The sequence below is a fragment of the Pedobacter sp. ISL-64 genome, assembly GCF_018613605.1.
Classification (GTDB): domain Bacteria; phylum Bacteroidota; class Bacteroidia; order Sphingobacteriales; family Sphingobacteriaceae; genus Pedobacter.
The window spans coordinates 354,631-412,301 of the sequence record NZ_JAGGPU010000010.1 but is presented as its reverse complement, the minus strand read 5'-3'; the positions used below and the strand labels follow the sequence as shown (position 1 = coordinate 412,301).

The 57,671-nt window shown below is 38.4% G+C and carries 57 protein-coding genes (1 of these 57 running past the window's edge); 35 read left to right on the top strand and 22 right to left on the bottom strand.

Going from position 1 to position 57,671, the window contains the following annotated elements:
* Positions 1–359 precede the first annotated feature (359 nt).
* From J7E57_RS15940 to uvrB, 4 genes are all read right to left on the bottom strand, one after another.
* Entirely contained in the window at positions 360–608 is a 249-nt protein-coding gene (locus tag J7E57_RS15940; RefSeq protein ID WP_029278588.1) for a DUF4834 family protein, read from the bottom strand.
* Positions 609–735: 127 nt separating this feature from the next.
* A complete protein-coding gene (locus J7E57_RS15935; RefSeq protein WP_215165967.1) occupies positions 736–933 on the bottom strand; it encodes a YwbE family protein in 198 nt (65 codons plus the stop codon).
* A 56-nt stretch (positions 934–989) separates the two neighbouring features.
* Positions 990–2,282 carry a DUF3472 domain-containing protein gene (locus J7E57_RS15930; RefSeq protein WP_251029937.1) on the bottom strand — a complete coding sequence of 431 codons (1,293 nt, stop codon included), beginning with the start codon at positions 2,280–2,282 and terminating at the stop codon, positions 990–992.
* 76 nt (positions 2,283–2,358) lie between these two features.
* The gene (gene uvrB, locus J7E57_RS15925; RefSeq protein WP_215165965.1) at positions 2,359–4,401 is read right to left on the bottom strand and encodes an excinuclease ABC subunit UvrB; all 2,043 of its coding nucleotides are present in this window, start codon (positions 4,399–4,401) and stop codon (positions 2,359–2,361) included.
* A gap of 279 nt (positions 4,402–4,680) precedes the next feature.
* Between uvrB and J7E57_RS15920 the strand changes: the two genes are divergently transcribed.
* Positions 4,681–5,841, top strand: coding sequence for an ATP-binding protein (locus J7E57_RS15920; RefSeq protein WP_215165963.1), 1,161 nt, complete (start codon positions 4,681–4,683; stop codon positions 5,839–5,841).
* 263 nt (positions 5,842–6,104) lie between these two features.
* Here the strand turns inward: J7E57_RS15920 and J7E57_RS15915 are convergent, their stop codons facing one another.
* Together J7E57_RS15915 and J7E57_RS15910 are read right to left on the bottom strand one after the other, a co-directional pair.
* The gene (locus J7E57_RS15915; protein ID WP_215165961.1) at positions 6,105–8,477 is read right to left on the bottom strand and encodes a M1 family metallopeptidase; all 2,373 of its coding nucleotides are present in this window, start codon (positions 8,475–8,477) and stop codon (positions 6,105–6,107) included.
* An 11-nt stretch (positions 8,478–8,488) separates the two neighbouring features.
* On the bottom strand, positions 8,489–9,073 hold the full coding sequence (locus tag J7E57_RS15910; protein WP_215165959.1) for a HupE/UreJ family protein: 585 nt from the start codon (positions 9,071–9,073) through the stop codon (positions 8,489–8,491).
* Between the two features lie 257 nt (positions 9,074–9,330).
* Between J7E57_RS15910 and J7E57_RS15905 the strand changes: the two genes are divergently transcribed.
* From J7E57_RS15905 to J7E57_RS15840, 14 genes are all read left to right on the top strand, one after another.
* A complete protein-coding gene (locus J7E57_RS15905) occupies positions 9,331–9,996 on the top strand; it encodes a class I SAM-dependent methyltransferase (RefSeq protein WP_215165945.1) in 666 nt (221 codons plus the stop codon).
* A 48-nt stretch (positions 9,997–10,044) separates the two neighbouring features.
* Positions 10,045–10,551 carry a DUF6702 family protein gene (locus J7E57_RS15900; protein ID WP_215165943.1) on the top strand — a complete coding sequence of 169 codons (507 nt, stop codon included), beginning with the start codon at positions 10,045–10,047 and terminating at the stop codon, positions 10,549–10,551.
* Positions 10,552–10,686: 135 nt separating this feature from the next.
* Positions 10,687–11,955, top strand: coding sequence for a DUF7033 domain-containing protein (locus J7E57_RS15895; RefSeq protein ID WP_215165941.1), 1,269 nt, complete (start codon positions 10,687–10,689; stop codon positions 11,953–11,955).
* 90 nt (positions 11,956–12,045) lie between these two features.
* Positions 12,046–12,690, top strand: coding sequence for a uracil phosphoribosyltransferase (upp, locus tag J7E57_RS15890; protein WP_029278839.1), 645 nt, complete (start codon positions 12,046–12,048; stop codon positions 12,688–12,690).
* A gap of 31 nt (positions 12,691–12,721) precedes the next feature.
* Entirely contained in the window at positions 12,722–13,039 is a 318-nt protein-coding gene (locus tag J7E57_RS15885; RefSeq protein ID WP_215165939.1) for a low molecular weight protein tyrosine phosphatase family protein, read from the top strand.
* Between the two features lie 40 nt (positions 13,040–13,079).
* A complete protein-coding gene (locus J7E57_RS15880; protein ID WP_215165937.1) occupies positions 13,080–13,769 on the top strand; it encodes a YjjG family noncanonical pyrimidine nucleotidase in 690 nt (229 codons plus the stop codon).
* Positions 13,770–13,846: 77 nt separating this feature from the next.
* Positions 13,847–14,545, top strand: a complete 699-nt coding sequence (locus tag J7E57_RS15875; protein WP_215165925.1) for a DUF4476 domain-containing protein — start codon at positions 13,847–13,849, stop codon at positions 14,543–14,545.
* Positions 14,546–14,564: 19 nt separating this feature from the next.
* Positions 14,565–15,077 carry a DinB family protein gene (locus tag J7E57_RS15870; protein ID WP_215165923.1) on the top strand — a complete coding sequence of 171 codons (513 nt, stop codon included), beginning with the start codon at positions 14,565–14,567 and terminating at the stop codon, positions 15,075–15,077.
* 39 nt (positions 15,078–15,116) lie between these two features.
* Positions 15,117–15,734: a hypothetical protein gene (locus tag J7E57_RS15865; RefSeq protein WP_215165921.1), complete on the top strand. Its 618-nt coding sequence runs from the start codon at positions 15,117–15,119 to the stop codon at positions 15,732–15,734.
* Positions 15,735–15,812: 78 nt separating this feature from the next.
* Positions 15,813–17,138 (top strand): flippase, encoded by a 1,326-nt coding sequence (locus tag J7E57_RS15860; RefSeq protein ID WP_215165919.1) that lies wholly within the window; start codon positions 15,813–15,815, stop codon positions 17,136–17,138.
* A complete protein-coding gene (locus tag J7E57_RS15855; RefSeq protein WP_215165917.1) occupies positions 17,135–17,782 on the top strand; it encodes a class I SAM-dependent methyltransferase in 648 nt (215 codons plus the stop codon). Before J7E57_RS15860 ends, J7E57_RS15855 begins: the two co-directional genes overlap by 4 nt.
* Positions 17,783–17,795: 13 nt before the next feature.
* Positions 17,796–18,557: a class I SAM-dependent methyltransferase gene (locus J7E57_RS15850; protein ID WP_215165915.1), complete on the top strand. Its 762-nt coding sequence runs from the start codon at positions 17,796–17,798 to the stop codon at positions 18,555–18,557.
* 162 nt (positions 18,558–18,719) lie between these two features.
* Complete coding sequence (locus J7E57_RS15845; protein ID WP_215165909.1) at positions 18,720–19,637, top strand: glycosyltransferase family 2 protein; 918 nt, start codon at positions 18,720–18,722, stop codon at positions 19,635–19,637.
* 104 nt (positions 19,638–19,741) lie between these two features.
* The gene (locus tag J7E57_RS15840; RefSeq protein ID WP_215165907.1) at positions 19,742–20,197 is read left to right on the top strand and encodes a PA2169 family four-helix-bundle protein; all 456 of its coding nucleotides are present in this window, start codon (positions 19,742–19,744) and stop codon (positions 20,195–20,197) included.
* A 202-nt stretch (positions 20,198–20,399) separates the two neighbouring features.
* On the opposite strand, the gene cphA is transcribed toward J7E57_RS15840, so the two are convergent.
* The gene (cphA, locus tag J7E57_RS15835; RefSeq protein ID WP_215165905.1) at positions 20,400–23,015 is read right to left on the bottom strand and encodes a cyanophycin synthetase; all 2,616 of its coding nucleotides are present in this window, start codon (positions 23,013–23,015) and stop codon (positions 20,400–20,402) included.
* A 295-nt stretch (positions 23,016–23,310) separates the two neighbouring features.
* Here cphA and J7E57_RS15830 point away from each other — a divergent pair, with 295 nt between their 5' ends.
* The 4 genes from J7E57_RS15830 (at position 23,311) to J7E57_RS15815 (ending at position 28,272) form a co-directional block, all read left to right on the top strand.
* Positions 23,311–24,186, top strand: coding sequence for a cyanophycinase (locus tag J7E57_RS15830; RefSeq protein WP_215165903.1), 876 nt, complete (start codon positions 23,311–23,313; stop codon positions 24,184–24,186).
* 88 nt (positions 24,187–24,274) lie between these two features.
* The gene (locus J7E57_RS15825) at positions 24,275–25,117 is read left to right on the top strand and encodes an isoaspartyl peptidase/L-asparaginase (protein ID WP_215165900.1); all 843 of its coding nucleotides are present in this window, start codon (positions 24,275–24,277) and stop codon (positions 25,115–25,117) included.
* A gap of 29 nt (positions 25,118–25,146) precedes the next feature.
* Positions 25,147–25,836 (top strand): hypothetical protein, encoded by a 690-nt coding sequence (locus J7E57_RS15820; RefSeq protein WP_215165893.1) that lies wholly within the window; start codon positions 25,147–25,149, stop codon positions 25,834–25,836.
* 270 nt (positions 25,837–26,106) lie between these two features.
* Complete coding sequence (locus J7E57_RS15815; protein ID WP_251029936.1) at positions 26,107–28,272, top strand: carboxy terminal-processing peptidase; 2,166 nt, start codon at positions 26,107–26,109, stop codon at positions 28,270–28,272.
* 156 nt (positions 28,273–28,428) lie between these two features.
* Here J7E57_RS15815 and J7E57_RS15810 read toward each other — a convergent pair whose 3' ends face one another.
* Complete coding sequence (locus J7E57_RS15810) at positions 28,429–29,370, bottom strand: SPFH domain-containing protein (RefSeq protein ID WP_215165881.1); 942 nt, start codon at positions 29,368–29,370, stop codon at positions 28,429–28,431.
* Positions 29,371–29,460: 90 nt separating this feature from the next.
* Here J7E57_RS15810 and J7E57_RS15805 point away from each other — a divergent pair, with 90 nt between their 5' ends.
* Both J7E57_RS15805 and J7E57_RS15800 read left to right on the top strand, forming a co-directional pair.
* Positions 29,461–31,503: a M13 family metallopeptidase gene (locus J7E57_RS15805; protein WP_215165879.1), complete on the top strand. Its 2,043-nt coding sequence runs from the start codon at positions 29,461–29,463 to the stop codon at positions 31,501–31,503.
* Between the two features lie 305 nt (positions 31,504–31,808).
* On the top strand, positions 31,809–31,994 hold the full coding sequence (locus J7E57_RS15800; RefSeq protein ID WP_029274977.1) for a hypothetical protein: 186 nt from the start codon (positions 31,809–31,811) through the stop codon (positions 31,992–31,994).
* A gap of 116 nt (positions 31,995–32,110) precedes the next feature.
* Here J7E57_RS15800 and J7E57_RS15795 read toward each other — a convergent pair whose 3' ends face one another.
* The 3 genes from J7E57_RS15795 to J7E57_RS15785 all read right to left on the bottom strand — a co-directional run bounded on the left by J7E57_RS15795 (position 32,111) and on the right by J7E57_RS15785 (position 34,093).
* On the bottom strand, positions 32,111–32,296 hold the full coding sequence (locus J7E57_RS15795) for a hypothetical protein (protein WP_215165877.1): 186 nt from the start codon (positions 32,294–32,296) through the stop codon (positions 32,111–32,113).
* Positions 32,297–32,340: 44 nt separating this feature from the next.
* Positions 32,341–33,438: a CapA family protein gene (locus J7E57_RS15790; RefSeq protein WP_215165875.1), complete on the bottom strand. Its 1,098-nt coding sequence runs from the start codon at positions 33,436–33,438 to the stop codon at positions 32,341–32,343.
* A gap of 97 nt (positions 33,439–33,535) precedes the next feature.
* Positions 33,536–34,093: a C40 family peptidase gene (locus tag J7E57_RS15785; RefSeq protein WP_029274974.1), complete on the bottom strand. Its 558-nt coding sequence runs from the start codon at positions 34,091–34,093 to the stop codon at positions 33,536–33,538.
* 496 nt (positions 34,094–34,589) lie between these two features.
* Between J7E57_RS15785 and pdhA the strand changes: the two genes are divergently transcribed.
* The 9 genes from pdhA to J7E57_RS15740 all read left to right on the top strand — a co-directional run bounded on the left by pdhA (position 34,590) and on the right by J7E57_RS15740 (position 44,473).
* Positions 34,590–35,585 carry a pyruvate dehydrogenase (acetyl-transferring) E1 component subunit alpha gene (gene pdhA / locus J7E57_RS15780; protein WP_029274973.1) on the top strand — a complete coding sequence of 332 codons (996 nt, stop codon included), beginning with the start codon at positions 34,590–34,592 and terminating at the stop codon, positions 35,583–35,585.
* 30 nt (positions 35,586–35,615) lie between these two features.
* Positions 35,616–37,292: a dihydrolipoamide acetyltransferase family protein gene (locus tag J7E57_RS15775; RefSeq protein ID WP_215165873.1), complete on the top strand. Its 1,677-nt coding sequence runs from the start codon at positions 35,616–35,618 to the stop codon at positions 37,290–37,292.
* A 147-nt stretch (positions 37,293–37,439) separates the two neighbouring features.
* A complete protein-coding gene (locus J7E57_RS15770) occupies positions 37,440–39,218 on the top strand; it encodes a DUF885 domain-containing protein (protein ID WP_215165866.1) in 1,779 nt (592 codons plus the stop codon).
* Positions 39,154–40,476: a DUF418 domain-containing protein gene (locus J7E57_RS15765; protein WP_251029935.1), complete on the top strand. Its 1,323-nt coding sequence runs from the start codon at positions 39,154–39,156 to the stop codon at positions 40,474–40,476. Before J7E57_RS15770 ends, J7E57_RS15765 begins: the two co-directional genes overlap by 65 nt.
* A 70-nt stretch (positions 40,477–40,546) precedes the next feature.
* Positions 40,547–41,098 carry a cupin domain-containing protein gene (locus J7E57_RS15760; RefSeq protein WP_215165862.1) on the top strand — a complete coding sequence of 184 codons (552 nt, stop codon included), beginning with the start codon at positions 40,547–40,549 and terminating at the stop codon, positions 41,096–41,098.
* Between the two features lie 68 nt (positions 41,099–41,166).
* Positions 41,167–42,399 (top strand): serine hydrolase domain-containing protein, encoded by a 1,233-nt coding sequence (locus J7E57_RS15755; protein WP_215165853.1) that lies wholly within the window; start codon positions 41,167–41,169, stop codon positions 42,397–42,399.
* Positions 42,400–42,404: 5 nt separating this feature from the next.
* Positions 42,405–43,388: a hypothetical protein gene (locus J7E57_RS15750; RefSeq protein WP_215165851.1), complete on the top strand. Its 984-nt coding sequence runs from the start codon at positions 42,405–42,407 to the stop codon at positions 43,386–43,388.
* A 23-nt stretch (positions 43,389–43,411) separates the two neighbouring features.
* Positions 43,412–43,717, top strand: coding sequence for a YbaB/EbfC family nucleoid-associated protein (locus J7E57_RS15745; protein ID WP_057930731.1), 306 nt, complete (start codon positions 43,412–43,414; stop codon positions 43,715–43,717).
* A gap of 78 nt (positions 43,718–43,795) precedes the next feature.
* Positions 43,796–44,473 (top strand): metal-dependent hydrolase, encoded by a 678-nt coding sequence (locus tag J7E57_RS15740; RefSeq protein ID WP_215165849.1) that lies wholly within the window; start codon positions 43,796–43,798, stop codon positions 44,471–44,473.
* Between the two features lie 275 nt (positions 44,474–44,748).
* Here J7E57_RS15740 and J7E57_RS15735 read toward each other — a convergent pair whose 3' ends face one another.
* From J7E57_RS15735 to polA, 3 genes are all read right to left on the bottom strand, one after another.
* Positions 44,749–45,093, bottom strand: a complete 345-nt coding sequence (locus J7E57_RS15735; RefSeq protein WP_215165847.1) for a hypothetical protein — start codon at positions 45,091–45,093, stop codon at positions 44,749–44,751.
* Between the two features lie 104 nt (positions 45,094–45,197).
* Entirely contained in the window at positions 45,198–46,067 is an 870-nt protein-coding gene (locus J7E57_RS15730; RefSeq protein WP_215165838.1) for an energy transducer TonB, read from the bottom strand.
* Positions 46,068–46,087: 20 nt separating this feature from the next.
* The gene (gene polA / locus J7E57_RS15725; protein ID WP_215165836.1) at positions 46,088–48,895 is read right to left on the bottom strand and encodes a DNA polymerase I; all 2,808 of its coding nucleotides are present in this window, start codon (positions 48,893–48,895) and stop codon (positions 46,088–46,090) included.
* A 159-nt stretch (positions 48,896–49,054) separates the two neighbouring features.
* Here polA and J7E57_RS15720 point away from each other — a divergent pair, with 159 nt between their 5' ends.
* Together J7E57_RS15720 and J7E57_RS15715 are read left to right on the top strand one after the other, a co-directional pair.
* The gene (locus J7E57_RS15720; protein ID WP_215165828.1) at positions 49,055–49,825 is read left to right on the top strand and encodes a hypothetical protein; all 771 of its coding nucleotides are present in this window, start codon (positions 49,055–49,057) and stop codon (positions 49,823–49,825) included.
* A 47-nt stretch (positions 49,826–49,872) separates the two neighbouring features.
* Positions 49,873–50,553: a hypothetical protein gene (locus tag J7E57_RS15715; protein ID WP_215165826.1), complete on the top strand. Its 681-nt coding sequence runs from the start codon at positions 49,873–49,875 to the stop codon at positions 50,551–50,553.
* 39 nt (positions 50,554–50,592) lie between these two features.
* Here the strand turns inward: J7E57_RS15715 and J7E57_RS15710 are convergent, their stop codons facing one another.
* The 4 genes from J7E57_RS15710 to J7E57_RS15695 all read right to left on the bottom strand — a co-directional run bounded on the left by J7E57_RS15710 (position 50,593) and on the right by J7E57_RS15695 (position 52,590).
* Entirely contained in the window at positions 50,593–51,135 is a 543-nt protein-coding gene (locus J7E57_RS15710; RefSeq protein ID WP_215165818.1) for a GNAT family N-acetyltransferase, read from the bottom strand.
* Positions 51,135–51,725 (bottom strand): DNA-3-methyladenine glycosylase I, encoded by a 591-nt coding sequence (locus tag J7E57_RS15705; protein WP_215165816.1) that lies wholly within the window; start codon positions 51,723–51,725, stop codon positions 51,135–51,137. The genes J7E57_RS15710 and J7E57_RS15705 overlap by 1 nt, the downstream gene beginning before the upstream one ends.
* A gap of 33 nt (positions 51,726–51,758) precedes the next feature.
* A complete protein-coding gene (locus J7E57_RS15700) occupies positions 51,759–52,133 on the bottom strand; it encodes a four helix bundle protein (protein ID WP_215165814.1) in 375 nt (124 codons plus the stop codon).
* A 103-nt stretch (positions 52,134–52,236) separates the two neighbouring features.
* The gene (locus J7E57_RS15695) at positions 52,237–52,590 is read right to left on the bottom strand and encodes a carboxymuconolactone decarboxylase family protein (protein WP_215165811.1); all 354 of its coding nucleotides are present in this window, start codon (positions 52,588–52,590) and stop codon (positions 52,237–52,239) included.
* A 51-nt stretch (positions 52,591–52,641) separates the two neighbouring features.
* Between J7E57_RS15695 and J7E57_RS15690 the strand changes: the two genes are divergently transcribed.
* A complete protein-coding gene (locus J7E57_RS15690; RefSeq protein ID WP_215165809.1) occupies positions 52,642–53,001 on the top strand; it encodes a hypothetical protein in 360 nt (119 codons plus the stop codon).
* Here the strand turns inward: J7E57_RS15690 and J7E57_RS15685 are convergent.
* Both J7E57_RS15685 and trmB read right to left on the bottom strand, forming a co-directional pair.
* On the bottom strand, positions 52,991–53,323 hold the full coding sequence (locus tag J7E57_RS15685; protein WP_215165807.1) for an MGMT family protein: 333 nt from the start codon (positions 53,321–53,323) through the stop codon (positions 52,991–52,993). The two genes, J7E57_RS15690 and J7E57_RS15685, sit on opposite strands and share 11 nt — an antisense overlap.
* Positions 53,323–53,973, bottom strand: a complete 651-nt coding sequence (gene trmB, locus J7E57_RS15680) for a tRNA (guanosine(46)-N7)-methyltransferase TrmB (protein ID WP_215165805.1) — start codon at positions 53,971–53,973, stop codon at positions 53,323–53,325. Before trmB ends, J7E57_RS15685 begins: the two co-directional genes overlap by 1 nt.
* Before the next feature lie 113 nt (positions 53,974–54,086).
* Here trmB and J7E57_RS15675 point away from each other — a divergent pair, with 113 nt between their 5' ends.
* Complete coding sequence (locus J7E57_RS15675; protein WP_215165804.1) at positions 54,087–55,013, top strand: GDP-L-fucose synthase family protein; 927 nt, start codon at positions 54,087–54,089, stop codon at positions 55,011–55,013.
* Positions 55,014–55,066: 53 nt separating this feature from the next.
* Here J7E57_RS15675 and J7E57_RS15670 read toward each other — a convergent pair whose 3' ends face one another.
* A complete protein-coding gene (locus J7E57_RS15670; RefSeq protein ID WP_215165802.1) occupies positions 55,067–56,194 on the bottom strand; it encodes a glycoside hydrolase family 130 protein in 1,128 nt (375 codons plus the stop codon).
* Between the two features lie 233 nt (positions 56,195–56,427).
* Here J7E57_RS15670 and J7E57_RS15665 point away from each other — a divergent pair, with 233 nt between their 5' ends.
* Entirely contained in the window at positions 56,428–57,360 is a 933-nt protein-coding gene (locus J7E57_RS15665; RefSeq protein ID WP_215165801.1) for a hydrogen peroxide-inducible genes activator, read from the top strand.
* A gap of 122 nt (positions 57,361–57,482) precedes the next feature.
* Here J7E57_RS15665 and J7E57_RS15660 read toward each other — a convergent pair whose 3' ends face one another.
* Positions 57,483–57,671: the 3' portion of a hypothetical protein gene (locus J7E57_RS15660; protein WP_215165799.1), read on the bottom strand. It continues 57 nt past the right edge of the window; 189 of the gene's 246 nt are visible here — the last part of the coding sequence; its start codon lies off the right edge, out of view — the gene reads right to left on this strand; it ends in the stop codon at positions 57,483–57,485.

The following is a 57,671-nucleotide window of genomic DNA, read 5'->3' as shown; positions in this document are numbered from 1 at the left end:
ATTGCTTTTTGAATTCAAACAAAAAAGAGTCTATATCCTAAATATAGAATTGTCATCCTGAGGGGTTAGAATTTTTTAAATACATCGGAGTGTTGATGACTAGTTTCGCGGTTCGTCATTCCCAACTTGATTGGGAATCGTAATGCAAGCGCTTTAAGATTCCCGCCCTGCGCGGGAAAGACGACCTCTCTTTTAATCTGTTATTGAGGCTTGTCGAAGGACCCGTTTTAAATGTTTTACAAGGCGTTTCGACAGGCTCGCCGTAGGAGTCCTTTGGACAACATGACAAATTCGATTGAATTACAATAGGATACAGCCTTTTTAAACAAAAAACCCTGAAACAAGTTCAGGGTTAAGTTTTATTTCACTTCTTCGTAGTCTACGAAGTCGCCGAGTTTATCTGTTTTACTTTGATCAGGCTTTGGAGGCATATAATCTATCGAAATAGAGCCTTCAGGTTTTGACCGTCTTTGTTGTTGCTGTCCTGTAGCCTGACTCTGCATTTTGCTGGCCAGGTTATTAAACAGCATTGGCAGAATTAACCTAATCAACATTCTGATCAGCCAAAGTACCAATATTGTGATGAAAATGAATTTTACTAATGCCATTTTTTAAATTACTGTTGTTACAAATATAGACGTCATAAAATTTATTTTGTTACTTACTGAGCCTTTAATTGCATTTTGATTACAAATATAATACGTAAATAAGCCTATAAAGGTTTTAATATCCGCATTAATCTTCAATAATTTCAGCTACCCGGCCTACCTGACCATCTTCTAGTCTAACTTTTATCCCTCTGGAATGAAATGCCGATGACGTGAGCAGATCTTTCACCACGCCATAAGTGACATTTCCTGACCGCTGATCTTTTTTCAAGATAATTCCGACTTCTAATCCCGGATAAATGTCTTTTCTGTTTTGCCCGTCCATTTGTGCTGTAATATAATAATGATTAAAGCCTCAAAATTCCATAATTATTTTGAGTGTTACGGTAATTTACTGAAATCTATTTCAGGTTTTTTACCTGTAGTGCTTCTGGTAAAGATTTTTCCTGGTGTGCTGTAATCGTTAAAAAAGCCCCCGTTCTTTAAATAAAAGGCGCCCTTATCTACTCCTCCCTGATAATCCATCCGATATCCCTTTGCTCCTGTGTTGTCGGTAGTAAAGCGGGCAGATTTTAATTCTGTCCATGTTCCCTTATCATCGCAGATCCATTGGTTATCAAACAAAACTTTCCGCGATAAGTCGCCCTGTACAGGTGAAAAGTTTTCTAAAAAGGAATGGAAACGTCTTAAATAAGTTTTAGTTTGTGGCCTGGTAAAACTGGCTATCAATTGCCATTTATTGATTTCGGGAGCAAAGAAATAAGCGGTGTAAGTAGTTAGGCTATCTTTTCCAGGCACGCCATGCAACAAAAATCTATAGGTATTTCCTGCTTTCCACATGTAGTTTAGGTAGCTCTGACCGCCAGCACCTTCATTACCAAATTCTCCTGTATGTACGTTTTCTCCTTTCCTTAGCATTTTTATCTTGTGCGATTCCGGGATACTTTTAGGATCGTCGGTATTGAAAGGACTCCATACCGAAAATAAGATGTGTCGCTCTGTTGGACTATTTACCTGCATGCCGAAATAACCTTCACCAAATCCATTCGCCATAAAGTAAGCGCCTAAAATATCTTCACCTTTTGGCACGGTTACCTCATTATAATACCACGCTGCGTTTACATTTTCAGGTTGTTGATAGTTCAGGTGAACCGATGGTCCACGCCTGCCCCAATGAAAAAAGTTGCCTTCGTTGTTTTTAACATAAGTCGTTTTGCCTTCAGTAGCTGTTCCACTAATGGATAAGGTTTGTATTGAAGGAAATTTCGCTCCAGTTTTGCTTATTCCTTTAATGGTTAAGGCAACGTAGCCAGTATCTTTAATGGTCCACTCGCCAATCTTACCGTCAAATGACTTGGTTTCATCGAAACTTACCTTTTTAGATTGATTGTTGATGGCGAATTCCAGAACTGATTGCCCATCGACTATAGGCTTATCGCTTAATGACACCGTTATAGTCCCAGGTTTAGAAACCCGAAAATAAGCTGTAAAATATTCTTTTGGATTAGACCAATTTATGATTCCCCTGTTGGATAATGTTCTTTCTGAATCCTGATGTAGAGAACTGTAGGCATTACCTCCAAGTGGGAGGGAAATTGCTGTAGCATTTTGGGCATGACTTTTTAGCCCCATGACACTGAGTACGATCAGTGTTACTAGTTTAAAAGATTTCATTGAATGATTTTTAGATAACTTGTTTAGAGCAATTGTAGGCTAAATTATCTGAAAATCATGCTATAAAACCAAATCGTTACTTACCGAATTTTTCGTTAAACATTTTCTCTAGGGCAAACATTTCGTCACGCAGTTTTGCTGCTTGCAAAAAGTCCATATCTTTTGCTGCTTTTTGCATATCCTTACGCGTAGTGTCAATTGCTCTTTGCAGCTCTGCTTTACCCATATATTGTACAATGGGGTCGGCGGCAATGCTAATTTCGGCATTTTCTACATAAGCCCTGGCTTTGTTATCGCTTGCTTTCTGAGAGAAATCAAGGACAGATGTTTGCTCTAAAATCGCTTCCCTTGATTTACCAACAGTTTTAGGCGTAATGCCATGTTCAAGGTTATAAGCAATCTGTATATCCCTACGTCTGTTCGTTTCTGATATGGTTTTCGCCATGCTATCCGTAATGCTATCAGCATACATAATTACTCGGCCCTTGTCGTTACGGGCCGCACGGCCTATGGTTTGGATCAGCGATTTTTCAGACCTTAAGAAACCTTCTTTATCCGCATCTAAAATAGCAACTAAAGTAACCTCAGGTAAATCCAAACCCTCGCGCAAAAGGTTAATTCCAACCAACACATCAAATTCTCCTAAACGTAAACCACGAAGAATTTCTACACGCTCCAGGGTTTTAATTTCAGAATGGATATACCTGGTCTTGATATTTAAGCGATCAAGATATTTAGTTAATTCTTCAGCCATACGTTTGGTTAATGTGGTAACCAAAATACGCCCGCCGTCCTTTATAGTAAGGTCAATTTCATCTAAAAGATCATCTACCTGGTTAATGGCAGGTCTAATCTCAATAACAGGATCTAACAAACCGGTCGGCCTGATCACTTGTTCTACCACTACACCCTCTGATTTTTCCAATTCATATTCAGCCGGAGTTGCACTTACATAAATGGTTTGCGGTGCAAGGGCTTCGAATTCGTTAAAGTTTAAAGGTCTGTTATCCAGTGCAGCTGGCAAACGGAAACCATATTCAACTAAAGATAATTTCCTCGATCTGTCTCCACCATACATGGCCCTGATCTGCGGAACGGTAACATGGCTTTCATCGATCACCATTAAATAATCTTCAGGAAAATAATCCAACAAACAGAAAGGGCGCATGCCGGGCTGCCTTCCATCGAAGAAACGGGAGTAGTTTTCGATACCTGAACAATACCCCAATTCTTTCATCATTTCGATATCAAAATTGGTGCGTTCTTCCAAACGTTTTGCTTCCAACAGATGCCGATCGGCAATTAACTGGTTTTTACGGATTTCCAGCTCTTCCTGTATTCCCCAAATTGAGGAATTGAACCTATCTTTCGGGGTAACGAAAAGATTGGCTGGATAAATGGCCATATCCTCTAATTTCTCTATAGTTTTTCCGGAAACCGGATCAATTGCAGAAAGTTCTTCAATATCATCACCGAAAAAAGAGATGCGATAAGCATGATCCAGATAGGCAGGATAAATATCAACGGTATCGCCTTTAACCCTAAAGGTTCCGCGTTTAAAGTCTGTTGTAGTTCTGGAATATAAAATCTCAACCAAGCTATGCAAAAATGCATTCCTCGAAATCCTTAAGCCCACGCCAAAACGGAAAACCATCCGGGAAAAATCTTCCGGATTACCCATACCATAAATACAGGAGATGGATGATACCACGATAATATCGCGCCTACCGCTCATTAACGAAGAGGTAGTGCGTAACCGGAGTTTTTCAATCTCTTCGTTTATGCTCAGGTCTTTTTCGATATAAGTATTGCTTGATGCGATAAAAGCTTCTGGCTGATAATAATCGTAGTAAGAGACAAAATAATTCACCGAGTTTTCAGGGAAGAAATTTTTGAACTCGCCGTAAAGCTGCGCCGCCAAAGTTTTATTGTGACTCAAAATCAGGGTAGGTTTTTGCGTCTGTTCGATCACATTGGCTACCGTAAATGTTTTCCCCGATCCTGTAACGCCTAGTAAAGTTTGATAATGTTCATTGGCATTTACGCCATCTACCAATTGTTTTATCGCGTTCGGCTGATCTCCGGTGGGTTGATATTCTGAGGTGATTTTAAATTTCATGGGTAAATCAAACTTAGTTAAAATTGATCTTTAAATCAATTTTAATGTTCTCTCCTCCGCTTACAAAAACATAAACGGCTGGGAGGAAATATACGATTTAGGCCGCAAAGTCTAAAACAGGAGAATGTCAGAAAGGTTAGTAATTATGCATTTTTATCCATTATTTAAATGCAATAAGCCATAAAACAAAAATTTGATAACAAACTCTATAAAAGGGCATCAATGTTGTAAATCAAAAGTATAACTTTTGATTTACAACACAAAAGCATACATTTGTATATGTTAGTTACCAGAAATCTCGCCGCACAATTAATAAGTCGCTTAAAAAAATCGCCAGCAATTGCGATCCTCGGTCCAAGGCAAGTCGGAAAAACAACTTTGGCAAAAAGGTTAAGTAATGACTATATCTATCTGGACATGGAAAACCCAAGGGATATTGCAAAGTTACACGATGCCTATACTTTTTTAGAAGGTTTGCAAGATCATACTGTAATTATTGATGAGGTTCAACTATTGCCTACTTTGTTTTCTTTACTGCGCCCTTTAATTGATGCGAAAAGAACACCTGGTAGATTTATTTTACTTGGATCAGGATCTCCGGAACTGGTTAAGGGTGTTTCCGAGACACTAGCCGGAAGGATTTCGTATAATGAGTTATGCCCCATCGGATTAACTGAGCTGCCAGATGAATTAAGTTTCGAACAGCATTGGTTTCGGGGAGGGTTTCCCGAATCACTACTATCGGAAGATGATTTTCAGAGCAAAGAGTGGATTAACGATTTTATTGTGAGTTATGTGGAAAGAGATTTGGCAAAGATGTTTAATGTAGATTTAGCACCAACCCTGCTTAGAAACTTCTGGAGTATGCTTGCCCATTTAAACGGAAACCTATTTAATGGCGAATCGTTTGCGAGATCGTTAGGGGTTAGCGCACCAACCGTTAACAGGTATCTAGATTTTTTAGAAGGTGGCTTCTTGATCAGACGTTTGCAGCCATGGTTTGTAAATGCCAAAAAACGTTTGGTTAAATCGCCAAAAACATATATCAGAGATACAGGGATTCTTCATAGGCTATTAAATATCCCCAACTACAGTGATTTATTTGGCCATCCAGGAATAGGAGCTTCCTGGGAAGGCTACGTAGTTGAACAGATTTATCAAATAAAAGAAAAACAAACAGAACTTTTCTTTTATCGGACTCAAAGAGGGGCAGAATGCGACTTGGTTCTTGTACAGGGAATTACACCGCTCGCGTGTATCGAAATTAAATTGTCAAATGCACCAACAGTATCTCAAGGCTTTATAAACTGTACCAAGGACCTTGAACCAAAGTACAAATATATTATCACTCCAAAAAGTGAAACTTACGTGACATCAAATGATGTAACAGTAGTCAACCTGAAAAACTTTTTAGTGAATATTTTACCTCAGATACAATAATTCCCCGTTGAATTTCTTCAACTGGGATCTTCTCCTGCGTTGTCACCCTGAATTCATTTTACTGCGTACCTTTCCGCTGCGCTACAGGTCAGGGGCTTTATCACATATGAACTATACACAATCCTTCGACAAGCTCCGATTGACAGATTCTAAAAATCGACGTCATCTCGACCGGAGCAACGCGGAGTGGAGAGATCTTTGGACTATATTAAAAGATTTCTCCACTACGGTCGAAATGACGATCGCTCAGGATAATAATGCGGCTATTTACCCGCTGCGGCCTGCATTGGGTTTTTACCAACCGATTGGCCCCTTACTGCTCCACCGGCTTTGGTTTTATATACTTTAAATTTACTTTCTTTTGCTTTACCGCCCCAAGTGTTATTTGAGGTGTCGATATCTGCAGTTTCGCGTAATGGATCTACTAAAATAGAGGCTACTTCTTTATTTTTAACGTAAAACTTAGCTGTTTTCAATTCATTATGTCTCCAGATCTGCGCTGGGATACGGTCTATTTCTTTTGTTCCATCTTTATAGGTAAACTCAATAATGATAGGCATTACCAAGCCGCCTTTATTGCTAAAGCTCAGTTCGTAAAGAAATTTGTTACCATATTGGTCCTGCTCTGTTGAAGGAACAGCTTCTAGAGTTGCAGCGGTTTCTGTTTTAGTAGCAACAGTGGTATCAACAGTAACCATTCCTCTATCGTATTTGTAGTAAAAATCTTGTGCTGCAGGTGTTTTATCTACGTAAAAATTAATTTTCTTATCCTCACGGTTTCTGATTTTCGAAATATCTTCAAAGGCATTAACGGCGGGCTTATCAATTTTAACCATTTTCGATTTGGCTTCTGGTAAATCTTTAGGGAAATCGACTTTCGCAAATTTCACGCTATCTAAAGATATATCACATGGATCGGTTCCATAAAACCAACCTCTCCAAAACCAATCCAGATCTTCACCACTGGCATCTTCCATGGTACGGAAAAGATCAGCTGGTTCAGGATGTTTAAAAGCCCATCTTCTCGAATATTCTTTAAATGCGTAATCGAAAAGTTCTCTTCCCATGATGGTTTCGCGAAGGATATTTAAACCGGTAGCGGGTTTCGAATATGCATTCGGACCGAAACGGGTAATGTTTTCAGAGTTGGTCATAATTGGCTCTAGCTCATCCTTAGGCAGTTTCATGTAATCTACAATGGTATATGCCGGTCCTTTTTTACTTGGAAATTTATTGTCCCAAAGTTCTTCAGTTAAATACTCAACAAAAGAATTTAGTCCTTCATCCATCCAGGTCCATTGGCGTTCATCACTATTTACAATCATCGGGAAGAAGTTATGTCCAACCTCGTGAATAATTACACCTAACATCCCATTTTTAGTGCTTTCGCTGTATGTTCCATCCGTATCTGTTCGGCCATAGTTAAAACAGATCATTGGGTATTCCATTCCATTTGCAGCTTCGATACTTTGTGCAACAGGGTAAGGGTATGGGATGGTAAAATCTGAATAGGTTTTAATGGTATGCGCTACCGCACGGGTAGAAAACTTACTGTAAAGGTTGTACGCTTCCTTTCCATAAAAACTCATGCACATTACAGTATTGTTATTGGCCTGAATTTTTTGAGGCATGGCATCCCAGATAAACTTACGTGAGGATGTCCAGGCAAAATCGCGGACATTATTCGCATTAAAAACCCAAGTTTTTTTTGCTGTAGATTTTTTGGTTTCTGCCAGTTTAGCTTCAGCCAAGGTTTGTATTTCTACAGGCGCAGCAGCAGTTTTAGCAGAATTATACCTACCTAATTGAGTTGGATTTAAAACAGCGCTATAATTGATACACTCCCCTGTTGAACCCACCAGGTGATCAGCTGGAACAGTCATTTGAACTTTAAAATCGCCAAAGGTTAAGGCAAACTCGCCTCTACCCGTAAACTGATGGTTCTGCCATCCCTGAAAATCGCTATATACACATAAGCGTGGGTACCACTGGGTCATGGTAAACAGGTAGTTCCCATCGGTTGGGAAAAACTCATACCCTCCACGGCCGCCAACACTCATCCGGTCAGAAATTTTATAGTTCCAATCGATATTGAAGATAAATTTTTGCCCACTTCTCAGTGCTACAGGCAAATCTACCCTCATCATGGTTTTGTTAACCGTATAGGGCAAGTTTTTACCGGCTGCATCGGTTAATTTGGTAATATTTATACCAAAACCATTATTTCCTGTTACACTTAACTGATCTAAATTTTTAGTGGTTCCGGTAGCAGGCATTTTAGTCGCATCCTGGTAATTCGCATTGCGATCCGTGCTATGCTCGTTTTCATCAAGCTGCAACCAGATATAAGTTAATGGATCAGGAGAATTATTGGTGTAAGTGATCGTTTCAGATCCGGTTAACAACAGATTTTTTTCATCCAGCTCGCATTTGATGTTATAATCGGCACGTTGCTGCCAATATTTAACACCGGGCGCTCCGCTGGCTGTACGTTGTTCATTAGGTGTTGGTAAAATGGTGCCCAACTGCTCAAACTTATTCCCATGGTTACTCCCTGGGTTATTCTGAGTATTTTGGGCCATAGCCAGGCTACCAGAAAAGAATAGCAGGCCGGTTAAAGTAAATAGTTTATTCATGATATGGTTTATTAAAAAGGAATTCGTTCTAAAGCCATTTTTAAAGCCAGGCTAAATACGGCTGCTGATATAAATAAAACCCAGTTCATACGCTTTATGCGGGTATAATTAAAAATTAAAAAGGTAATTAAAAGAATGATGATTACCATAAAAACCTGGCCGGCTTCCAAGCCTGCATTGAACCCAAATAGGCCCCAGCCAATATCCTGATCTTTGGCCAGCATTATCCGGATGGAGTTTGCAAAGCCCATTCCATGAATAAGACCAAAACCAAGTGCCAAAAAATAATTGATCTTAATCGATTTTAAGGAGAAATTCTTTCTAAACAAATTGCTGATTGCGGTAATTACAATGGTACAGGGAATTAAAAATTCTACCCATTTACTATCAAACCGGATAATATCCAATACGCTTAAAAGTAAGGTAAAGGAATGGCCAATGGTAAAAGCCGTAACCAATATGAGCACCTGTTTTAAATTGACATAACTGTAAATGGCAACCAGTGCCAAAATAAACAGCTGGTGGTCTAAAGCATCGGCACTGATGATATGCGCCCAGCCCAATTTAAAATAAAAGATAAAATCTTGTAACGGCATGAATAATAAGCTAACTATTGAGAATGAAATAGTTTACAATAGCTAAAATTATATTTTTAATTATAAAAACCCCAAATATCTTGTAAACAAAAGTCTAAATACCAAATTTGTTACTATTCTTTAAGTTATTTAGTGCTTTTTGGCGAAGTTTTATCGCAAACAACTGGGTTTACAGTTGTAAACATAAATTGTTGTTTAATATACATAACCAATACAGTAACTTGGTACTTATAACTATTGGTCTTCTATTCAACACTATGCTTTGGCTTAAATATCACTTACAAAAACCAGAAAAAGGTTTCGATCCTGTTCCAAAAGTTTTTGCGGAACAATATGCTGCAAACGAATACAAAAAAATAGACAGTAAAATTATAGACATCATAAAAAGCCACTTAGGCAGTTTCGAAAACAAAACTCTACTTGATCTAGGGGCCGGACCCGGGCAATATAGTATCGAATTTGCCAAAAGGGGCGCAAAAGTTACCTGGCACGACATCAGCCAGAATTATTTAACAATAGCAAGAGCAAAAGCTCGGGACCAAAACATAGCAGTAAATTTTTCATTGGGCTATTTAGAAGAAGCCCATGGCAAGTTCGATATTATTTTTAACCGCATATGTTGGTACTACTGCATTAACGATTACCGGTTTGCAAAATGCATCTACAACTTGATCAAAAAAAACGGATATGGTTTTATTGTGGTTAACAATGAGAAATATCTTCAGGAAGAACTTAAAAAAGAATCGGGTTTTAGAAAATTGGCCATTAAAATGAGCTATTGGCTCAATGAAAATTTTAATATTAAGCTTACACATGTTCATCCATCCCATAAGAAACTAAGTAAAATATTTGCCCGCTTAAATTTCAGGCACTTACATTTAGAACAATGTGGACATAACACCTTAATTACATTTAACAAGTAGAAGATTATGTGTTAACTTTGCCCTTTTAAGGAAAGATTTAATATGTTGATGCGTAAATTAAAATATAGTTTTTTGCTCTTATTTGTTGCTTTTTTTTCTGTTGGAGCAGGAATAAAACACCCTTTGCATGTAAGCACAACTGAAGTAAACTTTAATGCCAAGGATAAAACCTTAGAAGTAAGCTGTAAAATCTTTTCTGACGACTTTGAGGCAATTTTAGCCAGATTATACAAACAGAAAACCGACCTGAGCAATCCGAATATGAAGAAGGCAATGGATGAATTGGTGAAAAAATATCTACTTTCTCATTTACAGCTAAAAGCCAATGGCAAAGCGGCTTCAATGAACTACATCGGATTTGAGATCGATCATGAAGCTACTAATATTTATCTTGAGGTAGAGAAAATTCCGTCCGTAAAATCGGTTGAGGTGAGCAACACTATTTTATATGATATGTTTGATGATCAGATGAGCATTGTACATATTGTAAAAGGCCCTAACCGTAAAAGCACAAAAATCCTTTACCCTGAAAAAAAGTTCACAGCAAACTTTTAATTGTAATTTTTGTATTAAATTACGGCTCAATGTTAAATTACCGTTAATTTTAGAAGGCAATATTATTTAGGTTAATATCTGCTGAGAAATATTTCTTGTAATCTTTTTTTAAATACCGTGTTGTTAAAATAAGTTATGCATCTAATCATCTTCTCCAATATATTAACGCCTCGGATAAAATATATCTTTAATTTTATTTTTAAAGATATTCTTAAAACAGAATTGGAATTTACAGGCAATAGCCAATATTTTCTACAGAGCGAGCATGTCAAAATCAGTTATGGCGAAGAGCCATTGGGTGAGGAACTTTTTTTTAAGCGTACCACTTTACTCTTCTCCAACAAATTAGAAGAAATTAAGCCAAAAACTATTCCTTTTGGCGAATATCAGGCCCCTTTTCCGGTTGCACAATCTGCCTTGCCATTTGATGTTTTTGCTGCCTCATTTTTTATATTAAGCCGGTATGAGGAATATTTTTATCCAAAAAAAAATGAAGAAGAATTTAGGCCGTCAAAAAGCCATCAGCATAAATGGAAGATTTTAGATAAACCGATTATTGATGAATGGGCATTGATCATTAAAAGTCTGATCAAAAAAAAGCATCCACATTTTAAGTTCCACGAAAAGAATTTTCAGCACCAGCCAACCGTTCACTTCAATATGTTGCCCACCCTACCCGAGGGATTATTAAATAGGACCAAATTTATTTTCAGTGCCATCTTTAAAAAAGATAACAATTACCTGAGCTCGAAATTTGATAGGTTAACAGGAGTAGGGATTAATAATGAGCAGGTTTTAGATGAAGTAAACCAGCTATTTTCTTCAAAAAAAAGTAATCCTCTTTATTTTGTCGATTTTCCTGACGTGCCGATAAATTACATTAGGATAAATGGCGTTTCAAAAACACTTAGCAATCAATCAGTTGGACTATTAAGACCTTGTGCCAGCGATAAGCAAAAAATGCTCGAGATTAAAGAAGGCCTTGTTAAGCTCAAAAAAATCAACCCAAACCCTGCACCTGTAAGTAGTCAGCAGTTAGAAGTATTAAAATTCCCCATTTGCTATTTAAATATTCTTAATTCCGGTATTACTTCCGATTATTCTATGGGTTATAGTAATGTACCTGGCTTTAGGGCTGGAACCTGTACACCATTTAACTGGTACGATCTTCAGCTCGAAAAAGTAACCCCTTTAATCGTTAATTCTTACTGCCTCACTGATTATATTCTTCAGTTTTTAACACATGAGGCAGCCACTAAAACAATACACCAATATATCGGTGCGGTGAAGGTGGTAAATGGTAGCTTTTATAGCAGTTGGAGTCTAAAAAGTATATCTTCAAATGCAAAATACAAAAAACTAAAATCGCTCTTTAAAGAAATGCTCGATTATGCCGGAAATTGATTTTAATTTAATTTATCCGGCTTAAAATTGCTAATTTTAGTAATTAAACGTCCCACTGGATTAAACCTATAAGATACCGGAAACATTACTATGATTTTTGATGTAAGCAAGACAAAATCTATCGCCAATACCTTTATTGCCGAACTTCGGGATGAGAACATCCAGAAAGATTCGATGCGTTTCCGCAAAAATATGGAAAGGCTTGGTGAGTTTTTTGCCTACGAAATCAGCAAATCATTGGAATATACCATTCAAGAAATCGTAACCCCTTTGGGTGTATCGTCCTGTGAGGTTTTAACTCAACAGCCCGTTTTAGCTACAATACTCCGAGCCGGGTTGCCACTTCAACAAGGTTTGCTTAATATCTTCGACAAAGCCGAATGCTGTTTTATTTCTGCTTACCGAAAAGTAAAGAAGAGCGGCGATTTTGTAATCCAGATGGATTATATTTCTACCCCGGATTTAGAAGGAAAAGTTTTGATTATGGCCGATCCGATGTTGGCAACCGGACAAAGCATGGTGATGTGCTGTAAAGAACTGATCAACCGCTACAAAATTGCAGAACTTCATATCGTTGCCGCAATAGCTAGTACAGAAGGTGTTGCACATGTACGCGCTAATCTGCCTAAAGCAAAACTTTGGCTGGGAGCAATCGACGAAGAAATGACCAGTAAATCTTATATCGTACCTGGACTTGGCGATGCAGGCGATCTGGCCTACGGAGAGAAGGTTTAGTTTTTAGTCCAAAGTCTTAAGTCCAGAGCCGGTGAACATTCTCTTTGTCTGCAGTAGAAACAAATGGCGTAGTGCCACTGCCGAAACCATATATCAAAATCATCCCGATCATCAGGTAAGGTCAGCGGGAACAGCCCAATCGGCCAGGATTAAAATCAATGAAAAACTAATCATCTGGGCCGATCTCATCTTTGTAATGGAGAAAAAGCATAAGCAAAGGATCACTGAACGTTTTCCTGAAGAAACCTGCGATAAGGAAATTATTACGCTTCATATCCCAGATGATTATCAGTATATGGACGAAGAACTTATTGAAGAGCTAAATGCAAAAGTTGCCGATTATTTATAAATCAAAAATCATTAGGCTACCTTTGTGAAAATCATCACTCATGAAAAAGCACATTTTCTTCGACCTCGACCACACCATTTGGGATTTTGACCGTAATGCCGAAGAAACATTAAATGAGCTATACCAAACCTATAAATTAGAGGAGCTTGGCTTAAAATCGTGTGCGGACTTTATTACAACATATACCGAAAACAACCATCAGCTATGGGCCGATTACCATTTGGGAAAAATTACCAAAGATTTTTTAAGATCGGAAAGGTTTAACAAAACATTCATTCAATTAGGTATTCACCCTGATGCGGTACCTCATCAATTTGAGGACGATTATGTAAGTATCTCACCCACCAAAACCAATTTGTTCGATGGGGCAGAAAATGTTTTGAGCTACCTACAACAAAAATATACCCTCCATATTATTTCCAATGGCTTTAAGGAAACAACCTTAACCAAAATGAACCTCTCGAATCTTAATCCTTATTTCGAAAACGTAATTATCTCAGAAGACGTGGGTGTAAACAAACCAAACCCTATTATTTTCGAATATGCCTTAGATAAAGCCAAAGCCTTAAAGGCAGAAAGCATTATGATTGGCGATAGTCTAGAAGCTGATATTTATGGCGCTTTAAATTTTGGTATGGAGGCTATATTTTTCAATCCTTTACAGAAAGAAAAACCTGGTGATGTGCAGAAAGAAATTGTACATCTCGAAGAATTATTGAAACTTTTTTAGATTTTACTCCTTTTTTGTTTGGTTTTGGCATTCGTTTAGCATTAGTTTAAACACACACAAATGAAACCTTAATTTAAATGAAGAAAACCATCTTTTTAGGATTGGCAATGCTTTTTGCTACCCTAAGTTTCGCTCAAAATAGCCGTAGTACAGCCGAAGTATTTCTGCAAATTACCAAACCGGGTAAGTATACAGTATACTTAGACGATGAAGTGGTGGGATCAGCTACGGGCAGATTTCGTTTTTACGATGTATATAATTCTAAACCCGAGCTGTCTATAATGCAGGGCGATAAATTAATCCTAAAAGAGCGGATTAACGTAAATGCACAGGAGCGCCTCATTTTAGGTTTCGATAACGGCAGGCTTAATGTAATTAAACAACTTAGCCTGTTTCGCAACAATCAATACGCTCTAGATGATTTTTATGATTATACGGGAGATCTCAATACGGGCCCTATTCAACCAACTCTAGCTGACCTAAACTATAGGCTATTATCGCCTGAAGCTTTTCAAGAATTTTATACCAGCTATAAAAAATCAAGTTTTGATAATGAAAGGGTGGGGCTCATCAACGCAGTAAATAAGAAAGCTTCATTTTCCAGTAGTCAATGCAAACTCATACTCAAAGCATTTACTTTCGATACTGAACGTTTAAAAACTGCCAAAAGCCTCTATCAAACGGTTGCAGATCCACAAAATTATTTTACAATCGCCGAAACATTCGAATTTTTCAACTATAAAGACGACTTCTTAAAATATTTGGAGAAACAGTAATTCAGCTTATCTTTATTAAATGATGGCTCCAAAAATAAAGGCATCGATACATAAAATTGTCGATGCCTATAAATCGAAATTATCTCACTATTCCGAGGATATTTTTCAAACCACGCCACCCATTGCCGGATGGAGTTACAGCGAAGTATATTCGCATATTTTCGATTCAAGCCTGCTCTCGTTAATTGCGCTCGAACGCGCAGCAAGTGGTAAAGGCGAAAACAAACCCACACATTTCATTGTAAAACTGATTTTGGTTTTAGGCACTTTACCACCGGCAAAACAGTATAAAGTTCCGAAAAGACTGGCCGAGCGTGTTAAAAAAATCAGCAAAACAGAAGCCCTCGATTTTATTTTAGAGTTTGAAAAAGGTCTTGATGATAATTATCCTGTAATTGCCCATGCAAAAGCCAATTGTAAAACAAAACACCCACGGCTAGGTTATTTAAGTGCCAAACAATGGCTAAGGTTTATCGAAATTCATTTAAAACATCACCTCAAGCAGCTAGAAAGAATAGAAAAGAGTTTTTAAATTAATTTCGCCATATTTGAGTAAATTAATCTCAGTCCCATGAAAAACGCTTTTTACCTGTTAGCCTTAACGCTACTTTGCGCCTGTAATAGCGAAAAGAAAGAAACTGCTCAAGCTGTTATTCCAACACCTACGGGAATACAGGGACTTCAAAAAAGCAATACTGCGCAACCCGCAGCGCAAAGTGCCAAAACTAACCTAATTTTCAATCCGCCACATGGCGATGCCGGCCATACCTGTGCTTTAGCAGTTGGCGCACCATTACACCAAACAGCCGCCGTTCAACCACAAAAAAACGCTACTCCACAACCGGTAACTGTTCCGGCGCCCCCTATAGTAAATACATCAAGTAAAAAACTTAATCCTAAACATGGAGAGCCTGGCCACAGATGTGACATAGCTATTGGGGCACCGCTGGATAGTAAACCAACACAAGTAGTGACCACACAGCCTGCTGTAGTGAAACAAACTGTAGCGATAAAAACAGGAAAGGGTTTGAACCCACCTCACGGCCAGCCTAACCATCGCTGCGATATTGCTGTAGGTGCACCTTTAAACAGCAAACCTGCCCCGGTGGTAAATACCGTTCCTGTATCAACACCCGAAACCAAAACAACCGAAACAAAAGCGCTGGAAACAAAAAGTGAAGGGAAATAATAGTACATATATTATGCACTTAATATTTTGAATTTTCAGCATCTAACTTAACGCACATTTTTTTACATCTTTGCGTTAATGAAATTACCCGCCATAAAAGGTTTTGACCAAGAAGCACTAATAAAGTATTTTAAAAATACAGGAATGCTTTTGATCGGGAAAGTTGGCAGTTTAGGAATAAAAATGCTAACGAATATCGCGGTTGCAAACTATTTGCTGTCGTATGGTAATGGTATTCTCACTACATCAATCGCTTATGTTTTTTTATTCGCAGCATTGGCGGGGCTCGGCTTAGATCAGTTTATTGTAAAAGAACTTCACCAGTTTCCGCAGAAAAGGGATCAGATCTTAGGCACAGCATTTGGGTTGAAAGCTTTTGCAGGTTTTATGTGCATTCCTTTAATTTCACTTGCATGGCTCATTTATCCACTTGAGGACATCCAATATCAATTCATATTATTGCTTTCGTTTGTAGGTGTATTTCAGTCTTTTACAGTAATCGATTCTTATTTTCAATCAGAAGTAAAATCCAAATACATTATGCAGGTGCAGATTATTGGGAATCTAGTTTCTGCTGCAATAAAAATTATTTTAATCTACACAAATTCGCCAATCAGCTATTTCTTTTTTGCTTTTCTTTTTGATACCGTTTTACTTTCTATGGGCTATATTATTACCTATAGCAGAAAAAATAGAAGTATCTTGAATTGGAGATTTGAAAAAACATTGGCTAAAAAACTCTTCTCTCTTTCATGGCCACTGATCATTTCTGGCATAATGGTTTCAGTTTATATGAAAATTGATCAGATTATGCTTAAGCAGATTTTAGGCGCGAAAGGGACAGCCGAAGCAGGTGCTTATGCAACAGTGGTCAACTTTAGCGAGGCCTTAAACTTCGTCCCTGTTGCTATCGTTTCATCACTCTTTCCTGCAATTTTAAATGCGAGGAGAGACGATAAGGAACGTTATCAGAAGAGACTTCAGAATTTATACGATTTAATGGTTTGGTTAAGCTTAAGTTTTGCCATTTTTATAACTTTTGCCTCGCCGTTCATTTATAGTTATTTTAAACCAGAATTTGCTGATGCCGCACCTGTTTTGTCTGTTCATGTTTGGGGTTCTGCCTTCATATTTCTTGGTGTAGCAAGCGGACAGTATTTAATAGCAGAAAATTTTGGCCGCCTAACTTTTATCCGAACAGGAATAGGGGCGGTTGTAAATATCATTTTAAACATTATCCTTATCCCAAGAATGGGAATGATGGGTACAGCAATAGCTACAGTAATCGCATACTTTATTTCAGCCTTTTTTATACTATTTATTCCTAAACTTCGTCAACAAGGTATAATGATGTTAAAATCATTATTTTTGGTCACCGCATTTCAAAAAATATTTAAACGTTGAGTACTCTTAAAGCATTAACCACATTAGTTGCAAAGCCAAGCAGGCTTAAGGCATTGTTATCATACGGACATAAAGGCTACCTGAACAGCATTGGCTGGTTCACGGCTTTTGATAAAAAACAGGCCGTAGACGGGCAAGGAAAGGCATTGCCATGGGTAACCTATTCGTTTATCGATTTTATTAAAGAACGCATAAACAAAACACAGCATATTTTCGAATACGGCTCTGGCAGTTCTACTATTTTTTATGCTGAAAGAGCTGGCTCGGTAACTTCTGTGGAGCACGATAAAGGTTGGTTTGATAAAGTAAAAAATACAAGTCCGGCCAATGCTGAGATGATATTCTGCCATTTGGAAAAAGATGGGGAGTATGCCAAAAAAGCAACCTTGCTCGATAAAAAATTCGATATTATTATTGTTGATGGTCGCGACCGTGTAAACTGTTGTAAGTATAGCGTTGATGCACTATCAGAAAGCGGAGTATTAGTTTTGGATGATAGTGAACGTGAAGTTTATAATCCTGCCCGTGTGCTTTTAAAGGCCCAAGGTTTCAAAGAAATCAGCTTCAGTGGGATTTCACCGGGCCTTTTTTACGAAAAAGCAACCTCAGTTTTTTATAAACAGGATAATTGTTTAGGTATTTAAATCAGTAAGCATCATGTTAAGCGAAGAAGTAAAAACGGCCTACGATAATTTTTATACCAATAGCGATGTAGCATGGAGAATGCTTGGCGCAAAATATAAAGCACAGAACATTGTTGATGTTTGCAAAGGGTTAAAGCCTAAAAAAGTGCTCGAGGTTGGCGCCGGAGATGGCAGTATTTTACATTTTTTAAATGAATGGCATTTCGCACCAGAATTGTATGCTTTAGAAATTGCACAAAGTGGTGTCGACATTATAAAAGACCGCAACCTCGCCAGTTTAAAAGAAGCACAAACTTTTGATGGGTATAAAATCCCCTATGAAGATGATGCTTTTGATCTGATTATTCTTGCGCACGTTTTAGAACACGTAGAACACGAAAGGATCCTGATCCGTGAATTGAAAAGGGTAGCAAAATATATTGTTGTTGAAGTCCCTAAAGATTATCGCTTTGGTGTAGACCAAAGAATGAAACATTTTCTGGATTATGGGCACATTAACATGTACACCCCAACTTCCTTGAGGTTCTTGCTGCAGAGCGAAGGTTTAGAAATTCTAGAAGATAAAGTTTCGATGACTGCACCAGAAACGGTAAAGTTTAATGAGTTTATCAATAGAAAAGCACCTAAAACTTTTTCTAAAAAATTAAAAATCGAACTGGAATACCGGATTAAAAAAACTTTAGGTAACTTGTTTGGGAAGAAAAAGCAAGAACAGTTTGCCAATGCCTATACAGTGTTAACAAGAAAGTCTGACACTAATCTACATATATTTTAGGAGTAGGGCGCTCGTCATTTCGAGCGAAGTGCAACGAAGTCGAGAAATCTTATACCTTGATTCTTAACATAATTTAAAGATTTCTCCATTCCGCGTTGCTCCAGTCGAAATGACGGAGAAACTGAGCAGTTTATTGATAGACTTAATTGATAAAAAACAAAAATGCAAAACCTTGCCCCAATAGCGCTTTTCGTATACAATCGCCCGCAGCACACCGAGCGTACGTTACAATTCTTGCTACAAAATGAGTTGGCTACACAAAGCCATTTATATATCTTTTCCGATGGTGCCAAAACAGATCAGGATAAAGAAAAAGTTGCTGCAGTAAGAAAAATCATCAAAAAAGCAGAAGGTTTTAAATCGGTTAAAGTAATCGAAAGCAAGGTAAATGCAGGTTTAGCCAATTCGGTAATTGCAGGTGTAACCCAATTAATAGCAGAATACGATCAGGTAATTGTTTTTGAAGATGATCTGGTTACCTCTCCCCATACTTTAGCCTATTTCAATAATGCTTTAAACCATTACCGCGAAGAGGAAAGGGTAATGCATATAGGAGCTTATATGTATCCTCTAAAATCAGATCAACTTTCGCAATCGTTTTTCTACAGGGCGGCCACAAGTTGGGGTTGGGCCACATGGGGAAGGGCATGGAAAAACTTTGAACCGGACATTAACATCCTTATAAAACAGTTTGATAAAAAGAAAAGAGCTGCATTTTCCATCGACAATAAAATGAACTTCTGGAAGCAGATGTTAGAGTTTAAGAAAGGAAAAAACAACAGCTGGGCAATTAGATGGTATGCTTCTATCTTTTTAAAAGGAGGCATCACACTTAACCCATCGCAATCACTCGTTAACAATATTGGCCATGATGGCACTGGCGTGCACTCAGGAATAAATGATATCTATAACGTAATTATCAACCCCAAGCCCATTGTCGAGTTTCCGACCACAATAGCCGAAGACCCCATTGCATATAAAGCCATCAAAAGCTTTTTGATTAAACGGAAAGGCAATATGGTAACCCGTGTTAGGCGTTTTGTTAAAGAAAAACTGGCACAGTACTTTTCAAAGAAATAATTAGGCTGATATAGCTCACTGTTGTAGACAATTAAAAAAAATGACAAACCTTTTTTTAATTGTTCATGTTGCTTTTATACATCGAAACTATAAAATAAAAAAACATGAAAACGACAACAGCAACAGCAGAGGTATTAAACGATCTGGTTCAAATTAATAACGATCGTATTGAAGGTTATGAAAAAGCCCGTCAGGAATTAAAGGATGGAGATGCCGATCTGAAAACGCTATTTTTAAATATGATTGCCGAAAGCCAAAAATATAAAATGGCTTTGGCCACAGAAGTATCGGCCTTTGGCGAAGATATCGAAACCGGAACCACCAATTCAGGTAAAATTTACAGGGCTTGGATGGATGTTAAAGCGCTATTTACCGGCCACGACCGTAAAACTGTTTTAAACAATTGCGAGTTTGGAGAGGATGCGGCACAAAATGCATATAAAATGGCATTAGAGGAAGAAGATCTTCCTTCAAATATCAGAGATTTAATCTCTGACCAAAAAGCATCGTTAAGAGTATCGCATGATGAAATTAAAAGATTACGTGATGCTCAAGCATAAGTGACCGAGATAAAAACAGAAAAACCTCCTTCGATTTATTATCGGAGGAGGTTTTTTGTTACAGGGCTTCGTCATCTCGACTGGAGCAATGCGGAATGGAGAGATCTATCAAGAAAGATTTAGCTTCGCTGAGCACTACGTGGTTCTCGGCTTCATTGCATTCCGCTCGAAATGATGATCGGCGGCAGCGTAAACTACACACTTACGACTCTAATTCCCGATCTAAATGTTCGGTAACGCGCTGGATCGTATTATCGATGGTGTTACTTAGAATCGTTAAATAAGAGCCTTTTTTAGCAGTTTCGATCGCGATCTGTAAACATTCTGTGCTTTTATTGTTAATGATGATCTCTTTATCCGGATCAACTTCCTTGATGCCTTTTACCAGCAGGTCAACCAGTTCTTGTTGTTGTCTGCCACGGAGATATTTCTCCTGACAAACATAAATTTTATCAAACATCTGAGCCGAAATGCGGGCAGTTTCGATAATATCCTCATCTCTTCTATCTCCTGTTGCCGAAATAATACCTACATGTTCGGTAGCCTCTACACCTTGCAAGAAACCTTTTATGCCGTTAAATCCGTCAGGGTTATGCGCAAAATCGACCAGTACTTTAAATTCTTTGAACCTGAAAATATTCATCCTTCCTGGCGTATGTGCTGCAGAAGGGATAAATGTTTCCAGCGATAAACGGATATCTTCAGGTTTATAACCCCATAAATAGGTGGCGAGCGTTGCCGCAAGCACATTCTGGATCATAAAATTCACAGAACCACCAAAAGTTAATGGAATGTGCGTGGCTTTATCTACCCTCAATTTCCAGTCGCCTGTTTTAATGGTAATATATCCGTTTTCATAAATGGCGGCAATTCCACCTTTTCTACAATGTTCTTTAATCACCGGATTATTTTCATCCATGCTAAAATAAGCAACATTACAGCGCGCATCTTTGCCAATGCGAACGCAATAACCATTATCGGCATTTAATACCGCCCAGCCTTTACGGCGCACTGCCCCGATCACAACCGCTTTTACGCGGGTCAGATCGTCAAGATTATGGATATCTGAAATACCCAAGTGATCTTCCTGGATATTGGTTACTACGCCAATATCACATGCATTAAATCCCAGTCCAGCTCTTAAAATTCCGCCACGGGCGGTTTCTAATACCGCAAATTCAACTGTTGGATCTTTTAAAATGAACTCAGCACTTACCGGTCCAGTGGTATCACCTTTCATTAGCATCGTGTTGTGCACATACACGCCGTCGCTGGTGGTAAAACCTACACGTTTACCATTACTTCTGATAATGTGCGCAATTAACCGTGTAGTAGTGGTTTTTCCGTTTGTTCCGGTTACAGCAATAATCGGAATCTGTGACAATTTTCCCTGTGGATACAGCATGTCAATAACCGATGCAGCTACGTTTCTAGGCAAGCCTTCACTTGGTGCAAGGTGCATCCTAAATCCTGGTGCTGCATTAACTTCCAAAACCACACCTCCGTTTTCGGTTAATGGCTGGGTAAGGTCTTGCGCCATGATATCGATACCGCAGATATCCAATCCGATTACCCTCGAAATCCTTTCACATATAAAAATATTCTGTGGATGTACAATGTCAGTTACATCGATAGATGTCCCGCCAGTACTTAAATTTGCAGTAGATTTTAAATAAACCACTTCTCCCTTTTCGGGAATAGTTTCTAAGGTATATTCTTTTTTGGCCAGCAGATCCAAAGTATCCCGGTCAACAGCAATTTCAGTTAGCACATTTTCGTGACCATAACCACGGCGCGGATCTTCATTCTCCTTATCTATCAATTCTTGGATCGTATGAATTCCATTGCCCTTAACATGTGCGGGATCGCGTTGTGCGGCAGCAATAACTTTATGATCGATTACCAGCACCCTAAAATCGAAACCGGTAATAAATTTTTCTATAATAACCTTTCTCGAATAGGTTTTGGCATATTCGAAAGCGGCAACCGCATCTTCCATCGTTTTCACATTAATGGTTGCACCTTTACCGTGGTTTCCATCAAGTGGTTTAAAAACTAAAGGAAATCCAACCTTTTTAACAGATGCTTCCAGATCATCAGGATTTGAAATCGTTACTCCAGAGGCTACCGGAATAGCAGCTTCGGTAAGCAAACGTTTTGTCTCTTCCTTGTTGCTGGCAATATCTACAGCGATGCTACTGGTTTTTTCGGTCATGGTAGCCCTAAAACGTACCTGATTTTTACCGTATCCCAATTGCACCAAAGAGCTTTTATTTAATCTTATCCATGGAATACTTCTACTTACGGCTTCCTCCACGATCGAACCTGTACTTGGCCCTAATGCTTCCAGTTCGCGTATTTCCTTCATCCTGCGGATGTCGTGCTCCAAATCGTACTCTTCGTTATTGATCAGGGCTTCGGCAATTTTAACTGCAGCTTCAGCAGCGTAAACACCAACCTTTTCTTCCAGATAACTGAATACAACATTGTAAATGCCTTCGGTTTTAGTTTGGCGTGTTCTACCGAAACCGGTTTCCATGCCAGCCAGTGTTTGAATCTCTAAGGCAATATGCTCAATTACATGCCCCATCCATGTTCCTTCTTTTACTCTGGTGAAAAAGCCACCTTCAACACCTTTAGAACAGCGGTGTGTAAACATACTTGGTAAGAGCTTCTCAATCCTTTCGCTAAATCCTTCTATTACGTTTGTTGGTTTTTGCTCCAAATCTTCTAAATCCAATCGCATTTGGATCAATTTCTTTCGGCTAATCGACCATATGTTTGGTCCTCTTAATACTTGTATGTTTGATATCTTCATGTAATGTTTTGTTCGTTTTTTATGTTAAAAAAGGATTTGGAAAAGCCCTTTTTACTCAATTTTTAGAAAGAAATTGATGACTGTAAATTATACATTTATTTTGAAATTAGATGTCCCATTTACCTAAATCAATTTTAGCGCCTATTTGTTTTATCTTCAAGCACTATAACGTTAATTTTTCGTTAGATTATTTTAACGTTTGTTAATAAATTGAATATTCTTGACAAAAAAAGTCGTGTTTTTTATCATAAGCCTATATATTTGGGTTTTTTGATACAATTATAATACACAAAGAATGGTTCCGAAAGGTAAACTCATCATCATTGGTGGCGCAATAAACACAGGTAGCTTCGCAGAAACGCAATTCGGACTGCCTGAGAATATGAATTTTTTTGAGCGTGGAATTTTAAAACGGATTACTACAGAATCATTAAGAGATACTCAATCTCGCTTCGAGATCATCACTACAGCATCATTAATGCCCGAAAAGGTTGGTGAAGAATATATCAAGGCTTATGCACAATTAGACGTGCACAATGTTGGTGTGCTTAACATTACCAACCGTGAAGAAGCCAATTCTGATGAAAATTATGAACGTATCAAAGCAGCCGAAGTAATTATTTTTACCGGTGGTGATCAGCTCCGTCTTTCTTCAATTTTTGGTGGAACAAAAATCCATCAAATATTACTAGAGAAATACAGAAATGAACCTGTAGTAATTGCCGGTACTTCTGCAGGGGCGGCCGCAAGCTCTAAAAACATGATTTATCAGGGTAGCAGCAAAGATGCTTTGCTTAAGGGAGAGGTTAAAATTACCGGCGGATTAGGCTTTATTGATGATGTTATTGTTGATACACATTTTGTTCAACGCGGAAGAATTGGCCGCTTGTTATATGCTGCTGCCAGCAATCCTGGTATATTAGGGATTGGTCTTGGTGAAGATACGGGGCTTTTCATCTCTGATGGCCATACCATGGAAGCAATCGGCTCTGGCATGGTAATTTTAGTAGATGGCCGCAATATGGCCGATACCAATTTAACAGATGTAGAGATGGGTCAGCCTGTTTCAATTAAAAACATGGTAGTACATGTAATGTGCGATGGCGACGTTTATGATTTAACAGACCATAGCTTAGTGATCCATCATCCAAAGGTTGTTCCGGTAGGGTAATTCAGTTGGCAGTTAACAGTGGGCGATTTTCAGTTAGGACCTACCCAATCTTGATACTCGCTACTTATTTACTACAATACTCAAAAAAATGAAATTAATCATACATGGCGGCTTCTTCAGCGAATCGTCTACCAACCAGGAAACGAAAAAGGCTAAACAAGATGCTTTGGCTTCGATTCTTACGCTCGGATACGAGTATCTGAAAACACATACTGCTTTAGAAACCGTGGTGTATACTGTTGCACTATTAGAAGATAACGAACTGTTTAACGCTGGTATCGGTTCGCAGATTCAAAGCGATGGAAAAGTGAGGTTGAGCGCAGCCCTAATGGATGGTAGAACAGAAAAATTTAGTGGTGTAATTAATGTAGAAGATGTTAAAAATCCTATACAGATTGCGCAGAGTTTATTAACATATGATGACCGGGTACTTAGTGGTGATGGTGCCCAGCAATTTGCCAGAACAAATGGATTTGAATATTTCAATCCGATTACCCCACAGCGCCAATCAGAATACGAAGCTAAATTAAACCAAAAGAACAATAAAGGAACGGTAGGCTGTGTAGCACTCGATGCAGATGGAGATTTAGCAGCAGCAACCTCCACCGGGGGAAAAGGATTCGAAATCCCTTGTCGTGTGAGTGACTCTGCAACCGTGGCAGGCAACTATGCCAATCAATATGCAGGTATTTCTTGTACCGGAGTAGGTGAAGATATTGTAAGCGGTGCCTTAGCCGCAAAAATTGTAACCCGTGTTACCGATGGTTTTTCTTTAAAGGAAGCATCAGATAAATCTTTTGCCGAACTTAAAGCTTTTGATGGCTTTGCAGGCGTTGTAGGCATTTCTGCAGCAGGCGAAGTGTACCATTGCGACTCGCATCCATACATGGTTTGGGCATCTTTTGATGTTAATTTACAGGTATTTAGCTGAAATTAGATTTAAAGTATTATTTTTGTTGCATGACCAAGATTGTATTGGCTTTAATTGGCCTTTTTGCATCATTACAACTACAAGCTCAAAATATAGATAAATCTGAGATCCAAGAACCTAACGGTAGTGCTATAAATATAGCAGTATCTAAATTTGACCTGGAAGACGGCAATTCTTTTTTTGAGGAAGCAGAAGATTTAGAGCGAAAAGGCGATTACAACGAAGCCCTCACCTTATTTGGCAAAGCCGCTTTCGAATATAACGCCGTAAAAAACTTCAACAGGTACGGACAGGCCGTTATCAAGATGAGCAGTATGCATTATCAACTTGGCCGTTTCACTGATGCAGAGCAGATTCTTTTAAATGTGGCGTTAAAAAATTATTCTAAAACCGGAAACAGGGCAGGAGTAATGAACACCTATAACCTTTTAGGCAAAGTTTATCTGGCAAATACCAAGTATACCCAATCGATGTGGTTTTACACCCAACAGGGTATATTGGCAAAACAGCTAAAAAGCAACAATTCATATATCGAATCTATTTTAGGCATTGTTCAGGTTAAAATCAAAAAGAAAGATTTTACGCTTGCCCTGAGAGATCTCAAATCTGCCGAATGGCTTGCCAACTCGATTAAAACCACCCAGTACAAAACGCAAATCAAAGATGCCAGGGAAATGATCGCCAGCAAAACCACAAGTAAAAAGGTAAACCCAAGCTAGTTTAGATAGTTATTTTTCTTTAAATCTTCCTACATCACTAACAATATAGCCCTTAAAGGTCTGTAATTGGTCAAATTTTGAGTATCGATCAAAACAAAAAATAAGGCTCAACGTTCTACATAAGAAATTGTTAAATAAAAAGCTTTTAGTTAGATTTGATCAAGTTTTAACAAGAGACGGTAATAATGCTGTCTCTTTTTTGTTTTTTTGCTAAAATGGTATCATATTGGCTATATAGAATTGGAAATGGATTTTAAATCATTTAAAGAGATGTTAAAGAGAATATTTTTTGTAATTTTTACTGCGGCAGTACTTGCTTGTCATGCTGCACCTAAAACTCAGCCAATGGTTGAGGGTGTTACCAACGTAAAACCTGATGAGCAGCAACAACTTGTTATAAAAGAGGTTGTAAATTTGATTGAGAGTTATAATTATAAAAAAATTCAGATCAACGATTCTATATCTTCGATCATTTTAGATAAGTATATCAAGTCTTTAGATCAGGGCAAAAATTACTTTTTGGCTTCGGATATTAAGGAATTTGAAAAATACAGATATACTTTGGATGATGATTTCAAAAATGGCGATCTAAGCGGGCCGTTTTTCATCTATAATGTTTATGCCAAAAGACTAAACGAATATTTTACCTATTCTTTAGCACAGATTAAAACTAAATATGATTTTAATCAAACCGACAGTTATGTATATGACCGAGAGAAGCAGCCTTGGGCAACTTCTTCAACAGCATTAAACGATACCTGGAAAAAACGTGTTAAATACGAATTGATCAATTTAAATTTAGCTGGAACAGCTGAAGCAAAGAACGTAGAAACGTTAACTAAACGCTATCAGAACCTACAGTCGCAAACTTCAAAAACCAATAATCAGGATGTATTCCAGATTTTGATGGATGCTTTTACCGAATCTATTGATCCACATACCAATTATTTTAATCCAACCAACGCAGCAGCATTTAACGAAGATATGTCCCGTTCTTTCGAAGGTATTGGCGCCCGTTTACAATTAGAAAACGAGGTAGTTAAAATCTCAGAAATTATTGCTGGCGGACCTGCATTTAAAGGAAAACAACTGAGTGCCGGCGATCGTATTATTGCTGTAGCCCAGGGTGATGGAGAATTTGTTGACGTAGTGGGTTGGAGATTGGATAACACCGTATCGAAAATTAAAGGCCCGAAAGGAACCAAGGTGCGTTTAAAAGTTATCCCTGTTGGAAAAGAAATGTCTTCTAAACCAGTTATTATCGAATTGGTTCGCGATAAAATTGTTTTGGAAGAAACATCTGCCAAGAAAAAAGTTAAAACCATTAATAGTAATGGCAAAGATTATAAAATCGGGATTATTACCCTACCAGCGTTCTATGCTGATTTTAAAGCAGCAAATGCAGGTGATAAAAACTACAAAAGCACTACCCGCGATGTTAGAAAATTAATCGACTCGTTAAAAACATACGACAAGGTAAATGCAATCGTAATGGATTTACGTGGAAATGGTGGAGGCTCATTAGTTGAAGCGATCTCTTTAACTGGTTTATTTATAGATAGAGGCCCTGTAGTCCAGGTAAAAGATTTACGCGGTAAAATTGAAGTGGACGAGGATGAAAATAGCGGTGTAACCTGGGATGGGCCTTTTGGTGTAATTGTAGATCGTTTAAGCGCATCTGCATCAGAAATTTTCGCCGGTGCAATACAGGATTACGGCCGTGGTATTATTATGGGTAGCCAAACTTATGGTAAAGGTACCGTTCAATCTTCTATCGATTTAAACAAATTGGTAAACCCAAGTATGTTGCAAAGAGTAGCAGGATTAATTTCTAAAGATAAAACCGTTGGCGCATCGCCAAGCGGAGCAAGCCCGGCTGATATTAACTTAGGTCAGATTAACCTAACCATGGCCAAATTTTACCGTGTTGCAGGAAGCAGCACGCAGCATAAAGGTGTAACACCTGATGTTGTTTTCCCTTCAGTTTATCCGATGGATAAAATTGGAGAAGATACTGAATCATCTGCCTTACCATGGGACGTTATTCCGAGCTCCAGCTTTAAAGCAGTTGCTAATCTGACCCCTGTTAAAGCACAGTTGGTTAAAAACAGCGAGCAACGTATCGCAAGCTCATTGGATTTTAAGTACCTGAAACAAGACATTGCCGATCTTAAAAAACGTGACAATGAAGTTTCTGTCACCTTAAATGAGGCAAAGCTTAAAGCTGAGCGCGATGCACAAGAAGCTAAAACGCTTGCCAGACAGAATGAATTAAGGGCATTAAGAGGATTACCTGCCATTAAAAAAGGAGATAAAATTACCAAGCAAGATGCTTTCGATTTTATTGAAGATGAATCGTTAAAGGTAATGGGCGATTTTATGCAACAATCTGGTAACTATGTGATGAACTTAGGCTTGATGCCAAAGAATAACTAAGAAGAAATATTTCAATGGAAAGGCCGCTTTAGCAAAAACTAAAGCGGCCTTTTTTGTAATTGGATTTTTTGTGGTGTCGGATATTCCTATCCGACACTAAACAATTTTAATCTATTTAACTGTCCGATGGAAACATCTGACAGCACTATAAAGTTACTACCCTTTCTTCGCTGTTGGCTCAGTTTGTTTATTCAACTGCATGGCCATCATCTCTTTCATAGTTTTATTCATGCCATCGGCACTGCCATCAAGAAAAATAACGTTTCCATCTCCGTTTTCTGCAAAATGTTTAATCGATTCAGTCCACATGGTAAATAAGATTACCGAAATATCCAGGTTGGCCTGCTCCATTTCCTGAGCGGCTTTACTCATACCATGAGCCACCTCTGCACGGAATAAAGCGATACCCTGCCCGCGTAACTGTGCAGCCTCGCGCTCGGCTGTAGCTGCAATTTTAATCGCATTACCATCCGCCTCGGCAGCCTTGGTTTTAGTAATTAATAATGCCTGTCCTTCGTTCTCAGCCGCTGCTTTTAAGTTGTTTGAAGCTACCACACGACTCATTGAACGCATAATTTCCTCATCAAAGGTAATATCATTCAATTGAAGATCCTGAAGATGATAACCCCACCCATCTAAAACCTGATCGATCTGTTCCTTAACATGAAGCACAATTTCATTGCGTTGGGCCAATACGTTTGCCTGCTTTTGTGTGGCCACGTAAGCCCTGATCGAACCTTCAATGGTCCTGATTAGTGCCTGCATTAAGTTGGTCGCATCTACAAACTTAAAAGCTACATTTTTGATCGTTTCCTCATCCTGGTTTACCACAGAATACAATAGCATCGCCTTAAAATATACATTGGCCTGATCTTGTGTTACCGCTTGAAACGACAGCTCTACAGAGCGGTTTTGAATGGAAATACGAGAATAAATCTGCTCTATTAATGGAATTTTAAAATTTAAGCCCGGCCTTAACTGGCGGCGATACTTGCCGAAAACGGTTACCACCGCAATGGTTCCCTGTTTAACGGTAACAAACGAGCTCAACAGGATAATAAATCCTACAACAGCTATAATGTAAATGGTGTATTGCATAATTAGATTTTTTTATGAAGTTATAAAAAATTCATACAAACTACATCAGGCATTTTGTAGCTTTAAGTTTTTCTAACTAACTTATATACAATGAAAACTAAATTATTTCTTCCGGCGGCCGGCGTATTGCTTTTTGCTGCCTGCCAGAATAAAAGCCATCAAGATGCCGATGTGGCGAATGCACGTACCGAATTTTTCGATAAAGCCGGCATGGACACCACTGTAAAACCTGGCGATAACTTTTTCCTGTATGCCAATGGGAAATGGATGAAAAACACTGAAATTCCTAAAACAGAAACAGGCTGGGGTTCTTTTTATACGCTATATAACGATAACCTGAAAAATCTGAACAGCATTCTTGAAAATGCTTCAAAAGCTAATGCAGCCAAAGGAAGTTCCGAACAGAAAGTTGGCGATTTCTATACCAGCGGAATGGATACCCTTACCATTGAGAAATTGGGTATCGAACCTATAAAGCCGCTCTTAAGTAAAATAGATGGGATTAAAAACGATAAGGATTTAATCAATTTTGTTGCCGACGGCTATAAAGATGGTGAGGGAGATTTATTGGGCTTTGGTGTAGAACCAGATGATAAATTAAGCACTAAAAATGCTTTATCATTTTCGCAGGCCGGTCTTACCCTGCCTGATCGCAGCTATTATTTAGAACAGGATGATAAGGCAAAAAAAATCAGAGCCAAGTACATCAGATACATCACAAAAATTTTTAGCCTGGCAGGCGATTCTGCCAATGCAGCTAAATATGCCGACAATATTCTAAAACTGGAAACGGCTATTGCACAGTCGCACTCTACTCCTGTTCAACTGCGCGATCCACAGAAAAATTATAACAAAATGACGGTGGCTGACTTTCAAAAGCAGACGCCGAACATGGAGTGGAAATCTGTTTTGAGTAAGCTGGGGGCAAGTACGGATACCGTTATTGTAAGGCAGCCAAAATATTATCAAACCTTATCAGCCCTGGTAAAAAGCCAGCCTATCGAAATCTGGAAAGAAAAATTAAAATTTGACGCTTTAAACAGATCGGCCAATGCTTTTACCAAAAAATTCAGAGATGCTAAATTCGATTTTTTCTCCAAGACGCTATATGGTCAACAGGCTCCAACAGAAAGATGGAAAGCCATCGTAAATGCTACCGATCGTAATTTAGGTGAGCTTTTAGGTCAGTTATATGCCGAAAAGTATTTTAAGCCTGAGGCTAAAGAGCGTATGTTAACCCTGGTAAACAATTTACAGAAAGTATATGCAGAAAGAATCCAGAAGGTAGATTGGATGACACCTGAAACCAAAAAGAAAGCTTTAGAAAAACTAAATGCATTTATCAAAAAAATCGGCTATCCTGATAAATGGAAAAAGTATGATGATGTTGAGGTCTCGAAAAACACTTATTATGCAAACCTTCAATCGGCAAGTAAACATGCCTACAAAGAAATGATGGATAAATTGGGCAAAAATGTTGATAAAACCGAGTGGGGAATGACTCCACCGACGGTTAATGCCTATTACAATCCGTCTTTCAACGAAATTGTTTTCCCTGCCGGAATTTTACAGTTCCCGTTCTTTGATTTTACCGCAGATGACGCCATTAACTATGGTGCAATAGGTGCTGTAATTGGTCACGAAATGACACATGGTTTTGACGATCAAGGTCGCCAGTACGATGCAGTAGGCAACTTAAAAGAATGGTGGACAAAAGCCGATGCCGATAAATTTAAAGCCAAAGCGGGCAAGGTAGAAACATTTTACAACAACTTCTCATTGTTGGATAATCAGCATGTAAACGGTTCGTTAACACTGGGCGAAAACCTTGCCGATATTGGTGGTTTAAACATTGCATACGATGCCTTTAAATTAACTGAGCAAGGAAAAGGCGATAAAAAGATTGATGGTTTTACTCCTGACCAACGTTTCTTTTTAAGCTTTGCCCAGGTATGGAGAATCAAAACCCGCGATGAAAGTATGCGTGTAAGATTAAAAACAGATCCGCATAGCCCAGAAATGTTCCGAGTAAACGGCCCTGTTTATAATATGGAGGCATTTTACAAAGCATTCAACATTCCTACAACAGCGAAAATGTATATAACTCCCGCAAACCGGTTAGGCGTGTGGTAAACGACTGATTAAAAAGTGAATCGATTAGAAATATCGTCATTTCGAGCGTAGTGTAACGCAGTCGAGAAATCTGGCTATAAAGATCTCTCCATTGCGCTGCGCTGCAGTCGAGATGACGATTTCTGTATTGTAACCTTGTGATTGATAGCTCGGCTAAAGACTCATTAATAGCCCTTTATGGTGTTTCGACAGACTCGACATAACATCATCTAAAGAGAAATTGCTTTTAATGATACAGCCTCTTCTTTGTTTGCTTAAAACAAAATCGATGATATTTTGTATATATCATATTAATAGATAACCATATGAATGTAAAACGCACTTTTGGAACCATATTAACCGTACTAGGTATAATTGGATTGATATACGCTGGCTATGGCTTTGTAAGCCACAGCGAAAATACAAGGGGGTTGATGGTGTATGGCATCATCGGACTTATATTCTTTGTATCGGGAATTGGCTTGGTGAAGAATACAAAAGACGAAAGCTAAACTAGACTTTTCTCCTACCTTTTAGATAGCAGAAAGGTATAACTGCAGCTGCAAGGCTAGCCCAAGATAGATCCCATCTTTAAAATTAGCAGCCTTTGTAGCCTGTTGCAATTATACTATTGCTTCTTTTTTTTGTGTTTGATGATCTGGTACTGGCTAAAAGCAACCAGGCAACCCGCCAGGATAATAATTCCTGCAGACAATAAGTTCTCAGGATTTTGGTTGATATAGTATGCTGCTGCAAGCACTAAAATTGCGGCAGCTATACCTATGATATAATGAAGTATTAATCCTTTTTTCATACAGCAAATATTCTGAAATAAATTGAGATTGATGTCGGAGAAGATTAATCTTTTAAACTGATTCTGTTATCAGCGAATTTTAGCTGATGGCCGATGAAATCAATATCTGTCAATTCTTTAATCCGTTTAAAGGCACCATGATTATCATCCAGAGTTAAACGGTTAACCTTATCCTGTTTAACTGATACAATATCTGCATATAGAAAATCGCCCTTCGCATTTATTTTTAGCTGAAGCAAGGGTGCAATACCATTATTGCCTTTTAAGCTAAACATACCATAAGTGCAAAAATTACCCAAGCTGTAAGCGATGAATTTATTTTTATACACTTCAACAGCCCGGGTTACATGCGGGCCATGCCCCAGTACAACATCGGCACCGGCATCAATAACTGCATGTGCAAAGGCATAAACATTACCTCTGTTCTCTTTATAAAAAATTTCGTTTTTACGGGGAACATGTTCAAACCTTGCACCTTCACCGCCGCCATGAAAAGAAACAATCACAATATCGGCCATTAATTTTAAGCGGGCAACCAAAGCCTTGGCACTGTCGATTTTATTAATCGATACCGTATTCTCGTTTGGCGCAAAGGCACAGAATGCATACTTTACACTATCCTTTTCAAAAACTTCAAAAGGTTTGTTTACCTGCCCGGCATAGTGGATCTGCAGCGAATCTAAAATCCTTGCCGTATTTTTTCTTCCCTTGGCATCAAAATCACCAACATGGTTATTGGCGATGCTTAAAACATTAAATCCCGCATTCTTATATATCCCGGCATAGCGTTCGGGCATTCTAAAAGCATAGCAGTTGTTTGGGTTAATGCCATTACATTTGTTCGAATTGCCTGAATTGAGAAAACAGCCCTCTAAGTTTCCAAAAACAATATCTCCTTTTAACAAACTATCAACCGCTTGGAAACTGTTTAAAGCATCATCAGGAGGGAGGTTGGTTTTAGATGGAAAAGCGGAGCCGAGCATAATATCGCCTACAGCAGTAATGGATATGGTATCTTTTATTTTTCTGATTAACGTATCTTGCCTGGCTACAAGCGTGGTAATCTGTGCATTATTGCTCGTGCAGCTGATTAAAATAACTATTGCGACGAAAGAAAGGATTAAGGTATTGAAAAACTTCATTCTTGATTTTATGGTATAAAAAAATCCTCCAAAATTTCTTTAGGAGGATTGTATATGTCTTTTACTGTCAACCGAAAACGGCCAACTGTTAACTGAACTACTCTACTGTAAATTCTTTCTTAAACGATTCTAAAACGCGACCGCCTTTGTAAAAATAGCGGCTGTAATAAGGCTCGTTCAGGTTGCTGATTACTACACCGCGAGAACTTGATGCATGGGCAAATCTGTTATCGCCCAGGTAAATACCAACATGTGAAATACTTCTGCTTTTAATCTTAAAGAAAACTAAATCGCCCTCTTTTAAATCTTCTTTAGACAGTGGATCCACCATACTAAAAATATCGCGCGAATTTCTTCTGATGGTAGTGTTGAAAACTTTATCGTAAATCGCTTTAGTGAAAGCCGAACAATCGATCCCTCTTTTGGTGTTTCCACCATAACTATAAGGCGTTCCGATCCATTCGTAAATAAACTTGTACAGTTTTAAATTCGAAGTTGCATCTACCGCAACACCCATAACCTGCGAAAAGTATTGTGATGCAAGGTTGTCGGGATCATTTAATTCTTTACCAGATTCTTTTGTTTTTGTTTGCGCAAATGCGGCTGAGAGCGTACAAATAGCAATTAGAGTAGAAAACAAAAATTTTTTAATCATGTTATACAGTTATGTTTGGGTATTCACTTACACATTAACGTACACCACATGGGCTTATTGTTGGTTACCAAAAGTATTAATTATACAAATGTTATCCAAATGTTAGACGTTAAAAAACGAAAGTTATTAACATTTTTGTTTTTCCATCATCATTTTTTGTGATAAACACCTCCTAAAAAATTCATCTTTTCTCAAAAAACGATTTACTTCAGTACGCAAAACAAGAATAATTCAATTTTATTTTAAATTATGAGAATAAGCATATATACAGAATTAAATTTTAGAATAAATTGATTCCATATTATGATAAAGGGTGTTGATTTAATTATAAGAAATCGCTGTTAAATCGATATCGGCGGCCAGGGTTTATATTTAATTGTAAAACAACTGTTAAATCTGATTACAACCCTAATACTATGATGTTTTTACACTAAAAAGTGCCAAAAATTACAATAAAAAAATTAGATTTGCTGTCGCAAAAAACAAATACCCTAAAATGAGTGCAGTAGAAATAAATAAAGATACCTGGTTAAAGTGGTTTGAGTCGATGTTGCTTATGCGCAAATTCGAAGAAAAAACTGGCCAGTTATACGGACAACAAAAAATACGTGGCTTTTGTCATTTATACATTGGACAAGAAGCTGTAGTTGCAGGTGCAATATCTGCAATGCAAAAAGGTGATTCAATGATTACAACATACCGTGATCATGCTCATGCCTTAGCTTTAGGAGTTAGTGCTGATAGTATTATGGCAGAAATGTACGGCAAAGCTACAGGTTGCTCTAAAGGTAAAGGTGGTTCAATGCACATGTTCAGTAAAGAGCATAACTTCTACGGTGGTCATGCAATTGTTGGCGGTCAGATTCCGTTAGGTGCTGGCGTTGCTTTTGCAGAAAAATATAAAGGAACTGACAATGTTAATATTTGTTATATGGGCGATGGTGCTGTGCGCCAGGGTGCATTAAACGAAACTTTTAACATGGCCATGCTTTGGAAATTGCCTGTTATTTTTGTTTGCGAAAACAACGGTTATGCAATGGGTACCTCAGTACAACGCACCACTAACATGACCGATATTTATAAAATAGGTTTAGGTTTTGATATGCCATGTGCACCAGTTGATGGTATGGATCCGGTTGCTGTTCACAATGCAATGGACGAAGCGATCCAACGTGCACGTAAAGGTGAAGGACCTACTTTCTTAGAAATGAGAACTTACCGTTACCGTGGTCACTCGATGTCAGATCCGGCAAAATACCGTACCAAAGAAGAATTAGAAGATTATAAAGCAAAAGATCCAGTTGAGCATGCAAGAGAAACTATTCTTAAAGAAAAGTATGCAGACCAAGCCTGGATTGAAGAAGTAGAAGCTAAAGTAAAGGCAATTGTAGATCAAGCAGTAAAATTTGCTGAAGAATCTCCTTGGCCTGATGCATCTGAATTATACAAAGATGTATATATGCAACAGGACTACCCTTACGTAATGGACTAATATTAATAAGATTTCAATTAATTAGATATAATGGCTGATGTAATTAAAATGCCCAAAATGAGCGACACCATGACCGAAGGGGTTTTGGCGAAGTGGCATAAAAAAGTGGGCGATAAAGTGAAAAGCGGCGATGTTTTAGCAGAAGTAGAAACTGATAAAGCAACAATGGATATGGAATCTTATTGGGATGGGACTCTTTTATACGTAGGTGTAGAAGAAGGAACAGCTGTTCCCGTTGATGCAATCATGGCCGTTATTGGTAAAGAAGGCGAAGATTATAAAGCAGCATTAGAGGCAGAAAAAGGTGTAGAGGCTCCAAAAGCCGAAAGCACTGAAGCCCCAAAAGCTGAAGAGAAAAAAGAAGAGGCAGCACCAGCTCAGGGTGGTGGCTTAAGCGAAGAAGAATTAGCTGCAAAAGGTGTTACGGTTATCCGCATGCCTTTATTAAGTGATACTATGACTGAAGGCGTTATTGCTGAATGGCATAAAAAAGTTGGCGATAAAGTAAAAGATGATGATGTTCTTGCTGATGTAGAAACCGATAAGGCAACTATGGAAGTAATGGGCTATGCAACCGGAACTTTATTACACATTGGTGTAGAGAAAGGCGCTGCTGCAAAAGTGAACGGAATTATCGCCATCGTTGGTCCTGAGGGAACTGATGTGAGCGGAATTTTAGCGGGCGGCTCAGCTCCGGCTCCAAAAGCCGAAAGTGCTGAAGCACCTAAAGAAGAAAAATCTGCAAATGTTGCAGAAATTGAAACACCAAGAACCTCATCGTGTGGTACAACTGCAGACAACGGTGATAGCCGCGTTAAAGCATCTCCTTTAGCTAAGAAAATTGCTAAAGATAAAGGGATCGATTTAGCACAGGTTGCGGGCAGTGCAGAAGGTGGACGTATCATTAAAAAAGATATCGAAAACTTTAAACCAAGTGCAGCGCCGGCAAAATCAGAATCTACATCAGCTCCGGCTGCAGAGAAAGCTGCTGCTCCAGCACCAGTTATTCCTCAATTTGTTGGGGAAGTTAAATTTACTGAAGCTCCAGTTTCGCAGATGCGTAAAGTAATTGCAAAACGTTTAGCAGAAAGTTTATTTACTGCTCCACATTTCTACTTAACCATCAGCATTGATATGGACAATGCAATGGCTGCCCGTACGGCAATCAATGCTGTTGCTCCAGTTAAGGTTTCTTTCAACGATATCGTAATTAAAGCGGTTGCTGTTGCATTGAAAAAACACCCGGCTGTTAACTCATCATGGGGTGGCGATAAAATCAGATTTAACGAACATACCAACATTGGTGTAGCTATGGCTGTTGAAGATGGTTTATTGGTACCAGTAGTGCGTTTCGCTGATGGCAAATCTTTATCACACATCTCTGCAGAAGTAAAAGATTTTGGTGGTAAAGCAAAAGCTAAAAAATTACAACCAGCAGATTGGGAAGGTTCTACTTTCACCGTATCTAACTTAGGTATGTTTGGTATTGATGAGTTTACTTCAATCATCAACTCTCCTGATGGTGCAATTTTATCGGTAGGTGCTATACAACAGGTTCCTGTTGTTAAAAACGGTGCTGTTGTTCCTGGTAATGTAATGAAATTAACTTTAGGTTGCGATCACCGTGTGGTTGATGGCGCAACCGGAGCACAATTCTTACAAACATTAAAAGGTTTATTAGAAGAGCCAATCAGGTTATTAGCATAATCAGTTAGCAATTCGCAGTTTTCAGTTTAGTACTGATTATATATTAAAGCCATCCTTAAAAAAGGGATGGCTTTTTTGCGTTAAGGAGAGCCGCTCGTAAATGGCTAATAATTTGCTATTTTTGATTAGAACCTTAACCCAAAATAGATGAAAAAGATATTTCTTTTTGCTGCCTGTATTACGGTGTTTACTGCCTGTAAACAAAAAAGCAGTTCAGACAATACTACCGAAAACAAAGCTTTTGCAGCCTTGTGCGAACAATACTACCAGGAAGGATTAAAACTGAACCCCATTAACGCCACCTATATCGGCGACGAGCGTTATAACGACCTTTTAGCCAACGATGGGTCGCAAGCCTATATAAAAGAATCTAAAAGCTATAACGAACGTTATTTAGATAGCTTGGGTAAATACGATCGGGAAAGCCTAAGTGCAAACGACAAATTATCTTTCGATTATTTAAAAGATCAGTTGGAGATTAACATCGAAGGGCTTAAGTATCATTCCGAATACCTCCCGTTTAACCAAATGTTTGCTTTGCCTTTAACCATTGGCCAGTTTGGTTCAGGAACGGGCATCCAACCTTTTAAAACTGTAAAAAATTATGAAGATTGGTTAAAACGGGTTGATGCATTTTCGGTATGGGCCGATACCGCTATTGGCAATTTTAAAAAAGGTGCTGCCGCCGGCATTGTATTACCAAAAGCATTGGTGATTAAAATGATTCCTCAAATGCAGAGTATGGTTGTGGCTACACCCGAGCAAAGTTTATTTTATGGACCGATAAAATTAATGCCTTCAAGTTTTTCTGCAGCAGATAAGCAAAAGTTAACAGAAGCGTACCGCAATTCGATCACTAAAGTAATTATTCCTACGTATAAAAAATTGGGCGATTACCTGCAGAACGAATACCTGCCAAAAACAAGAACTACCTCAGGTTATTCTGCCATGCCAGGTGGTTTGGCCTGGTACACTTATCTGGTTAAACAACAAACTACCACCAACAAAACACCAGAAGAGATATATCAAACGGGCTTAAAAGAAGTGGCCAGGATTAAAGGCCAAATGGACAGCATCAAAAATTTAGTTGGCTTTAAGGGCGATTTAAAGGCTTTTTTCGAATACATGAAAACGGATAAAAAATTCATGCCTTATAAAACACCAAAGGAAGTTTTAGCGGCCTTTGAGAATATCCATCAGCGTATGAAACCCAATTTGAAAAAGATGTTTGACGTTGAGCCTAAAACACCCTTCGAAATCCGCCAAACTGAGGCTTTCAGGGCAGCATCGGCCAGTGCAGAATACAATCAAGGTTCAGCAGATGGATCACGTCCAGGAATCTTTTATGTGCCAATTTTAGATGCTAAAACATTTAACACCACCTCGGGAATGGAATCCCTTTTTCTTCACGAGGCAATTCCAGGTCACCATTATCAGATTTCTTTAACCCAGGAAAATAAATCACTTCCTAATTTCCGCCGTTTTGGTGGGCATAATGCTTACGTAGAAGGTTGGGCACTGTACTGTGAATCATTAGGTAAAGAACTAGGCTTATATCAAGATCCTTACCAGCATATGGGCGCTTTGGGCGATGAAATGCATAGGGCAATCCGTTTAGTGGTTGATGTGGCCATCCATACCAAAAACATGAGCAGAGAAGAAGCCATAAAATACATGACAGACAATGAAGCCATCAGCACTGAAGGTGCAACAGCAGAAATTGAACGTTATATGGGCATACCCGCTCAGGCTTTGGGTTACAAAACGGGTGCTATGAAAATAAGGGAATTAAGAGCAAAATACGAAAAGGAATTAGCTCCGAAATTTAAACTGGCAGCTTTTCATACAGCAGTTTTAAAAGATGGATCTTTCCCGCTATCTGTTTTTGAAGCCAAAATGGATACCTGGGCAGAAAGCCAGAAGTAAAATTGAGGGGATATCAGAAATGGTATCCTCTTTTTTTGCCCATTGCACCATTAGGCCTAAAGATTCTATTGTACATTCTAATTATCCCTACTATATGAATAACCTGTCAAGTCAACCTATCCAACTCAATCAGCGCACTGTAATTGTTGATATACTTAGGGGCTGGGCGCTTTTGGGCGTTGTTTTGATGAACTATTATGATTTTTTTGTACTGGATAAAGACCCTGTTCTTTTTAAACCCGATCATTTAACCGATGGCTTGATGTATATCTCAAGAACGGTTTTTGCAGCCAAATCGTGGACAATGTTGAGTTTGCTTTTTGGCTATGGTTTTGCTGTTTTAATGAATAACGTAAGCAATAAGGGGCAGAACCCTTATACTTTTTTTGCAGGCCGCATGTTCTGGCTGCTGGTGCTCGCATTAATTAACAGTGCATTGTTTTTTGGCGATATTCTAAAAGATTATGCCATTTTAGGGCTGTTACTGCTATTCTTCTATCGAAGCTCGGCCAAAACCACTTTTGCGGTAAGCTTGGTGCTCTTGTTGATTATTCCGGCATTAAGTGCTTTTGTCAACTCGCTGCACGACACTGGCCGAGAAGATATCACAAAACTGTTTTACCTCTACAGGAGCAATTACCTGGTAGATGTACTATACTTCGGACTAAAAGGAACCTATGTTGCCCAAATGATCAGTAAGCCGTACTTATATACCGTACATGTTGTAATGTTCTGTTGTTTTTTATGGGGTTTTAGCCTGTACAAGATCAATTTCTTTAATGCATTGCCAACCAAAATAAAGCTGGTAAAAAAAATGTTTTGGATTTCATTGGTTATTACCCTTGTGCTTTCTGCCTATTTCCCTATTATCGACAAATTAAAGTGGAACGTTAAGGATTATTATAACATACGTTATTGGCTAATTTTAAGCACCATGTTGTTTATTTCCAGCGCCATTTGCTGGCTGTATATTTCAGGTAAATGCAAAACCTTTTTTGGCAGTTTGGCTGTTATGGGCAAAATGACCCTGACCAATTATATGGTACAAAACCTGATCGGCCTGCTTATTTTTTCGGGCTTTGGTCTTGGTATCTGGACATCAATGCCAATAGGCTTTTATTTAATATTGGCGATTATTATTTACACGCTGCAGGTTTACTTTAGCAAATGGTGGCTTTCGAGGTATAATTATGGCCCCATCGAATGGATCTGGCGTCAATTAAGCTATGGAAAAAGATTGCCACTCAGAATAAAATAGCTTAAAAGTGGAAAATTAAAATCTAAACCCTTTTCCGATTACTTTGTTAAACTATTAAAACACCCAAGTCATGGACAAAGAAAAACTGATACAAGAAGCTTATTTAGTTGCACATAAAATAGAAGAGAACGGAAATTTTCCAAACAACCCAACTTTGCCATTAATGATCTATAAAGGCACATTCAGGCTGCATCCAGATGATACTGAAGAGGTGATCAAAAAAGTTTTCGCACAGAACGGATACACCAATGCCTGGGTAGATGGCATCTTTGATTACCATCATTACCATAGCAATACACACGAAGTAATGGGCGTATTTTGTGGCAAAGGCGATGTGCAGTTTGGGGGCGATCATGGCGTTTGTATAGAGCTGGATAAAGGTGATGTAATTATCATTCCTGCAGGTGTAGCACATAAAAAACTGAACTCAAGTGACGACTTCACTGTTGTTGGCGCATATCCAAATGGTTCAAATTATGACATTAAATATGGCAAAGCAGAGGAGCGGCCTGAAGCAGATGAAACCATTGCTAAGGTAAAAAATCCAGACAGCGACCCCGTTTATGGAAGTAAAGGTCACTTATTTGAATGCTGGTACAACCAAAATTGCGAAAATGTGTAAAACTCTTTCGTTTTAACCGTCTAAAATTCTTTAATTTTCGGGTTTTAAATACACTATCCTTAATATAAATGAATTTTCGATACCTATGTTCAACATTAGCCCTCTCTGTAACTTTACTAACTGCATGTACAAGCAAAAAATCTGAAGAGAAAAAGGCGGCTGAAAAAAAAATCCGCACCAAAGACGACGACAAAGCAGACAGCCTTCTATTGGTTTATAATCCGCAAAAAGGTGATAAATGGGTTGCTGATTTTGTAGATAACCTACACCGAAAATTCAATTTCAACGGAAATATGCTGGTAGCCAAAGATGGAAAAATTCTTTACGAAAAAGCCGTTGGATGGGCCGATTACCTGCACCGCGATAGCTTAACCATCAACTCAGAATTTGAGCTGGCTTCAATTACCAAAACCTTTACCGGCACAGCCATTATGCAATTGGTAGAAGCTGGAAAACTTTCGCTAAACGATAATGTAAAAAAATTCTATCCTAATTTTCCATACGAGGGCATAACGGTGAAATTATTGCTTTCCCACCGCAGCGGCATGATGAACTATGTTTATTTCATTGACGATATCTGGCGTAAGGAAAAACGCAACATGAAAAAAGGTGTAACCAATCAGGAAGTAATGAATGTTATTGCCGAGCGAAAACCAAACCCATATACTAAACCAGATAACCGTTTTCACTATAACAACTCAAACTTTATGGTTTTGGGTGCCATTATAGAAAAGGTTACCGGACAACGTTACTCGCAGTATATGATGGAGCATGTATTTAAACCAGCTGGATTAAAGCACACGCATGTGTATAGCACCACTGAGTATGAAAAAATTCCGGTTGATGTGGTTGGTCATGACCGCAATAGTTTTAGATATTCTGTTGCGCAGAATTTTTTAGATGGTCCTGTTGGGGATAAAGGCATTTATAGCACGGTACACGATTTGGTATTATTTGATAAATACTTGAAAAACGGAAGATTACTGACCAAAAAGAGTCTCGATTCGGCATATGTAGGTCGCAATAAACCTATAAACGGCCATTTTAACTATGGCTATGGCTGGAGAATATTCGATGGCGAGAAGATGGACAAAGTAGTTTATCATACGGGTTGGTGGCATGGTTTCCGTCATATTTATGTGCGAGATTTAGACAAAAATATTGTAATCATATTTTTAGGTAACCTTACTAATGGAAGTTTGATGCATCTTGATGAGCTGTACAAGCATTTCAATATGCCGGTTATCCGTAAAGGGGCTTACCATGGCAACGGAAGTTTGCCGGGTTCTGACGAAGATTAATTTTTATGGCAAAAACTAAATGGATTATTGAGCCAAGCATGTTGATCATCTATCCGAAAAGAAATTTAAGGATAGTTGGACTTATATTTTTTGTATTAATTGCGGCCTTTATTTTCTTTTTATCGAGATCGGTACAGAGCTATTCTGCTGGTCTCACTCTTGGGTATTATGGCTGCCTGTTATTAATTCCGTTACTATTGATTTTTATTGCTGAAACAAAAGTGATTTTTGATGGCAACAGCAGGGTTCTATATAAGAAGATCGGTTTTTTGCCAACAGGTTCAATCCCCTTTGATGATATTGCTTCGGTACAGGCTTATGAAATCATGGGTAGTGGATATAATTACCGGCTGTTTAAAAAAAGCAACCGGCATGGCAAGGGTATAATCGTCTCCAGCGGTTATAGCAAAGCTACCAATCCGAATCTGATTCAATTTCAACAGGAAGTTCTTCCAAAAATCGATGAACTTGTTTTTGCAAATGCACCGGTAATTCCTAAACAAACTATTTACGACTTTCAGTTTTTTAAAGAAGAGGGTGGCGTGTACCTATTGCGCGATAATAAGATAGGCAGCTTAATCATGGGATTGATTTTGATAGGAGTTACCGTTGCGATATTGCTTAACCCAGATTTTTTAACAAACGAAGGTTCTTTTCAAAAAATATTACTCACCTATTTTCCGGCGGTTATCGGCTTAGCGCTTCTTTTTGCAGCAACCTCCAACATCCGTTTTGATAAAAGCCAGAGGAAAATTATCCGTTCCACTTTCGCTGGCCGAGTATTAAAAGAATATCCATTTGATAACCTGGTCCGTTTTCATATCATCCGTAAAACAACCAATCTTATTTATTCGGGCACCGAAGTTAGGGCAGAGATTTTATTGCCTACCAAAAACAAAACAACCACTTTAATCCTTAAAAGCTTTACAGGCACTAAAAAGATTGAGCGCTTTCTTGATGAAGCCAATACGATTTTAGGCCGGATTTAGTTTGATTCTAAAACAAAACGATTATGTTCGATAAATTATTTGCGGCTCAACAAAAAGCCGAGGAAATTAAAAAACGCCTTGATACGATCTCAGTATTTGGCGAAGTTGAAAATGGTGCCATAAAAATCACTGCTACAGCAAACAAGGCAATCACCGGAATTTCCATTGATGAGGAGTTTTTGAAAAATGCCGATAAGGAAGAATTAGAAGAACTTTTATTAACAGCTATTAATAAAGCTATGGCAAGTGCTGAACAGGTTAGTGCCGCAGAAATGCAGGCATCAGCGCAAGATATGCTTGGAGGCTTAGGCGGTATGTTTGGGCAATAAAACCATTAGTTAACTTAACTGTTTATCCTAAGAAGAATCGATCTTGCTACTTGAGACTCAAATCTTGATACTATTATTATGAAATACACCTATTACGGCCAATCTTGCTTCTTATTAGAGGCAGCCGGCAAAAAATTACTATTCGATCCGTTTATATCACATAATCCATTAGCTAAAAATATAGATATTAAAGCTATTGAGGCAGATTATATTTTGGTTAGCCACGGCCATGGCGATCATGTGGCCGATCTGGTGGCACTAGCAAAGCAAACGCAAGCGACCGTTATTGCCATGCCAGAAGTAGTAGATTGGGCAAGTAAACAAGGGGTAGAAAAAGTACATGCAATGAATTTTGGCAAATTTACGTTTGCTTGGGGAACTGTACGCATGGTGCCTGCAACCCACTCATCGGGTTTGCCAGATGGAAGTTATGGAGGAAACCCGGCAGGCTTTGTACTTGAAGTAGATGGCAAACAGATTTACTTTGCAGGCGATACGGGTTTAACCATCGAAATGAAAGTTTTAGCCGATATTTACAACCTGGATTATGCCATCCTACCAATTGGTGGAAATTATACCATGGATGTTGATGATGCTTTGGTTGCGACTAAATATTTCGACTGTGATCATGTAATCGGTGTACACTACAATACCTTTCCGGTAATCGAAATTGATACTCAGGCTGCGTTAGATAAATTTAAACGCGAAAATAAAACGCTATTGTTGCCAGAAATTGGTGAGACGATAAACTTATAGCCTCGTGCGGATTACAAATCCGCCGTTTGACGGTCGTGATTGCAAATCACAACCAACGAAAACCGTCATTTCGAGCGGAGTGCAACGTATTCGAGAACCACATAGTGCTCAGCGAAGCTAAATCTGTCTAGATAGATCTCTCCGTTCCGCTGCGCTTCAGTCGAGATGACGACATCTCTTTGAATGCGCCTAATGTGTCGTTCGAACAGGCACCATTAAAGCAAAAAAAGGGCCTCCGATTTTCATTGGAGACCCTTCAAATTATAAACCTGAACCTAATTCTTTTTAGCAGCAGCGGCTTTGTTGGCTTTGTAACGCATATCGGCTGTTCCGTCTTTTTTGGTTGGACCAGCAACTTTAGTTACCGCTTTTGCTTTATTTTCTTTAAAACGCATATCTGGCGTCCCATCTGCTTTTACCTTAGCAGCTGTAGTAGTTGTTTTAGTTTCTACTTTTTTAGCTTCTTGTTTTACGCCTGCTTTAACAGGTGCTGTTGTTGTTTTTACTTCTTTTTTTACTACTGTTTTAGCTTTAGCTGCAGGAGCCGTAGCCGGCGTTTGAGCAAATGCTGTTGTTAAACCAAATGCTGCGATTGCGATTAAACTCAATAACTTTTTCATAATTTTCGATTTTTGTTTTACTCGTTTATTTGTTGATATAAAATTGATTAATCGGGATGAAGTTTTAATGAAGATAACGAATATTTTTATTTTTTGTAATACAACTACCTTAAAGTAAAATTAATATTGATGACGTACGATACAGCTATAGGATTACCAAATAATGTACCCGGAATCCAATTTGGTGATTGCTGCGTAACCCTGATTGCCTCTTCACTTAAACTCGCACTAGGTGACGAAATAATTTTAATATCTTCTATTGTGCCAGTTTTATTTACTGTGAATGATAAATAAACTTTCCCTTGGGTTTTAGCCCGGTGATCTTCTACAGGATACCTGATATTTTTGCTCAGATATACATAAAATTGCTTCATACCCCCCGGAAAAAACGGCTCCGTGCTAACATCGGCTTTGACTACAGGTTTACCGTCTATATCTAGATATGCACTATCGATTACTTTACTTTTACTATCGTACTCTTCTTTAAGTGCCAGGTTGCCGTTCTCGTAAAGAATCTTCCATTCGCCCAATTTCTTTCCATTGCTATAATTGCCGCTTATTTTTGTAGCACCATTTTTCCAATAGGTGGTATATGCTCCATTGAGCTTATCTTCTTGATATACTTTCGATTCTTTTGGCTTACCATCAAGGTCAAAGCTCGTCCACAAACCTGTTTTTTTATTGTCGAGGTAAAAACCCTTCAATGAAACTTTTTCATTGTTGTACTCTTCAAATTCGCCGTTTAGCGTTTTCAGTTTTTTATCGGCGAAAGTTTCCGTTTTAACAATAGCGTGTTTGGCATTAAAGGTTGTTTTGATCCAAACACTATCCTTTCTGTAAACTTTATAAGTTTCACCTGTTTTGGCTACCGCTTTGGTATAATCACCAAAGCTATAGGTTATTAAAGTGTCGCTTTTCTGCGCAAATACATTAAGCGAAATAAAACTGAAAACGATGATTAAGGTTCTTTTCATCACATGTATTTCGTTATCCCTTAATGCGCAGCCAGCCAATTATCTCCCTCACCAATTTCTACCACAATGGGTACCGTGAGTTTAATGGCATTGGCCATTTTATCCTGAATAATTGCTTTCATCGCTTCTTTTTCTGATCTCAGTACATCAAACACCAACTCATCATGCACCTGCATGGTCATGGTTGACTGCATACCCTGCGCTTTCATTTCTTTATGGATATTAATCATCGCAATCTTGATCATATCGGCAGCAGAACCTTGAATGGGTGCATTAATGGCATTTCGTTCTGCAAAACCTCTTACGGTCTGGTTGGCAGAGTTAATATCTCTTAAATAACGTCTTCTGCCCATTAAGGTTTCTACAAATCCGTTCTCGCGTGCGAAGTTCATGGTATCGCTCATGTAACGTTTAATCCCTGGGTATTGTGCAAAATATTGTTCTATAATTTCGGCAGCTTCCTTACGTGGAATACCTAAATTTTGCGATAAACCAAAAGCAGACTGACCATAAATAATTCCGAAGTTAACGGCTTTCGCATTTCTGCGCTGTGTTCCATCTACTTCTTCGATGCTTACGCCATACACCTTAGCTGCTGTTGCCGTGTGGATATCGATCCCTTTGTTAAAAGCATCGAGCATATTCTCTTCCTTACTGATTTCGGCAATAATGCGCAATTCTATCTGCGAATAATCGGCCGATAACAAAATGTGGTTTTCATCCCTTGCAATAAAGGCTTTGCGCACCTCCCTGCCACGCTCGGTACGGATCGGAATATTCTGTAAATTTGGGTTATTGGAGCTTAATCTTCCCGTTGCTGCAACAGCCTGATTGTAGGATGTATGCACTCTACCTGTTTTAGGGTTAACCATTAAAGGCAATGCATCAACATAGGTTGATTTAAGTTTTTGTAACTGGCGGAAGTCTAAAATATCCTGTACAATATCACTTTTACTGGCTAAGGCCAGTAAAACGTCTTCTCCGGTTTGGTACTGACCGGTTTTCGTTTTTTTTGCTTTCGGATCTAACTGAAGTTTATCAAATAAAACCTCTCCCAATTGCTTTGGCGAGGCGAGGTTAAATTTAACTCCTGCTTTATCGTAAACGTTCTGTTCGAACTTGATAATCTCAGTTTCGAGTTCTTTAGAATAAGCTTTTAAGGTTTCGATATCAATACGAACACCTTCTTTTTCTATATCTGCCAAAACATAAACCAACGGATTCTCAATTTCTTCGGCTAGTTTGGCTGCATTTAGTTGTTTTAATTTTGGTTCAAATATGTGCGCTAATTGTAATGTCACATCAGCATCTTCGGCCGCGTAATCTACCACATCTATTACAGGCACATCACGCATGGTGCCTTGGTTTTTGCCTTTTGCACCAATCAATTTGGTAATAGAGATCGGTGAATACCCAAGGTAGTTCTCTGATAAAACATCCATACCATGGCGGGTATCAGGGTCGATTAAATAGTGCGCAAGCATGGTATCAAAAAGTTTACCCTTCACCTGAACACCATACCATTTCAACACTAAAATATCGTATTTGGTATTCTGACCAATTTTTTCAATTTCTTCATTTTCCAATACGACTCTAAATTCGTCTACGATAACCTGAGCCTCTTCTCTCACTGCCGGAACCGGAATGTAATAACCTGTACCTGGTTTTATGGAGAAAGATAAACCAACTAAATCGGCCATGTTTGCATCGGTACCCGTAGTTTCCGTATCAAATGAGATCCGTTTTTCGGCAAGCAATATTTTAATTAGATCTGCACGTTGCTCAGCAGTATCAACCAACTGATAATCGTGTTCTGTATTTTCGATGGTTTTAGCCGGAAGCTTTTCTGCTGGTTCCTCTTCAAGCGTATTGGTATATTGAATGGCTTCGCCAGCTTGGTTACCGAATAAGTCTGTCTGCGTACCTTCCTGAAAGCGTGCTGTAGTGACGGAAAATTCATCGCCAAATACCCTGCGGCCTAAAGTCCTGAACTCTAATTCGGTAAATAGCGGTTCTAATAAATCGCGGCTCGGATCGCAGAGTTCCAAACTGGCTTCATCCAATTCAACCGGAACATCCAATAAAATAGTAGCTAGTTTTTTGGATATTAAACCTTGCTCTGCAAAATTTTCTACGTTTTCGCGCTGTTTTCCTTTTAGTTCGTGCGAATTCGCAATAATGTTCTCCATAGAGCCATATTGTTTGATCAGCGCTTTTGCCGTTTTCTCTCCTATGCCTGGGATACCTGGTATATTATCTACCGCATCGCCCCATAATCCTAAAATATCGATTACCTGTAATACATTTTCGATCTCCCATTTGGCCAATACTTCCTTTACGCCCAATATTTCCATATCGTTACCCATACGGGAAGGTTTGTAAATAAAAATATTTTCAGAAACCAATTGCGCAAAATCCTTATCTGGCGTCATACAGTAAACCTGATAGCCTTTTTGTTCGGCTTTTTTAGCCAGTGTACCAATAATATCATCGGCCTCGTAACCATCAGAGGTGATCACTGGAATATTAAAACCCGTAATTAATTTAATCACGTAAGGCATGGCCGCAGCCAGATCTTCGGGCATGGCCTGGCGATGTGCTTTATACGCTTCGAAAGAAGTATGCCTTTCAGTCGGCGCCTCAGTATCGAAAACAACTGCAATGTGTGTTGGTTTTTCTTTCTTCAAAACATCTAACAAAGTATTGGTAAAGCCCATTACTGCCGATGTATTAATGCCTGTTGAGGTGAAACGGGGGTTTTTACTTAATGCAAAATGCGCCCTGTACATCAGCGCCATACCATCTAGGAGAAAGAGTTTTTTATTCATGTGATTACACCGATTAATGATTATACCGACAAACAGATTTATCGGATGATAAAAGTAACCAAAGTTAGTCATATCACTAAAATGCTTTGTCAACAAAAAAAAATAAATTATTTATTGAAATCTCTTACTTTAAGCATCATTTATAAAAAAAACGCTTTTATGAAAACTTTCTTTACCTTAATTTTTTGCATCACTGCCTGCTTAACCAAGGCTCAGCTCCCATCCGATACCTTGATTACTTATATCACTTTCGAAAACCTAAAAGGACCCGATGATGGTTATGGCGCGTCAATCGATCGGCCAATAGGCAGTGGTGCCTTTAAAAACATATCCGATCGGGATAATTTAAGAGTAAGAATGGCCAAACTCGAAAATTCTTACCGCTGGCCTGATGGATCAAAAATCGACTTTACTAAAAGAAATAGTCAACATTCAAATACAGGTATTGTAGATCGTTATACTTTGATAAATCCAACTACAAAAGATACGCTATTTCTCTTTGTTGATCCCTATAAAACCGATTCTACATTTTATATTCCAAAGGGAATGGTTGCTGTTAACAAAGAAGTTTTGGCAAAAGAAATTGCCGTACAGCTAAAATCAATCGACAATATTAACGCCGCGAAAGATGCTTTTAGCAATGAACAGGAAAACATTAATAAGATTGCCAACTACATTGCCAGTAATATCGGACTGGTTAATTTTATTGATCGGGAAAGTCTGCGTAAAGTGATGACTGATACCCAAGCTGATTCAGAACTAAAGAATTATTTGTTTAAGCTTTATGTTTTGAATAAGTTTTATGCATTGGGCAAGAATATTGTCAATACAAAAGCTTATGCTTTAAATAAAATGAAAGAATCATTTATTAATTTTCAAAAAGAGCACCCTGATGTAGCGACTGGAAATATCAAAATTAATCTGAATTAGTATGTTTTGGAATTAAGTTCCGTTATTTGTGAAAAGCAATTGAGCATATGAAATTTCTATTATCTGTTTTTCTTTTCTTACTTACGCTAAATCAACTTTCAGCTCAGGATTTTATTGTTAAAAACAACGATGATGTCATCCGTGGAACGATAAAGGGCACCGATTATTTTTCGGTTTTTATTAGTGCCAATGATGAAGCCGATGTGATTTTGCCTGCAAAGGATGTTAAGAACTTCTTCTGGAACGGTGATAGCTTTGTGAGCAAGGGTTTTGCAAATGGGCGCAATTTCGAATACCGTTTTGTTAAGGTAATCGAAATGGGAACGGTTAATCTTTATTCTTTTGGCGGAGGTACCTTAGTTCCCGCAGTAAAAGAAAAAAAAGTAAAATTCAGACCATCAATTGGTATTGGAACAGGAACCGGTGGTTATGGTGGCATGGGTATGGGTGGAGGCATTAGCATTGGCAGTGGCCGTAATGCTGCACCAGAGAGACCAGCCGGTGCGCCTGTTGTTCGTTACTTCATTGAAAAACCAGGTGCTGGTCCTTTACAGGAAGTGCCGATGAAAGCGATAACCGAAGACACTAAAAAAACTGAAGTTAAAAATATTTTATTGCAAAAAATGGGCGACCAACCTGCTTTAAAAGCGAAAGTTGAAGCTGGGACAGATTTTAATAGCAGAGATGTAATTGAATGGGTTAAAGAATATAACGCGACAAAGAAATAGCGCTAGGATTAAAAATAGATTTCAGGATTGCAAGATCGTTTAACTCATATCTTCGCGCTTTAGTTTTATATAAATGGCTAAACTGATAAGCTCATCATTTTTAATTTCACAGTTCTCCATTGTTTTCTGATAATCAAAATCAAGTTTTTGGAGTATCTTTTTGCTGTTTTCATTTTGAGTCTCAACCATAGCCTCGATTTTTATTAAGCCTAATTTCTCAAAGGCATAATTGCAAATGGGATTTACTACTTCTTTAATGATGCCTTTTCCCCAATGTTTGGGCAACAGCCAAAACCCGATTTCAGCCTTTTGATCCCTTTTACTTAAATCATTAAATCCTATGGCCCCTAAGAGACCAAGGTTTTCTTTATCGCAGATTGCCCACCAAATTCCTGTTTCATTTTTTTGAAGGTCATTGAACCAGATCAATTGCTCATTGGTTTCCTCCAGGCTTGCATAGCGCACATCATAATAGCGAATCACATCCGGATGGGATAATCCTTCAAAAACAAATGCTAGATCGTCCGAACAAAATTGCCTCAATAAAAATCTATCCGTGTGTATTGTAGCTGAAGCAAACATTACCTTGCGCAGCAGTTTAATAAATGGTCGTTAACCATGCCGGTTGCCTGCATATGTGCATAGCAGATGGTGGTGCCGAAAAATTTGAAGCCACGTTTTTTCATGTCTTTACTGATCTGATCAGAGAGTTCGGTTCTGGGCGGAACATCACTCATTTTTTCAATCTGATTTTGGATCGGTTTACCATCTGGAACAAAAGCCCACATGTATTTAGAAAAACTGCCAAATTCTTTCTGGATTTCGATAAACAGTTTAGCGTTGGTAATGGCTCCGTTAACTTTTAAGCGATTGCGGATAATACCTTCATCGTTCATCAGCCGTTCTACATCTTTTTCGGTAAAAGCGGCAACTTTGTTAACATCAAAATTGGCAAAGGCTTTACGGTAGTTTTCCCGTCTTCTGAGAATAGTAATCCAGCTTAAACCAGCCTGCGCACCTTCGAGAATCAGGAATTCGAATAAAATTTTATCATCATAAACAGGCTTTCCCCATTCATCATCATGATATTTAATGTAAAGTGGGTCGGAACCAGCCCAGGCACAACGGGTTACTAAGTTGGGAGTTTGGGGTTGGGAGTTTTGAGTTGGCATAGCGTATTGTTAAGTTTCGAGTTATTACAAATGTTAAGGAGTTTTGATTAGGAACTTTTCAGGGTTATTCATCATGTAAACCAATAATTTCGCAACCTCTTCTGCTTGATTGTTTAGTGTATTAAATTCATTATCTGAGATATAATTACAAGCCAAAGCAAATTCTAACCATGTTTGAGTTTCGCCGTTTTCGGTATCCGCATCAGAAAGCTTACTCACAAAATGGTTTGGGTATTTTCTTTTTCTATAAGCTTCTGCTAGGTTTGCACAAACACTTCTTGAACATCTTCTGATCTGATCTGTTAAGCTGTATTTTTCTTCTGATGGAAATCTTTTAGAGATCTGGAATATCTCCATTGAAAGTTTAAATCCTTTTTGATATGCCAACAAATCCTTAATTGTTCCCATAACTAAATATAAGAACATTCAATTGCATTATTTAGTCAATTTAAGAATTCCCACTCTGAAAACTCGCAGCTCCAATCTGGGACATGCAAGGAAACTCCCAACTCTAAACTCCCGCCTCCGAACTTAATTCATCCCAATACTCCACCGCTCTCCTGTAATGTGGAATTACAATACTACCGCCCACAAGATTGGCGATCATGAAAATTTCGTTCATCTCATCATGTTTCACACCAGCATCGAAACACTTGCCCAAATGGTATTTAATGCAATCATCACAACGCAAAACCATCGAGGCTACCAGCCCTAACATCTCTTTCGTTTTAACATCTAAGGCTCCATCAGCATAGGAGGTTGTATCGAGCGCAAAAAATCGTTTAATATTTGTATTCGCCGTTTCCATAATTCTATCGTTCATTTTTTCACGATAGCCATTAAATTCTTCTACAAGCTTTCCCATATTTTAAAATCTTTTTTAACTGTTATTTGTTAGGGATATAAACATTTGATTATGAAAATGATATCTCCAAAATTTCACGCCGTTTTAGATTACCTATTGGTAATGCTTTTATTGGCTTCGCCCGATATTTTTGGTCTTTCTAAAACCGCTTCAACACTGGCTTACACATTGGGCATTATTCATTTTTTATTAACGATAACCACTAATTTCAGCGGGGGTATTTTTAAGATCGTTAACCTTAAACTTCATGGTCTTATCGAGTTTTTTGTTAGTATTACCCTTGTTATCTTAGCCTTTACGCTTTTTAAAGGGAATTTAACCGACGAAATTTTCTACGCCTGTTTAGGTTTATTGATTCTGATTATTTTTACCCTTACCGATTACAAACGAAGTTTACCCGTTATACTGTAATTTCTTCGAGCGGATTCCAGAATACTTTTTTAAAGTTCACCACCTTATCGTTCTTTACTTCGACGCCTTCTTTCCTCAACAGCTCCTCCATCAGTTCGGGCGGTTTGAAATGAAACTTTCCGGTTAACAAGCCACTACTGTTTACCACCCTATGGGCAGGCACACCAGGATGGGTTGTTCCGGCATAAAGCATGGCATGTCCAACCATTCTCGATGATTTTGCTGCACCTAAACTTTTCGCGATAGCTCCATAAGATGTAACCCTTCCTTTCGGAATTAACCGGGCAATCTCATAAACCTGTTCGTAAAAGTTAGTATCCATTATTCAAAAGAAAATTGAATATAATTAATATTCTTGTCGTGTAACAAGTATTTTTTCTCGTAATAGGTTTTGATTGACAATACCTCATCAACCAAATCTGATGTGTACAAATGATCAGTATTTTTATGTACAGGCAATCCTAATTCTGCAACCTTTTCGCAAGTATAAGCATACAATTGGTCGTTATCCGTTTTCAAATTAACATTGCCACCTGGTTTTAAAACAAGTTTATAACGGTTCAGGAATGCGGGGAAAGTCAATCGTTTTTTCTCACGGCTATCTTGTGGTTGCGGATCGGGGAAAGTGATCCAGATCTCGTCAATTTCTCCTTCGTTGAAATAATCCAATAAATTTTCAATCTGGATTCTTAAAAAAGCAACGTTGTTGATTCCATCTTCAATAGCTGTTTTTGCACCTCTCCAAATGCGGTTACCTTTATAATCAACACCTATAAAGTTTTTTTCAGGAAATAACCTGGCTAAGTTTACCGAATATTCGCCTTTTCCACATGCCAGCTCGAGCACAATGGGATTCGTATTTTTAAAATGTTCTGAAGCCCAGTTTCCCTTTAAAGTTTTTCCCTGTTCTAATTGATATACGTTTGCAAATGTTTCAATTTCTGCAAAACGCCTAAGTTTATCTTTACCCAAAAGTTTTTTTTCTGCAAAAATACAATTAAATCAATAATCGAAGTTTCTTTTGCCAGAAAGATTAATGTCATTCTTATTTAGGAATCGTATTTTTGTAACCTATAAAAAATACCGTGAAAAAAAACGCTAAAATATATGTTGCAGGTCATCGTGGTATGGTGGGTTCGGCCATTTACCGCAAACTGCAAAAAGAGGGTTACGAGAATATTATAACCAAAACTTCGAGCGAGCTAGATTTACGCAACCAACAGGCGGTTACCGATTTCTTTGCAGCAGAAAAACCAGATTATGTATTTCTTGCCGCAGCAAAGGTAGGTGGCATTGTAGCCAACAATACATACAGGGCCGATTTCCTCTACGAGAATTTAGCCATACAAAATAATGTGATCCACAATGCTTATGTAAATGGCGTTAAGAAACTCATGTTTTTGGGATCGAGCTGTATTTACCCAAAAATGGCCCCACAGCCTTTAAAAGAAGATTACCTCTTAACCGGAACTTTAGAGCACACCAATGAACCTTATGCGATTGCAAAAATTGCAGGGATTAAAATGTGCGATGCCTACCGCGATCAGTATGGCTGTAATTTTATTTCGGTAATGCCAACCAATTTATATGGCTTTAATGATAATTATCACCCTCAAAATTCGCATGTTTTACCTGCTTTGATCCGCAAAGTACACGAGGCAAAAGCAAATAACGAAAAAGAGATTGTGGTTTGGGGATCCGGTTCGCCCATGCGCGAATTTTTGTTTGCAGATGATCTGGCGGATGCCTGTTATTTCCTGATGCAAAACTACAACGAGCCGCATTTGATCAATGTTGGTACCGGGCACGATTTAACCATTAAAGACCTCGCTTTATTAATCAAAGACGTATTAGGCTTTGAAGGCGAATTGGTATTCGATGCAAGCAAACCCGATGGAACACCGCGTAAATTGATGGACGTAAGCAAACTTCATAATTTAGGCTGGAAACATCAAATAGAACTTCGTGAAGGTATTGCTTTGGCCTATCAGGATTTCGAAAGCCGGTACTAAATAAGTTTTACAACGGTGCGCAGGATGTTATCCTGCGCAATCTTATTTATGGCTTATTTTTTAGCGGCAGGATCATAAATGGCTACTGCTACCCGGCTGTCGGCACAGCCATAATATAAAAACCATTTCTCTTTGAAATAAACCAGCCCCTCGATAAAAACTGTACCTGAGGGGTATTGTCCACTTTTTTCGAAAGGCTCAGTAGGTACGAAAAAAGGTTGATCAAGCCTCGCGATCACTTTTGATGGATGCTTCAGGTCGAACAACACCTGCCCGGCCGAATAGGTATTGGCTACATAATTGGTATCTCTTTCAGCATCGCTCCTGTTTTTACCATTATATAAAACTAAAATACCCTTATCGGTTACAATTGCCGGCGGACCGCATTCGGTCAGGTCACTATCGAAATATTTTTTCCTGGGCTTCACAATTAAATCTAAATCACCTTTTGCATTTAAAGCTGGTTCCCAATTAATAAGATCGACTGAGGTAGCAATATTCATGAAACGTTCGCCCCAGTACATCATATATTTGCCATTTATTTTGGCGATCACTTGTTTTCCATTTTCCACCTTGGTTACAATTGAACCAGATTTGCATTTGAGATTTTGAAATTTACCATTATAGGCTCTACTAAACGCAGGGCCGTGTTTGGTCCAGTGTTTTAAATCTTTGGAAGTGGCTACAGCCAGGCGGAATATATTTCGGTTCCATTGAGTATACAGCATCACATACATACCCTCTGCGGTAACCGCAATTCGCGGATCTTCGCAACCGCCCGGCCATTCGTATGCTTTCTGATTGTCTTCATCAGGGTAGAGCACCGGCGCTGGATTCCGCTTCATTGTAATGCCATTGCTACTTTCAGCAATACCTATTCTGGAAGTACGCTTGCCAATTCCATTGCCTGACCTGTCTTCTCCGCGATAGAGTAGATATACCTTATTTTTGTATACAGCAGCAGCAGGATTAAATACATCGCTCGCTTCCCATGCTATTTTTTGTTTACTCATCGGGTCGAAGAAAACACTTTCGGCTTTTGGCGAAATAATGGGATTAACATTTTCCGGTCGTATAAATGGCCCTAATGCCCAATCGGGAAATTGGTTTTGGGCATTTGCTGCAAAGGCCAACGGAAGAGAAATGACAAAAAGGACTAAGCGTAAAGCGATTCTGTTCATAAAGCTAAAATACCTAATTAATCTCGTAAACCGGTGATGGTTTGGATTATCGCTAATTAAATCAATCCTACTTAAATATTCTATTCAACCTTTTGTTTAAAAATCTCATTTTTAACGGAGAATTTTATCTATTCAAATCATTCGCAACTCAATTATCCATCCATCAGTATTTCAAATATTTTTTATTATAGTCAAAATTGATATATTTGATTTTATAAATAAATTTTAACTATATGACTTTAGTTCAGCTAGAATATATCGTTGCTGTAGATACTTACAGAAGTTTTGTTACCGCTGCAGATAAATGTTTTGTAACGCAACCTACCTTAAGTATGCAGGTGCAAAAACTGGAGGAACTGATCAGCGTTAAAATTTTCGACAGGAGCAAACAACCAGTAAGTCCGACCGAAATTGGCGCTCAGATTATTGCCCAGGCCAGGGTTATTTTACAGGAAAGCGGAAAAATAAAAGAACTGATCAGCAGTCAGCAGCAGGATGTTTTAGGCGAACTAAGAATAGGCGTAATTCCAACTGTTGCGCCATACCTGCTCCCCGAAGTAATTTCTGCTATGCTGGATAAATATCCTGAATTAAAACTTTTAATCTGGGAATATACCACCGAAGACATTATTCACCACCTCAAAACAGGTGTACTGGATTGTGGTATTTTAGCCACACCACTTACCGATCCGAACATTACCGAAATCCCATTATATTACGAAAACTTTGTAAGCTATATCAGCAAAAACAGCAAGCTTTATAAAAAGAAGGCCGTTGATGCCGAAGATCTGAACGACGAAAACATCTGGCTTTTGAACGAAGGTCATTGTATGCGCAATCAGGTATTGAACATTTGCCGCTCTACAAAAAACAACAGATTACAGGGACTGGAATACAATACAGGCAGTGTAGAAACGCTGGTTAGAATGGTCGATTTAAACGGTGGCGCAACATTATTGCCTGAGCTGGCCATAGCAGAATTAAATACAAAACAGACTAGTAAAATCCGACATTTTAAATCGCCTGAGCCTGTGCGTGAGATCAGCCTGGTAACCCATAAAAACTTTATTAAAAAACGGATGCTTAATGCTTTAAAAGATGAGATTTTAGAAATTATCCCAAAAGCCATGAAGCAAAAAAAGAAAAAAGATATTGTTGGGATTTAATTTGCAACTTACTCCACGATCGTCATTTCGAGCGGAGTGCAACGTAGCCGAGAAATCTGTCTAGATAGATCTCTCCATTTCGCTACGCTTCAGTCGAGATGACGACTTTTTATAGGATTGATTTATCCCGCAACCTCGGAATTTAACTCCCGATCTCTATCTACATGATCAGCCAACTTATAGCCTGATGCCGCAGGATTTTTATCTTCTAAAAAGATCAAAATAATTAGTGAAACAATAGGGATTAAAAAGGAAATAAAAAACCAGAACCAAAAATTCCGGCCTGTTCGCTTAGCCAAAAAACCTGCAAG

Excerpts from the sequence above, each read along its gene's own strand:
- J7E57_RS15940 (WP_029278588.1), bottom strand. The coding sequence starts at position 608 with ATGGCATTAGTAAAATTCATTTTCATCACAATATTGGTACTTTGGCTG.
- J7E57_RS15935 (WP_215165967.1), bottom strand. The coding sequence starts at position 933 with ATGGACGGGCAAAACAGAAAAGACATTTATCCGGGATTAGAAGTCGGA.
- J7E57_RS15930 (WP_251029937.1), bottom strand. The coding sequence starts at position 2,282 with ATGAAATCTTTTAAACTAGTAACACTGATCGTACTCAGTGTCATGGGG.
- uvrB (WP_215165965.1), bottom strand. The coding sequence starts at position 4,401 with ATGAAATTTAAAATCACCTCAGAATATCAACCCACCGGAGATCAGCCG.
- J7E57_RS15920 (WP_215165963.1), top strand. The coding sequence starts at position 4,681 with ATGTTAGTTACCAGAAATCTCGCCGCACAATTAATAAGTCGCTTAAAA.
- J7E57_RS15915 (WP_215165961.1), bottom strand. The coding sequence starts at position 8,477 with ATGAATAAACTATTTACTTTAACCGGCCTGCTATTCTTTTCTGGTAGC.
- J7E57_RS15910 (WP_215165959.1), bottom strand. The coding sequence starts at position 9,073 with ATGCCGTTACAAGATTTTATCTTTTATTTTAAATTGGGCTGGGCGCAT.
- J7E57_RS15905 (WP_215165945.1), top strand. The coding sequence starts at position 9,331 with ATGCTTTGGCTTAAATATCACTTACAAAAACCAGAAAAAGGTTTCGAT.
- J7E57_RS15900 (WP_215165943.1), top strand. The coding sequence starts at position 10,045 with ATGCGTAAATTAAAATATAGTTTTTTGCTCTTATTTGTTGCTTTTTTT.
- J7E57_RS15895 (WP_215165941.1), top strand. The coding sequence starts at position 10,687 with ATGCATCTAATCATCTTCTCCAATATATTAACGCCTCGGATAAAATAT.
- upp (WP_029278839.1), top strand. The coding sequence starts at position 12,046 with ATGATTTTTGATGTAAGCAAGACAAAATCTATCGCCAATACCTTTATT.
- J7E57_RS15880 (WP_215165937.1), top strand. The coding sequence starts at position 13,080 with ATGAAAAAGCACATTTTCTTCGACCTCGACCACACCATTTGGGATTTT.
- J7E57_RS15875 (WP_215165925.1), top strand. The coding sequence starts at position 13,847 with ATGAAGAAAACCATCTTTTTAGGATTGGCAATGCTTTTTGCTACCCTA.
- J7E57_RS15870 (WP_215165923.1), top strand. The coding sequence starts at position 14,565 with ATGATGGCTCCAAAAATAAAGGCATCGATACATAAAATTGTCGATGCC.
- J7E57_RS15865 (WP_215165921.1), top strand. The coding sequence starts at position 15,117 with ATGAAAAACGCTTTTTACCTGTTAGCCTTAACGCTACTTTGCGCCTGT.
- J7E57_RS15860 (WP_215165919.1), top strand. The coding sequence starts at position 15,813 with ATGAAATTACCCGCCATAAAAGGTTTTGACCAAGAAGCACTAATAAAG.
- J7E57_RS15850 (WP_215165915.1), top strand. The coding sequence starts at position 17,796 with ATGTTAAGCGAAGAAGTAAAAACGGCCTACGATAATTTTTATACCAAT.
- J7E57_RS15845 (WP_215165909.1), top strand. The coding sequence starts at position 18,720 with ATGCAAAACCTTGCCCCAATAGCGCTTTTCGTATACAATCGCCCGCAG.
- J7E57_RS15840 (WP_215165907.1), top strand. The coding sequence starts at position 19,742 with ATGAAAACGACAACAGCAACAGCAGAGGTATTAAACGATCTGGTTCAA.
- cphA (WP_215165905.1), bottom strand. The coding sequence starts at position 23,015 with ATGAAGATATCAAACATACAAGTATTAAGAGGACCAAACATATGGTCG.
- J7E57_RS15830 (WP_215165903.1), top strand. The coding sequence starts at position 23,311 with ATGGTTCCGAAAGGTAAACTCATCATCATTGGTGGCGCAATAAACACA.
- J7E57_RS15825 (WP_215165900.1), top strand. The coding sequence starts at position 24,275 with ATGAAATTAATCATACATGGCGGCTTCTTCAGCGAATCGTCTACCAAC.
- J7E57_RS15820 (WP_215165893.1), top strand. The coding sequence starts at position 25,147 with ATGACCAAGATTGTATTGGCTTTAATTGGCCTTTTTGCATCATTACAA.
- J7E57_RS15815 (WP_251029936.1), top strand. The coding sequence starts at position 26,107 with ATGTTAAAGAGAATATTTTTTGTAATTTTTACTGCGGCAGTACTTGCT.
- J7E57_RS15810 (WP_215165881.1), bottom strand. The coding sequence starts at position 29,370 with ATGCAATACACCATTTACATTATAGCTGTTGTAGGATTTATTATCCTG.
- J7E57_RS15805 (WP_215165879.1), top strand. The coding sequence starts at position 29,461 with ATGAAAACTAAATTATTTCTTCCGGCGGCCGGCGTATTGCTTTTTGCT.
- J7E57_RS15800 (WP_029274977.1), top strand. The coding sequence starts at position 31,809 with ATGAATGTAAAACGCACTTTTGGAACCATATTAACCGTACTAGGTATA.
- J7E57_RS15795 (WP_215165877.1), bottom strand. The coding sequence starts at position 32,296 with ATGAAAAAAGGATTAATACTTCATTATATCATAGGTATAGCTGCCGCA.
- J7E57_RS15790 (WP_215165875.1), bottom strand. The coding sequence starts at position 33,438 with ATGAAGTTTTTCAATACCTTAATCCTTTCTTTCGTCGCAATAGTTATT.
- J7E57_RS15785 (WP_029274974.1), bottom strand. The coding sequence starts at position 34,093 with ATGATTAAAAAATTTTTGTTTTCTACTCTAATTGCTATTTGTACGCTC.
- pdhA (WP_029274973.1), top strand. The coding sequence starts at position 34,590 with ATGAGTGCAGTAGAAATAAATAAAGATACCTGGTTAAAGTGGTTTGAG.
- J7E57_RS15775 (WP_215165873.1), top strand. The coding sequence starts at position 35,616 with ATGGCTGATGTAATTAAAATGCCCAAAATGAGCGACACCATGACCGAA.
- J7E57_RS15770 (WP_215165866.1), top strand. The coding sequence starts at position 37,440 with ATGAAAAAGATATTTCTTTTTGCTGCCTGTATTACGGTGTTTACTGCC.
- J7E57_RS15765 (WP_251029935.1), top strand. The coding sequence starts at position 39,154 with ATGGATCTTTCCCGCTATCTGTTTTTGAAGCCAAAATGGATACCTGGG.
- J7E57_RS15760 (WP_215165862.1), top strand. The coding sequence starts at position 40,547 with ATGGACAAAGAAAAACTGATACAAGAAGCTTATTTAGTTGCACATAAA.
- J7E57_RS15755 (WP_215165853.1), top strand. The coding sequence starts at position 41,167 with ATGAATTTTCGATACCTATGTTCAACATTAGCCCTCTCTGTAACTTTA.
- J7E57_RS15750 (WP_215165851.1), top strand. The coding sequence starts at position 42,405 with ATGGCAAAAACTAAATGGATTATTGAGCCAAGCATGTTGATCATCTAT.
- J7E57_RS15745 (WP_057930731.1), top strand. The coding sequence starts at position 43,412 with ATGTTCGATAAATTATTTGCGGCTCAACAAAAAGCCGAGGAAATTAAA.
- J7E57_RS15740 (WP_215165849.1), top strand. The coding sequence starts at position 43,796 with ATGAAATACACCTATTACGGCCAATCTTGCTTCTTATTAGAGGCAGCC.
- J7E57_RS15735 (WP_215165847.1), bottom strand. The coding sequence starts at position 45,093 with ATGAAAAAGTTATTGAGTTTAATCGCAATCGCAGCATTTGGTTTAACA.
- J7E57_RS15730 (WP_215165838.1), bottom strand. The coding sequence starts at position 46,067 with ATGAAAAGAACCTTAATCATCGTTTTCAGTTTTATTTCGCTTAATGTA.
- polA (WP_215165836.1), bottom strand. The coding sequence starts at position 48,895 with ATGAATAAAAAACTCTTTCTCCTAGATGGTATGGCGCTGATGTACAGG.
- J7E57_RS15720 (WP_215165828.1), top strand. The coding sequence starts at position 49,055 with ATGAAAACTTTCTTTACCTTAATTTTTTGCATCACTGCCTGCTTAACC.
- J7E57_RS15715 (WP_215165826.1), top strand. The coding sequence starts at position 49,873 with ATGAAATTTCTATTATCTGTTTTTCTTTTCTTACTTACGCTAAATCAA.
- J7E57_RS15710 (WP_215165818.1), bottom strand. The coding sequence starts at position 51,135 with ATGTTTGCTTCAGCTACAATACACACGGATAGATTTTTATTGAGGCAA.
- J7E57_RS15705 (WP_215165816.1), bottom strand. The coding sequence starts at position 51,725 with ATGCCAACTCAAAACTCCCAACCCCAAACTCCCAACTTAGTAACCCGT.
- J7E57_RS15700 (WP_215165814.1), bottom strand. The coding sequence starts at position 52,133 with ATGGGAACAATTAAGGATTTGTTGGCATATCAAAAAGGATTTAAACTT.
- J7E57_RS15695 (WP_215165811.1), bottom strand. The coding sequence starts at position 52,590 with ATGGGAAAGCTTGTAGAAGAATTTAATGGCTATCGTGAAAAAATGAAC.
- J7E57_RS15690 (WP_215165809.1), top strand. The coding sequence starts at position 52,642 with ATGAAAATGATATCTCCAAAATTTCACGCCGTTTTAGATTACCTATTG.
- J7E57_RS15685 (WP_215165807.1), bottom strand. The coding sequence starts at position 53,323 with ATGGATACTAACTTTTACGAACAGGTTTATGAGATTGCCCGGTTAATT.
- J7E57_RS15670 (WP_215165802.1), bottom strand. The coding sequence starts at position 56,194 with ATGAACAGAATCGCTTTACGCTTAGTCCTTTTTGTCATTTCTCTTCCG.
- J7E57_RS15665 (WP_215165801.1), top strand. The coding sequence starts at position 56,428 with ATGACTTTAGTTCAGCTAGAATATATCGTTGCTGTAGATACTTACAGA.